The 57,671-nt window shown below is 69.0% G+C and carries 50 protein-coding genes and 1 tRNA gene (2 of these 51 only partly in view); 37 read left to right on the forward strand and 14 right to left on the reverse strand.

The window, feature by feature from the left end; translation table 11 throughout:
* Positions 1-175 carry the end of an aldo/keto reductase gene (locus HDC34_RS07260; protein ID WP_218855112.1) on the forward strand. 659 nt of this gene lie to the left of the window's left edge, so only the last 175 of its 834 coding nucleotides appear in the window; its start codon lies off the left edge, out of view; its stop codon occupies positions 173-175.
* A gap of 202 nt (positions 176-377) precedes the next feature.
* On the forward strand, positions 378-2,072 hold the full coding sequence (locus HDC34_RS07265; RefSeq protein WP_179556389.1) for a RecQ family ATP-dependent DNA helicase: 1,695 nt from the start codon (positions 378-380) through the stop codon (positions 2,070-2,072).
* A 115-nt stretch (positions 2,073-2,187) separates the two neighbouring features.
* Here HDC34_RS07265 and HDC34_RS07270 read toward each other — a convergent pair whose 3' ends face one another.
* Positions 2,188-2,841 carry a CatB-related O-acetyltransferase gene (locus HDC34_RS07270; protein ID WP_179556390.1) on the reverse strand — a complete coding sequence of 218 codons (654 nt, stop codon included), beginning with the start codon at positions 2,839-2,841 and terminating at the stop codon, positions 2,188-2,190.
* Between the two features lie 77 nt (positions 2,842-2,918).
* On the opposite strand from HDC34_RS07270, the gene HDC34_RS07275 reads away from it, so the two are divergent.
* Positions 2,919-4,016 carry an SDR family oxidoreductase gene (locus HDC34_RS07275; RefSeq protein ID WP_179556391.1) on the forward strand — a complete coding sequence of 366 codons (1,098 nt, stop codon included), beginning with the start codon at positions 2,919-2,921 and terminating at the stop codon, positions 4,014-4,016.
* A 7-nt stretch (positions 4,017-4,023) separates the two neighbouring features.
* Here HDC34_RS07275 and HDC34_RS07280 read toward each other — a convergent pair whose 3' ends face one another.
* On the reverse strand, positions 4,024-5,799 hold the full coding sequence (locus HDC34_RS07280) for a phospholipid carrier-dependent glycosyltransferase (RefSeq protein ID WP_179556392.1): 1,776 nt from the start codon (positions 5,797-5,799) through the stop codon (positions 4,024-4,026).
* Between the two features lie 50 nt (positions 5,800-5,849).
* Between HDC34_RS07280 and rsmI the strand changes: the two genes are divergently transcribed.
* The 6 genes from rsmI (at position 5,850) to HDC34_RS07310 (ending at position 12,221) form a co-directional block, all read left to right on the forward strand.
* On the forward strand, positions 5,850-6,662 hold the full coding sequence (gene rsmI / locus HDC34_RS07285; protein WP_179556393.1) for a 16S rRNA (cytidine(1402)-2'-O)-methyltransferase: 813 nt from the start codon (positions 5,850-5,852) through the stop codon (positions 6,660-6,662).
* Positions 6,663-6,692: 30 nt separating this feature from the next.
* Positions 6,693-8,261: a methionine--tRNA ligase gene (gene metG, locus HDC34_RS07290; protein WP_179556394.1), complete on the forward strand. Its 1,569-nt coding sequence runs from the start codon at positions 6,693-6,695 to the stop codon at positions 8,259-8,261.
* 62 nt (positions 8,262-8,323) lie between these two features.
* Positions 8,324-9,253, forward strand: a complete 930-nt coding sequence (locus tag HDC34_RS07295) for a TatD family hydrolase (protein ID WP_179557122.1) — start codon at positions 8,324-8,326, stop codon at positions 9,251-9,253.
* Entirely contained in the window at positions 9,250-10,101 is an 852-nt protein-coding gene (gene rsmA, locus HDC34_RS07300; RefSeq protein ID WP_179556395.1) for a 16S rRNA (adenine(1518)-N(6)/adenine(1519)-N(6))-dimethyltransferase RsmA, read from the forward strand. The genes HDC34_RS07295 and rsmA overlap by 4 nt, the downstream gene beginning before the upstream one ends.
* Before the next feature lie 168 nt (positions 10,102-10,269).
* Entirely contained in the window at positions 10,270-11,589 is a 1,320-nt protein-coding gene (locus tag HDC34_RS07305) for a hypothetical protein (protein WP_179556396.1), read from the forward strand.
* A 35-nt stretch (positions 11,590-11,624) separates the two neighbouring features.
* The gene (locus HDC34_RS07310; protein WP_179556397.1) at positions 11,625-12,221 is read left to right on the forward strand and encodes a DUF1349 domain-containing protein; all 597 of its coding nucleotides are present in this window, start codon (positions 11,625-11,627) and stop codon (positions 12,219-12,221) included.
* A gap of 119 nt (positions 12,222-12,340) precedes the next feature.
* Here the strand turns inward: HDC34_RS07310 and HDC34_RS07315 are convergent, their stop codons facing one another.
* Both HDC34_RS07315 and HDC34_RS07320 read right to left on the reverse strand, forming a co-directional pair.
* Positions 12,341-12,748, reverse strand: a complete 408-nt coding sequence (locus tag HDC34_RS07315; protein WP_179556398.1) for an N-acetyltransferase — start codon at positions 12,746-12,748, stop codon at positions 12,341-12,343.
* Positions 12,749-12,903: 155 nt separating this feature from the next.
* Positions 12,904-14,367, reverse strand: coding sequence for a PLP-dependent cysteine synthase family protein (locus HDC34_RS07320; RefSeq protein WP_179556399.1), 1,464 nt, complete (start codon positions 14,365-14,367; stop codon positions 12,904-12,906).
* A gap of 130 nt (positions 14,368-14,497) precedes the next feature.
* Here HDC34_RS07320 and HDC34_RS07325 point away from each other — a divergent pair, with 130 nt between their 5' ends.
* The 11 genes from HDC34_RS07325 (at position 14,498) to HDC34_RS07375 (ending at position 27,433) form a co-directional block, all read left to right on the forward strand.
* Entirely contained in the window at positions 14,498-15,538 is a 1,041-nt protein-coding gene (locus HDC34_RS07325; protein WP_179556400.1) for an LLM class flavin-dependent oxidoreductase, read from the forward strand.
* Between the two features lie 19 nt (positions 15,539-15,557).
* A complete protein-coding gene (locus HDC34_RS07330) occupies positions 15,558-16,898 on the forward strand; it encodes an LLM class flavin-dependent oxidoreductase (RefSeq protein ID WP_179556401.1) in 1,341 nt (446 codons plus the stop codon).
* 2 nt (positions 16,899-16,900) lie between these two features.
* A complete protein-coding gene (locus HDC34_RS07335) occupies positions 16,901-18,100 on the forward strand; it encodes a MalY/PatB family protein (protein ID WP_179556402.1) in 1,200 nt (399 codons plus the stop codon).
* A gap of 203 nt (positions 18,101-18,303) precedes the next feature.
* On the forward strand, positions 18,304-19,305 hold the full coding sequence (locus HDC34_RS07340) for a PLP-dependent cysteine synthase family protein (protein WP_179556403.1): 1,002 nt from the start codon (positions 18,304-18,306) through the stop codon (positions 19,303-19,305).
* A gap of 399 nt (positions 19,306-19,704) precedes the next feature.
* Entirely contained in the window at positions 19,705-20,589 is an 885-nt protein-coding gene (locus tag HDC34_RS07345; RefSeq protein WP_218854917.1) for an ABC transporter substrate-binding protein, read from the forward strand.
* A 7-nt stretch (positions 20,590-20,596) separates the two neighbouring features.
* Entirely contained in the window at positions 20,597-21,739 is a 1,143-nt protein-coding gene (locus HDC34_RS07350; protein ID WP_179556404.1) for an ABC transporter permease, read from the forward strand.
* Positions 21,733-22,521 carry an ABC transporter ATP-binding protein gene (locus tag HDC34_RS07355; protein WP_218854918.1) on the forward strand — a complete coding sequence of 263 codons (789 nt, stop codon included), beginning with the start codon at positions 21,733-21,735 and terminating at the stop codon, positions 22,519-22,521. Before HDC34_RS07350 ends, HDC34_RS07355 begins: the two co-directional genes overlap by 7 nt.
* Positions 22,522-22,553: 32 nt before the next feature.
* On the forward strand, positions 22,554-23,363 hold the full coding sequence (locus HDC34_RS07360) for a YcnI family protein (RefSeq protein ID WP_179556406.1): 810 nt from the start codon (positions 22,554-22,556) through the stop codon (positions 23,361-23,363).
* A complete protein-coding gene (locus tag HDC34_RS07365) occupies positions 23,360-25,132 on the forward strand; it encodes a copper resistance protein CopC (protein ID WP_179556407.1) in 1,773 nt (590 codons plus the stop codon). The genes HDC34_RS07360 and HDC34_RS07365 overlap by 4 nt, the downstream gene beginning before the upstream one ends.
* 93 nt (positions 25,133-25,225) lie before the next feature.
* Positions 25,226-26,581 (forward strand): M20/M25/M40 family metallo-hydrolase, encoded by a 1,356-nt coding sequence (locus tag HDC34_RS07370; RefSeq protein WP_179556408.1) that lies wholly within the window; start codon positions 25,226-25,228, stop codon positions 26,579-26,581.
* 99 nt (positions 26,582-26,680) lie between these two features.
* Positions 26,681-27,433 (forward strand): MerR family transcriptional regulator, encoded by a 753-nt coding sequence (locus HDC34_RS07375; protein ID WP_179556409.1) that lies wholly within the window; start codon positions 26,681-26,683, stop codon positions 27,431-27,433.
* Between the two features lie 102 nt (positions 27,434-27,535).
* On the opposite strand, the gene HDC34_RS07380 is transcribed toward HDC34_RS07375, so the two are convergent.
* The 3 genes from HDC34_RS07380 to HDC34_RS07390 form a co-directional block, all read right to left on the reverse strand.
* Entirely contained in the window at positions 27,536-29,362 is a 1,827-nt protein-coding gene (locus HDC34_RS07380) for an ABC-F family ATP-binding cassette domain-containing protein (RefSeq protein WP_179556410.1), read from the reverse strand.
* 56 nt (positions 29,363-29,418) lie between these two features.
* Positions 29,419-30,009: a MarR family winged helix-turn-helix transcriptional regulator gene (locus HDC34_RS07385; protein ID WP_179556411.1), complete on the reverse strand. Its 591-nt coding sequence runs from the start codon at positions 30,007-30,009 to the stop codon at positions 29,419-29,421.
* An 86-nt stretch (positions 30,010-30,095) separates the two neighbouring features.
* A complete protein-coding gene (locus HDC34_RS07390; protein WP_179556412.1) occupies positions 30,096-30,548 on the reverse strand; it encodes a nuclear transport factor 2 family protein in 453 nt (150 codons plus the stop codon).
* A 123-nt stretch (positions 30,549-30,671) separates the two neighbouring features.
* Between HDC34_RS07390 and HDC34_RS07395 the strand changes: the two genes are divergently transcribed.
* From HDC34_RS07395 to HDC34_RS07405, 3 genes are all read left to right on the forward strand, one after another.
* A tRNA-Gln gene (locus tag HDC34_RS07395) sits at positions 30,672-30,743 on the forward strand.
* A gap of 74 nt (positions 30,744-30,817) precedes the next feature.
* Positions 30,818-32,263 (forward strand): bifunctional UDP-N-acetylglucosamine diphosphorylase/glucosamine-1-phosphate N-acetyltransferase GlmU, encoded by a 1,446-nt coding sequence (glmU, locus tag HDC34_RS07400; protein WP_179556413.1) that lies wholly within the window; start codon positions 30,818-30,820, stop codon positions 32,261-32,263.
* Between the two features lie 34 nt (positions 32,264-32,297).
* Positions 32,298-33,275: a ribose-phosphate diphosphokinase gene (locus tag HDC34_RS07405; protein WP_104312382.1), complete on the forward strand. Its 978-nt coding sequence runs from the start codon at positions 32,298-32,300 to the stop codon at positions 33,273-33,275.
* A 94-nt stretch (positions 33,276-33,369) separates the two neighbouring features.
* Here HDC34_RS07405 and HDC34_RS07410 read toward each other — a convergent pair whose 3' ends face one another.
* The 3 genes from HDC34_RS07410 to HDC34_RS07420 all read right to left on the reverse strand — a co-directional run bounded on the left by HDC34_RS07410 (position 33,370) and on the right by HDC34_RS07420 (position 36,530).
* Complete coding sequence (locus tag HDC34_RS07410) at positions 33,370-33,975, reverse strand: HD domain-containing protein (protein WP_179556414.1); 606 nt, start codon at positions 33,973-33,975, stop codon at positions 33,370-33,372.
* Between the two features lie 121 nt (positions 33,976-34,096).
* Entirely contained in the window at positions 34,097-35,170 is a 1,074-nt protein-coding gene (locus HDC34_RS07415) for an alkene reductase (protein ID WP_179556415.1), read from the reverse strand.
* 169 nt (positions 35,171-35,339) lie between these two features.
* Positions 35,340-36,530 (reverse strand): ROK family protein, encoded by a 1,191-nt coding sequence (locus tag HDC34_RS07420; protein ID WP_179556416.1) that lies wholly within the window; start codon positions 36,528-36,530, stop codon positions 35,340-35,342.
* A gap of 135 nt (positions 36,531-36,665) precedes the next feature.
* On the opposite strand from HDC34_RS07420, the gene HDC34_RS07425 reads away from it, so the two are divergent.
* The 4 genes from HDC34_RS07425 (at position 36,666) to HDC34_RS07440 (ending at position 41,593) form a co-directional block, all read left to right on the forward strand.
* Positions 36,666-37,946 carry an extracellular solute-binding protein gene (locus HDC34_RS07425; RefSeq protein WP_308471454.1) on the forward strand — a complete coding sequence of 427 codons (1,281 nt, stop codon included), beginning with the start codon at positions 36,666-36,668 and terminating at the stop codon, positions 37,944-37,946.
* Positions 37,947-38,002: 56 nt separating this feature from the next.
* Positions 38,003-38,932, forward strand: coding sequence for a carbohydrate ABC transporter permease (locus HDC34_RS07430; RefSeq protein ID WP_374757223.1), 930 nt, complete (start codon positions 38,003-38,005; stop codon positions 38,930-38,932).
* A complete protein-coding gene (locus HDC34_RS07435; protein WP_179556418.1) occupies positions 38,932-39,813 on the forward strand; it encodes a carbohydrate ABC transporter permease in 882 nt (293 codons plus the stop codon). Before HDC34_RS07430 ends, HDC34_RS07435 begins: the two co-directional genes overlap by 1 nt.
* An 82-nt stretch (positions 39,814-39,895) precedes the next feature.
* Positions 39,896-41,593 (forward strand): alpha-amylase family glycosyl hydrolase, encoded by a 1,698-nt coding sequence (locus HDC34_RS07440; RefSeq protein ID WP_179556419.1) that lies wholly within the window; start codon positions 39,896-39,898, stop codon positions 41,591-41,593.
* A 77-nt stretch (positions 41,594-41,670) separates the two neighbouring features.
* On the opposite strand, the gene HDC34_RS07445 is transcribed toward HDC34_RS07440, so the two are convergent.
* From HDC34_RS07445 to HDC34_RS07460, 4 genes are all read right to left on the reverse strand, one after another.
* Positions 41,671-43,263 carry an HNH endonuclease signature motif containing protein gene (locus HDC34_RS07445; RefSeq protein WP_179556420.1) on the reverse strand — a complete coding sequence of 531 codons (1,593 nt, stop codon included), beginning with the start codon at positions 43,261-43,263 and terminating at the stop codon, positions 41,671-41,673.
* A gap of 222 nt (positions 43,264-43,485) precedes the next feature.
* Complete coding sequence (locus HDC34_RS07450) at positions 43,486-43,851, reverse strand: DUF5956 family protein (RefSeq protein WP_179556421.1); 366 nt, start codon at positions 43,849-43,851, stop codon at positions 43,486-43,488.
* 45 nt (positions 43,852-43,896) lie between these two features.
* On the reverse strand, positions 43,897-44,862 hold the full coding sequence (locus HDC34_RS07455; protein WP_179556422.1) for an SDR family NAD(P)-dependent oxidoreductase: 966 nt from the start codon (positions 44,860-44,862) through the stop codon (positions 43,897-43,899).
* A 45-nt stretch (positions 44,863-44,907) separates the two neighbouring features.
* Positions 44,908-46,890, reverse strand: a complete 1,983-nt coding sequence (locus HDC34_RS07460) for a beta-galactosidase (RefSeq protein ID WP_179557125.1) — start codon at positions 46,888-46,890, stop codon at positions 44,908-44,910.
* A 90-nt stretch (positions 46,891-46,980) separates the two neighbouring features.
* Between HDC34_RS07460 and HDC34_RS07465 the strand changes: the two genes are divergently transcribed.
* The 10 genes from HDC34_RS07465 to HDC34_RS07510 form a co-directional block, all read left to right on the forward strand.
* The gene (locus HDC34_RS07465; RefSeq protein ID WP_179556423.1) at positions 46,981-48,012 is read left to right on the forward strand and encodes an aldo/keto reductase; all 1,032 of its coding nucleotides are present in this window, start codon (positions 46,981-46,983) and stop codon (positions 48,010-48,012) included.
* Positions 48,013-48,210: 198 nt separating this feature from the next.
* On the forward strand, positions 48,211-48,711 hold the full coding sequence (locus HDC34_RS07470; protein WP_179556424.1) for an Asp23/Gls24 family envelope stress response protein: 501 nt from the start codon (positions 48,211-48,213) through the stop codon (positions 48,709-48,711).
* Positions 48,712-48,811: 100 nt separating this feature from the next.
* Positions 48,812-49,000, forward strand: coding sequence for a hypothetical protein (locus tag HDC34_RS07475; protein ID WP_179556425.1), 189 nt, complete (start codon positions 48,812-48,814; stop codon positions 48,998-49,000).
* A gap of 202 nt (positions 49,001-49,202) precedes the next feature.
* Positions 49,203-50,261, forward strand: a complete 1,059-nt coding sequence (locus HDC34_RS07480; protein ID WP_179556426.1) for a magnesium and cobalt transport protein CorA — start codon at positions 49,203-49,205, stop codon at positions 50,259-50,261.
* A gap of 304 nt (positions 50,262-50,565) precedes the next feature.
* Positions 50,566-53,151 (forward strand): nitrite reductase large subunit NirB, encoded by a 2,586-nt coding sequence (nirB, locus tag HDC34_RS07485; protein WP_179556427.1) that lies wholly within the window; start codon positions 50,566-50,568, stop codon positions 53,149-53,151.
* Positions 53,148-53,570, forward strand: a complete 423-nt coding sequence (gene nirD / locus HDC34_RS07490; protein WP_179556428.1) for a nitrite reductase small subunit NirD — start codon at positions 53,148-53,150, stop codon at positions 53,568-53,570. Before nirB ends, nirD begins: the two co-directional genes overlap by 4 nt.
* Positions 53,567-54,802 carry a uroporphyrinogen-III C-methyltransferase gene (gene cobA, locus HDC34_RS07495; protein ID WP_179556429.1) on the forward strand — a complete coding sequence of 412 codons (1,236 nt, stop codon included), beginning with the start codon at positions 53,567-53,569 and terminating at the stop codon, positions 54,800-54,802. Before nirD ends, cobA begins: the two co-directional genes overlap by 4 nt.
* Entirely contained in the window at positions 54,799-55,995 is a 1,197-nt protein-coding gene (locus tag HDC34_RS07500; RefSeq protein ID WP_179556430.1) for a uroporphyrinogen-III synthase, read from the forward strand. Before cobA ends, HDC34_RS07500 begins: the two co-directional genes overlap by 4 nt.
* Positions 55,996-56,105: 110 nt before the next feature.
* The gene (locus tag HDC34_RS07505; RefSeq protein WP_179556431.1) at positions 56,106-56,843 is read left to right on the forward strand and encodes a sirohydrochlorin chelatase; all 738 of its coding nucleotides are present in this window, start codon (positions 56,106-56,108) and stop codon (positions 56,841-56,843) included.
* Positions 56,844-56,992: 149 nt separating this feature from the next.
* On the forward strand, positions 56,993-57,671 hold the 5' portion of the coding sequence (locus HDC34_RS07510; protein ID WP_104312619.1) for a formate/nitrite transporter family protein. It continues 176 nt past the right edge of the window; 679 of the gene's 855 nt are visible here — the first part of the coding sequence; the start codon lies at positions 56,993-56,995; its stop codon lies beyond the right edge, outside the window.

Consider the following 57,671-nt stretch of genomic DNA (forward strand, 5'->3'; position numbering starts at 1 on the left):
CTGGCACATCCAGAAGGGCAACATCGTCTTCCCGAAGACCACGTCGCGTGAGCGCATGGTCGAGAACGCCCAGGTCTTCGACTTCGAGCTGTCTGGTGCCGAGTTCGACGCCATCACCGCGCTCGAGCGCGGTGAAGAGGGACGCGTCTCGGCGCACCCCAACGAAGTGAACTAGCCTCCAGCAGGCAACAAGACGGCCGGCGCTCCCTCAGGGGACGCCGGCCGTCTCGCGTGCGCCGCATCCACACGGGGAGTGCTGGCTCCTGGCGGCAGGAACCGGCATCTCTGGGGTGGCTCCAGCGAGTCGGGGCGGCACGAAGCAGGGGGGCCTGTCAAGCGACGTCGCCACCGAGTTCGTCGTCGATACCGTCGAGAGCATGAGTTCCCCCGCACCTGCTCACGACACCATCGAGCGCATCGCGCGGGAGCGGTTCGGGTGGGAGTCATTCCTCCCCGGCCAGAGCGACGCGATCCGCTCGGCGGCCGCGGGACGCGACACGCTGCTCGTGCTCGCGACCGGTGGTGGGAAGTCCGCGGTCTACCAGGTCGCGGGCGCTGCGCGCGGCGGCATCGTCCTCGTGGTCTCGCCGCTCATCGCCCTGCAGGCGGACCAGCGCGCGTCGATCGAGGCCGCCCCGGATGCCCCGGACGTCGTCGCCATCAACTCCTCGCGGGGTGCTGCCGCCGTGGCTCGCGCTTGGGAGCGCATCGACGAGGGCGGATCGCTCTACGTGCTCCTCGCGCCCGAGCAGCTCGCGGACGAGGACAACGTCGCCCGGCTCGCGGCGCAGGACGTGTCGCTGCTCGTCGTGGACGAGGCGCACTGCGTCTCCTCCTGGGGGCACGATTTCCGGCCCGACTACCTGCGGCTCGGCGACGTGCGCTCAGCACTCGGCGACCCGCCGGTGCTCGCGATGACCGCGACGGCCTCGAAGCCCGTGAGGGCGGAGATCGTCGAGCGGCTGCGGATGCAGGACCCGGACGTGCAGGTGCACGGCGTCGACCGCCCGGAGATCCGTCTCGTGGTGCAACGCCACGAGAGCGACGACGACAAGCGGGCCGCCGTCATCCTGGAGGCGCGCAGCTGGACCGCCCCCGGCCTCATCTACGTGGCCTCGCGCCGGGAGACCGAGGAATACGCGGCGGAGCTCACCGCGGAAGGCCGCCATGTCGCCGCCTACCACGCAGGGCTCAAGGTCGCCGAGCGCCGAGCGGTCCAGGATCGGTGGCGCGACGGTGAGCTCGACGTGGTCGTCGCGACCTCCGCGTTCGGCATGGGCATCGACCGGGGTGACGTTCGCTTCGTGCTGCACGCCGCGACGACGGAGTCGCTCGACGCCTACTACCAGGAGGTGGGGCGCGCCGGCCGCGACGGCGAGCCGGCGACGGCCGTGCTGCACTACCGCGTCGAGGACCTCGCGCTGCGGCGCTTCTTCGCGAAGCGCTCGGTCGACAAGGCCGGGCTGCAGGACCTCTGGCGCGCCATCAAGCGCAAGCCGGGCGCCAGCGTTCGAGAGCTCGCCGAGGCCGTCGATCGGCCCGCCAGAACCGTGTCGAGGCTCCTCAATCAGCTGGTGGACGCGGAGCTCGTCGATACGGCCGACGGAGTGCATCCGCTGCGCAAGACCCGAGTGGATGTTGTCGTGCGGGCCGTCAAGGACGCGGTCGCCGCCAGGGGGCGCATCGCCGAATCGCGTCTCTCGATGATGCGCGCCTACGCGGAGGAGTCGCAGTGCCGACGTCGGGTGCTGCTCGACTACTTCGGGGTGGACGGGCCGGAGTGGTGCGGCAACTGCGACGGCTGCGAGCGGCGCGAGGCCGCGGGAGATGCCGGAGTCGCTTCGGACGCTGCGGGCGCCAGCGGCCCCCGCGACGCGGGCTCGGGCGTCGAGAGCGCTCCTGACGCGCCGCTGTCCGTCGACGAACGCGTCGAGCACCGCGAATGGGGACCGGGCACGGTCGTCAGCGTGGAGGAGGACCGCGCGACGATCTTCTTCGAGTCGGAGGGGTACAAGGTCGTCGCGCTCGCGGCCCTGGACGCCGACGTGCTGCGCCAGGTGGAGACCGCCTGACGGGGGTGACGACGACGCGTCGCCGAGGAGTGCTTCACCTCGTTCCGCGAGGCACCGGAAGCAGCATCCGGAGCCGGTGCTCGGGCCGGGAGGCGCCCTGCGACGACTCGGCCGTCTAGTCGAGACCGCGAGCGATCGCCGCGAGGTCGCTCACTGAACCGTCGGCGATGACCCGGACGTGCTCGGTGATGGTCTCGATCGGCCAGTCCCACCAGGCGACGTCGATCAGCGCCTCGATGTCGGCGTCGTCGAAACGGCGGCGGATGAGCGTGGCCGGGTTGCCGCCGACGATCCCGTAGTCGGGCACGTCCTTCGTGACGACCGATGCGGTGGAGATGATCGCCCCGTGCCCGATGCGCACCCCTGGCATGATCGTGACGTCGCCGCCGATCCAGACGTCGTTGCCGACGACGGTGTCGCCCCGGTTCGGCAGGTCGGTGACGAGGTCGAGGTGCTGCCCCCAGGCGCCGCCCATGATCGGGAACGGGTAGGTCGACGGGCCCGACATGCGGTGGTTGGCGCCGTTCATGATGAACCGGGCGCCCGCCGCGATGGCGCAGAACTTCCCGATGATCAGACGCTCGGGCCCGTAGTGGTGCAGCACGTTTCGTGTCTCGAACGCCGTCGGGGCGTCGGGGTCGTCGTAGTAGGTGAAGTCTCCGACGCTGATGAGCGGGCTCGTGATGAGCGGCTTCAGGAGGATGACCCGTTCCTGTCCCTCGATCGGATGCAGTGTGTCGGGGTCAGGAGGAAGCGCGGGATCGGTCACGGGCTCAGCCTAGGTCCCTGTCTGACTTGGCCGCGTGGTCCTGGAATATCGTCCTTCGCCGCCTCGTTGCACCCCTGATGACCTCGAACTCGAACGACATTATCGAAACGCAGAAGACCGCGCTCGTCGTGGGAGCCTCCGGGATCACCGGCTCGGCCCTCGTGGATCGCCTGACCGAGGACGGCTGGGAGGTGCTCGCGCTCTCGCGCAGCGCCGTGAGCACCGACAGGGTGCGGGGCATCGCCGCCGACCTGCGCGACGCCGTGAGCCTCAAGGCGGCGCTGGCTTCCGAGACCCCGACGCATGTCTTCTTCACCGCGTGGCAGCGCCAGGCGACGGAGGCGGAGAACATCGCCGTGAACGGCGCCATGGTCCGCGATCTCCTGGCCGCGTTGGCGCACGCGCCCGTGCAGCACGCGGCCTTGGTCACCGGACTCAAGCATTACCTGGGCCCATTCGAGGCGTACGCGGCTGGCGAGATGCCGGACACCCCGTTCCGCGAGGAGTCCGAGCGGCTCGACACCCCGAACTTCTACTACGCGCAGGAGGACGATCTGTTCGCCGCGGCCGCCCGCCAGCACTTCACCTGGTCGGTGCATCGCTCGCACACCGTCATCGGGCACGCCGTCGGCAACGCGATGAACATGGGCCTGACGATCGCCGTGCAGGCCGCGCTCACGAAGCACCTCGGCGTGCCGTTCGTGTTCCCCGGCAGCGAGGCGCAGTGGAACGGCCTCACCGACATGACGGATGCGGGAGTCCTTGCCGAGCAGATGGTGTGGGCGTCCACCGAGCCTGCCGGCCAGAACGAGGCGTTCAACATCGTGAACGGCGACATCTTCCGCTGGCGGTGGTTGTGGCCGCGCCTCGCCGAGATGCTCGGAGTACCCGCCGAGCAGGTCGTCGGGTTCGAGGGCGAGGCTCGCCCGCTGGAGGTGCAGATGGCGCAGCTCGAGCAGCACTGGCCGGCCGTCGTCGCCGAGCACGACCTCGTCGAGTCCGACATCTCGCGGCTCGCATCCTGGTGGCACACCGATGCCGATCTCGGCCGCGAGATGGAGGTCGTCACCGACATGGGCAAGAGCCGTGACGCGGGCTTCCTCAGCTTCCGCCGAACCGACCAGGCCTTCGCCGAGCTCTTCGAGCGCTACCGCGCCGACCGCCTCATCCCCTGAGCCGCGGCTACCGCCAGCTGGGGAGCCAGTGCGTGAGCGACCAGTAGGAGGTCGAGATCATCTGCCCGGTCCACACGGGCCAGAACAGCACTGAGACGAGCGCCATGATCACGAGCAGCACCCCGACCGCGGAGACGCCGATCGTCCGAGACGTGCGTGGCGTCTCCCGGTCGCCGGCGATCGTCTGGACCACCACGAGCGACGCGAGGATCATGAACGGCAGGAACGCGATCGCGTAGAAGTGGAAGACGGCCTGGCGCTCGAGGTAGGCGAGCCACGGGAAGTAGCCGGCGCCGTACCCGACGAGGATCGCGAAGTACTGCCACTTGGGTCGCAGGAAGCACATGATGATCAGGAACAGGATCGACACGGTGCCGAACCAGAAGATGATCGGGTTCGAGATCGACGTGATCGCCTCGACGCACTGGTCGACGTCGCAGCCTGAGCCGTCGCCCTTGCCGCTGTAGATGTAGCTGAACGCGGTCGGGCGGATGAGGAACGGCCACTCCTGCGGCCCCGACTGGTACGGGTGCTCGGCGCTCAGCCCGCGGTGGAAGTTGTAGGCCTCCACCTGGTAGTGCCAGAGGCTCTGCAGAGGCAGCGGCACCCAGGACAGGAGCCCCGTCCAGGCGTTGCCCGCCTGCTCGGCCCAGTCGCGGTAGAAGCCACCGGTCGTCGTGAGCCAGCGGGTCCACGTGGCGAGGTAGGTGAGCACGGCAAGGGGCACGGTCAGGATGAACGAAACCGGGCCCTGCAGGAGGATCGCGGCCGACCCCCAGAACGTCACGCCGAGTCGCTTGCGCTCGATCATGTCGATGACGAGCGTGTAGACGCAGAACGCGGCGAGGAAGTAGAGGCCCGACCACTTCACGGCGGAGGCGGCGCCGAGGGTGACGGCGGCGGCCATGAGCCAGGGGCGCCACCACAGGCGCGGCCCCCAGTCGGGGCCGACCGGCTTCACATCCGGGGCGCGCGAGGTGGTCGTGGCCTTCGTCGGAACGGGCTCGCCCTCGAGCCCCTCCTCGGCGCGCCACGCCATGATCTTGGAGCGCAGCTTGCGCCGCTGGTCGTCGCGGTCGAGCAGCACGAACAGGAAGGCCAGCAGCACGAAGAACATGAGGATGCCGTCGAGGATCCCCACCCGCGACATGACGATCGCGTGCCCGTCGATGGCCAGCATGCCGGCGCCGATGGTGGCGAGCACGGGCGAGCGGAACAGCTTCTTCGCGATGACCCATAGGAGCGGCACGGCGAGGGTGCCGACGAGGGCCACGCCGAACCGCCAGCCGAAGGGGTTGTCGGCGCCGAAGACGAGCATCCCGAGCCCGATGATGTACTTGCCGAGCGGCGGATGCACGACGTACGACGGGTCGGTCGTGTAGCCGTTCGGGTCGCCCGCGTTGAACGCGTCGTTCGGGTTGTCGGGCCACTCTGCCTCGTAGCCGAGGTTGAGGAGCGTCCACGCGTCCTTCACGTAGAACGTCTCGTCGAAGATCAGGTAATGCGCGCCGCCCAGGTTCCAGAACCGCAGGACGGCGGCGAGCAGCGTGACGACGCCGAGGAGGATCCACTCGGTGCGCACGCGGAGTCGCGGCGTGCTGGTGACGCGGGCCCAGAGGTCGTCGAAGACCGAGCCTCGCTCGACCTGGGCCCTCGGGGCAGGATCCGTCGCAGGCGACGCGGAGTCGGCCGCCGGAGCCTCGACCTGAGCCGTCGCGGGGGCAGCCGCCGCGGGGGACGTGGCCGCCTCGTCTGGGGATCCGGTCTCTGCTTGCTCGCTCACGCAAGCAATCGTAGGGGGCCATGCGCCCAGCGCGTGGGAGGATCGCAGCCATGATCATCCTCGCGGGCACCCCCATCGGGAACCTCGGTGACGCTTCGGCGCGTCTCATCGACACGTTCAAGAACGCCTCCCTCGTGGCGTGCGAGGACACCAGGTCGACGGCGAAGCTGCTCGGGATGCTCGGGGTCGAGAACCGTCCGAGGCTCGTCGCCCTGCACGAGCACAACGAGGACGAGCTGGCCAAGACGATCGTCGAGCAGGCGCGCGACTCCGACGTCGTGCTCGTGAGCGACGCCGGGATGCCGGGCATCTCCGACCCCGGGTACCCGATCGTCGCGCTCGCGGCGAAGGAGGGGGTGACCGTCACCAGTGTGCCCGGCCCGAGCGCCGTCATCACGGCGCTCGCGATCTCGGGGCTGCCCACCGACCGCTTCACGTTCGACGGCTTCCTGCCGCGCAAGGCGGGGGAGCGGGAGACGTTCCTCCGATCCCTCGCGAACGAGCCGCGCACGGTCGTGCTGTTCGAGTCGCCGCACCGCTTGGCGAGGACGCTCGCCGACATGGCCGCGATCTGGCCGGCCGACCGCCGCATCGCGGTGTGCCGCGAGCTGACGAAGCTCTATGAGGAGGTCAAGCGCGGCACGGCGGCCGAGCTCGCGCCCTGGGCCGAGGAGGGCGTGCGCGGCGAGATCGTGATCGTCGTCGAGGGGGCGGCACCCACGGTCGTCGACGCCGCCGGCGCGCAGGCGATGGTCGCCGACCTCGTGGCAGGCGGGATGCGCCTCAAGGAGGCGGCCGCGCAGGTCGCCACGGAGACGGGCATGAGCAAGCGCGACCTCTACCAGGGGCACCTCGCGTCGTAACAGGGCCCAGCCGACAATAGGATGATCTCCATGGCTTCCGGCGAATCGTTCTACATCACGACACCGATCTTCTACGTCAACGACGTTCCCCACATCGGTCACGCGTACACGGAGGTCGCCGTCGACGCGCTCGCCAGGTGGCACCGCCAGCGCGGTGACACGACCTGGCTGCTCACGGGAACCGACGAGCACGGCCAGAAGATCATGCGCTCGGCGCTCGCGAACAACGTCACCCCGCAGGCGTGGGCCGACAAGCTCGTCAGCGAGGCGTGGAAGCCCATGCTCGAGACCCTGAACATCTCGAACGACGACTTCATCCGCACGACCGACGAGCGTCACGAGACGCGCGTGCAGCGCTTCCTGCAGAAGCTCAACGACGCCGGCTTCATCTACGACGCCGAGTTCGAGGCGCTCTACTGCGTCGGCTGCGAGGAGTTCAAGCCCGAGTCGGAGATCGTCGCCGGCACCGGCCAGTACGAGGGCGAGAAGGTCTGCGCCATCCACTCGAAGCCGCTCGAGCTGCTGCAGGAGCAGAACTACTTCTTCAAGCTCAGCGACTTCCAGGAGCGCCTGCTCGCGCTCTACGAGGAGAATCCCGAGTTCATCCAGCCCTCGTCGGCGCGCAACGAGGTCATCTCGTTCGTGCGCTCGGGCCTCCGCGACCTCTCGATCTCCCGCACCACGTTCGACTGGGGCGTGAAGGTGCCGTGGGACGAGTCGCACGTCGTCTACGTGTGGTTCGACGCGCTGCTCAACTACATCACGGCCATCGGCTACGGCGACGACGAGTCGGAGCTCGAGAAGCTCTGGCCCGCGCACCACGTCGTGGGCAAGGACATCCTCCGCTTCCACGCCGTCATCTGGCCCGCCATGCTCATGGCCGCCGGACTCCAGGTTCCTGCCGGCATCTTCGCGCACGGCTGGCTGCTCGTCGGCGGCGAGAAGATGTCGAAGTCGAAGCTCACGGGCATCGCGCCGACCGAGATCACCGACGTCTTCGGCTCCGACGCGTTCCGCTACTACTTCCTGCGCGCCATCCACTTCGGCCAGGACGGCTCGTTCTCGTGGGAGGACCTGTCGGCCCGCTACCAGTCCGAGCTCGCGAACGGCTTCGGCAACCTGGCCTCCCGCGTCATCGCCATGGTCAACAAGTACTTCGACGGGGTCGTGCCGGAGCAGTCGACGCTGCTCGACTCCGAGCAGGTCATCATCGACCTCGCGACCGACGTCGCGGTGAAGGCCGACGAGGCGATGCTCGCTTTCGACATCGATGGTGCGCTCGCGCACATCTGGCGGCTCGTGGATGCGCTCAACGGCTACATCACGGAGCAGGAGCCGTGGGCGCTCTCGAAGCAGGGCGACGAGGGGCGCGCTCGCCTCGCCGCGGTGCTCGAGGTGACGACCCGCTGCCTCGGCCACCTCGCCGTGCTCCTCAACCCGTTCATCCCGATCGCCGCCGAGAAGCTGTGGTCCGCGATCGGCGGCGAGGGCGAGCTCGCCTCGACCCGCATCGCCAACGCCTACGCGCTGGTCGGCTCGCGACCGCTGAGCGAGCTGCCGCCGCTCTTCCCGCGCATCGAGCAGGAAGTCCAGCGCTAGCGGTGCCAGGGTCTCAGCAGGGCGAGGGCCAGCAGGGCGAGGCGGAGCGGTCGGCCGAGAAGCTGCGCCGTCGCTCGGCGACGAGCGAGTCGGGGCACACGCGCATCCTCGCCTACCCGCCGTACCCCGAGGCGCTGGATGTGCCCTGCTACGACAACCACACCCACCTCGAGATCGAGGACGGCGAGGAGGACGAGCGCCTGTCGCTCGACGAGCACCTCGACGCCGCCGTCGCTGCGGGAGTGAAGGGCGTCGTCCAGGTCGGGAACGACGTGCCCTCGAGCCGGTGGTCGGCCCGCATCGCCGCGACGAACGAGCGAGTGCTCGCCGCGGTGGCCCTGCACCCGAACGTGGTGCCCGAGCTCGCCGCCGCTGGCACCCTCGACGAGGCGATCGCCGAAATCGACCGCCTCGCGGCCGAGCCGCGCGTGCGCGCCATCGGCGAGACGGGGCTCGACTACTTCCGCACGCCGGAGAAAGCTGACCAGCTGCTGCAGGTCGGCGCGTTCGAGCGGCACATCGAGCTCGCGAAGCGGCACGGCATCGCCATGCAGATCCACGACCGGGACGCGCACGACGACGTCATCTCGACGCTCAAGCGCGTCGGTGCCCCGGAGCGCACTGTCTTCCACTGCTTCTCCGGTGACGCCGACATGGCCCGCATCGCGGCCGACGAGGGCTGGTACCTCTCGTTCGCCGGGACGGTGACGTTCAAGAACGCGGCCACGCTGCGGGAGGCGCTCACGGTGACGCCCCTCGACCGCATCCTCGTGGAGACCGACGCGCCATTCCTCACCCCCGTCCCGTTCCGCGGACGCCCGAACGCGCCCTACCTCATCCCCGTGACGCTGCGCGCGATGGCTGAGCACCTCGACGTGTCGGTCGACGAGCTCAGCGCGCAGATCAGCGCGAATACCGAGGCTGTCTACGACAGCTGGGACCTGTCGGGCGACGCACCCGCCGCCGCATCCACTCAGAGAGATTCCGCATGAGCGTGAGCCTGCTTGGCGCCAACGAGATCCGCGAGCTCGCGGCCGAGCTCGACGTGACCCCCACGAAGAAGCTCGGGCAGAACTTCGTGCACGACCCCGGCACGGTGCGGCGCATCGTGCAGACCGCGAAGGTCCGCGCCGGCGAGCACATCCTCGAGGTCGGGCCCGGTCTCGGATCGCTGACGCTCGGCCTGCTCGAGACGGGCGCGAGCGTCACCGCCATCGAGATCGACGAGCGCCTCGCCGCCCGCCTGCCGCAGACGGTCGCCGAGCACGCGCCCGGCGCGCAGCTCGACGTGATCGTCTCCGACGCCCTCCAGGTGCAGGATGTGCCGGGCGAACCGGTCGCGCTTGTCGCGAACCTGCCGTACAACGTGTCCGTGCCCGTGCTGCTGCACCTCCTCGAGCGGCTGCCGTCGCTCGAACGCGGCGTTGTCATGGTGCAGGCCGAGGTGGGGGAGCGCATCGTCGCGGGCCCCGGCTCGAAGGTCTACGGATCGCCGAGCGTGAAGGCCGCCTGGTATGGCTCCTGGACGAGCGCCGGCCTCGTGGGTCGCAAGGTGTTCTGGCCTGTGCCGAACGTCGACTCCATCCTCATCTCCTACACGGAGCGTGACACACCGCGCGGCTCCGAGGAGCTGCGCCGCAAGGTGTTCCGCATCGTCGACGCCGCCTTCGGGCAGCGGCGCAAGATGCTGCGACAGGCGCTCTCCCCGCTGCTCGGCGAGAACGCAGCGGCGACCTCCCTCGTCCTGGAGGCATCGGGGATCGACCCGACGGCCCGCGGTGAGACGGTCGGCATCGACGACTACGTGCGCCTCGCGGAGGCCTGGCAGCCCGAGGCCTGAGGCCTGCGTCAGCGAGGAGCCAGACGACGAGGGCTCTTCGAGCCTCGGGCCTGACGCGCACCGGCTGAGATCTCCGCCATTTCGCCGCATCTTCGCGGGGACTCGTGCAGACTACGAGGACAGCACCACAACGAGGTCGGTGCCCCGGAGCTAGGCGAGGGATTGGGCATGGGCGAGTCCGCCGCGGCTGACGCAGACGTTCCGCTGCCGTCCCGCCGCGCGCGCATGCTGACGATCGGTGCGATCGTCGTGGTGCTGGCGCTCGCCGCGGGCTGGGTGGTCCTCGCCTTCACCGGTGACGGTGACACCTCTTCGACGGACGTGGTGAGCGAGTCGACGCTCCCCGGCTACCCGACCCGTGGTGCCGAGGCGAAGCTCGACGAGCAACGGCCACTGGTTGCTGCGGCCGATGCCTGGCGCGACTATGCCGACGGCGACACCCTTCAACTCCCGGAGGGGCAGGCCATCGAGCTCCTCTGGGCGGGAGACGTCGACTCGACGAAGGTCGGCACCTCATCCGTGCGCGCCTCGTTCTCCGCGCGGCTCGTGATCCTCCGATCGGACAACGCGGTCGCCGCGCTCGTCCGCCCGCTCGACGGCGCGGGCAGCGGCGACGACACGGCCTACTCGGTGCTCGGCACCTCCTCGATCGCGACGGCCCGCTACGAGCGCGGTTTCACCGTCGCGACGGGCGTGCTGCTCTTCAACGAGCGGATGCAGCGGGGCACGTCACTCGAGACCGTCACCTTCGCCGCTGGGGCGGCTCCCTCGCTCGGTGAGACATCCACCTCGGACGGACTCCTTCTGCTCGCAACCCGTTCGCTGCTGCGGATCCCGGATGCGGGCGGTTCGGGGATCGACGTGGTCGAGGGCTTCGCCTACGTGCATCCCAGCTCTGGGCTCACCCTGCTGCAGACGGACGACGCGGACGGGGACTGGGCCGCCGTCATCGACGCTGAGCGGGGGAACGCGAGGTTCGCGGCGCTCTCGCGGGGCATCATCACTGCTCGGGAGGAGGAGAAGGGCCGGCGTCTGCGCGCCTCGATCCTCGACGACCAGACCATGCCGTCCGGCGCCCCGCTTTCGCTCGTAGAGGTGGCGCACCTCGAGAGCCAGGGGAGCGGGTCCGGTGTCCTCTGGGCGGTGATCGTCGCGACACGCGACGACGACGATCCGACGCTGCTCGGTGCAGGTCCCGTCGCGAGTCCCGTGAACGGGGCGCCGCAACTTCCCGTCATCGCCGCGAAGTGGCTGCGTGACGACGGCGTGGACGTGCTTGTCGTCGCCGGCTCCAAAGAAATCACCTCGTTCGAGGTCGAGGCGTCCGGCGGCACGACGAGCCGGAACGGCTCCAGCGGCGTCCTCGAACGCGCAGCCCTGGCGCTCACCTGGGAAGACGATCCCGAGAGCAACGTGACGCGTCCGGCCCTGGTGGTCGTCGGCAGGTCCGGGGCCGGCCCAGTGCAGCCGCTCGAGCCGGTCAGCTGAGCGCAGACCTCGCGGGGACTGATTGGATGACAGTCATGAACACGCAGAGCGTCACGAACCTGCCATGGAACGACGGGCAGTGGACCAACGAGCCGGTGTCCGCAGAAGTCGTCGACGGCGACCTCCTCGTCACGGCCGTCGAGGGCAGCGACGCCTGGCGCACAACCTCCTACGGGTTCATCCACGACACCGAGCATGCGCTCCTGCGTGACCTCGAGCAGGATTCCGCCGTCGAGGTGGAGTTCCTCGTCGACTTCAGCGAGCAGTTCGACCAGGCGGGCATCTTCCTGCGGGGCGACGAGACGACGTGGATCAAGGCCGGCATCGAGCTCAGCGACGGGCAGGAGCAGCTGGGTGCGGTCGTGACCAGGGGCGAGTCCGACTGGTCACTCGCACCTGTTCCCGACTGGGGCGGTCGCCGCGTCACGGTGCGGGCGAGCCGCGCCGGCAACGCGGTCATCGTCCGCGCTCGGGTCGATGAGGAGCCGTGGCGGCTCGTCCGCGTTGCGCCGTTGGCGACGGATGCGCGAGTGCAGGCTGGCCCGTTCTGCTGCGCGCCGTCTCGCAGCGGCCTGACCGTGCGCTTCCTGGCCTGGCGCACGACGCCCGCTGACGCCTCGCTGCATCCGTGAGGCTTCGCCGCGGTGGCGATCGCGGCAGCGGGGGCCGGCTCCGGCCAGACCGCCGCTAGCCGCTCAGCGCTTGACCCTGAGATCGGAAACCTGAGATCGGAATCCGGAGCTCTGAGCCTCTACCCCGCGAGTTCGAGGGACAGCGCGAAGATCTGGGTCCAGGACTCCTCGCCGTGCTCGAGCTCAGGGCGGCGCTCGAAGCCGAGCTGCTCGAGGAGGCGCTGCATGGCGACGTTCTCCTCGGCGACGTACGTGTCGATGCCCGTCGCGAGGTGCAGGTCGGCCCACGTGATGGCAGCCCGCGTCACCCGGGTGCCGATGCCGTTGCCGCGCAGCTCTGGCGCGACCCAGAGCTCATCGAAGACCAGCTCGGCGCCGACTCCGTCGAGGTCGCCTGAGAGGGTGGCGGTGGCGACGACTCGTGTGCCGTCGAAGGGAATGGCGTGGAACTCCACGCGGTCGGCGCTGGCTCGGGTGGTGGTCACACGGACGGCGTTGCCGATCGACGTGTGCAGCCCGAGGCTCATTGCGGCGCCAGCCTGCCCGTCTCGACGCGCTGCTGGCACATGAAGTTCAGGCCTGTAGTCGTGTGTGTCATCTTCATGCTCCTTCCACGGTCGGGGTAGATCAGTCAGCTGCCCGCCGCGAGACGGGCTGCTGCTTGTGGTGGGTACCGTACGCCTCACTTCACGAGGTGCGCATCCAGTGTTTCGCCAGAAGTCCTCCGGTGTCCAAGCAGGGTCGCCCGGTCGATAAGAGCAACGATTCGTCCCTCGGAGAGGACGCTCGCGAGGGCCCAGTCCGCCTGCGCTCGTGCGAGGTGTGCGGCTGCGGAATCGACGATCGCCCCGATGCCGATTCTCGGCGGGGCGGGGTGAGTGAGCTCCTCGAGCCTCGTCGACGCGGCGAACTCGCCGTTGTCGAGCCCATGGGCAATGCGCCGCAGCGTGAGCACGCCGAGCACGTCGCCGGGGGAGAGCGGATGCTCACCCGCCGATCTCTCTTCGACGACCAACACCGGAACGCCTTCGGGGATTCCGCGTGCCTCCAGCACGCCGCGAGCAGTGTCAGCCTGCAGGTGCTTCGTGAGCCTCGGAACGCCGGAGGGGTCGAGCGGACCGATCGCCTCGCGGACGCTCTCACCACCCCGGTTTCCTGCCGGAGCTTCATCCTGGAAGCCCTGCGTCGTGAGCCAGGCATCGTCGAAGTACGTCGTCAGGTAGTTGCGACCCGAGTCAGGGATGAAGACCACGATCAGGTCGTCGGGCCCGAGCCGCGAGGCGACCCGGAGTGCCGCCGCGATCGCCAGGCCAGCCGAACCACCGATGAGGAGGCCCTCCTCTCGGGCGACCCGCCGTGCCGCGGCGATCGATTCGGCGTCGCTGACGCGGACGAACTCGTCCACGACGCCTGCGTCGAACGTCGTCGGCCACGGGTCGGCGACCCCCTCGGCGTGCACCGCACGGCCGGTGCCCTCGATCACCCGTGAGCTGCCGTCGCCGCCAGAGTAGAGCGAGCTCTGCGGGTCGGCGCCGATGATCTTCACGGCGCCGGCGCTGAGGTCCTTGAGCGTGCGTCCGGTTCCGGAGATCGTTCCGCCCGTGCCGATCGGGGCGACGAAGTGCGTCACGGCGCCCTCGGTGTCGCGCCAGATCTCGGGAGCCGTGCTCTCGACGTGGGCGCGTGGATTGGAGGGGTTGTCGAACTGGGTGGCAAGCCACGCTCCCGGTGTCTCCTCGACAAACGCCGACGCCAGCGAATGCGCACTGCGCGGATGCGACTTCGGCAGGTACTCGCTCACGAGCCGCAGCTTGGCGCCATACGCCACCAGGATGCGCCGCTTCTCCTCGGCGATGAACGCCGACGTGAAGATCACGGCCTTGTAGCCGAGGTGCGCCGCGACGAGTGCGATGCCGATGCCCGTGTTCCCGCTTGTCGTCTCCACAACCGTGCCGCCGGGGGTGAGCAGCCCCTCTTCCTCGGCCCGCCGGATCATCCAGAGCGCCGCCCGGTCCTTGCTGCTCCCACCCGGATTCTGGAAGTCGAGTTTCGCGTAGATGCGGGGCGCGACTGTCCGGTCGAGGTGTGGCAGCCGAACGAGCGGGGTGCCGCCGATGGTGTCGAGGAGACTCTCGTACTTCGTCATGGTGCAAGGTAGGCGCAGGCACAGCACATTCCGGCCGCGTGTTGCCGAACAAGTCCCCGTCGAACACACGGTGAAGAAACATTGCCGCGCGCGGGGCGGGACACCCGCCGTGCTTCCTATCCTGCAAGGCATGACTCACGAGAACCCGCCGTTTGCCATCGCCGTCGAGGCGGGCAGCGAAGGCGTCAGCCCGACGCGCATCCGCGCAGCAATCTCCGCGATCGAGCGCTTCGGAGTGACGATCGCGACCTTCGAGGACGTCGGCTTCGCCGACCTTCGTCCGGAGGCACCGCGACTGGATGCGATCACACAGGCAGCGTTCGCGGCTCCGCTCTCGGGAGCAACAGGCCTGGTGCCCCTCGTTCGCGTCTCGGCCGTCGAGCCCTTCCACCTCGCGACGCAGCTGGCGACCCTCGACTACGCGTCGCACGGGCGCGCTGGCTGGATCGGCGAGGTCGACGGCGGCGCACTCGAAGCGGCGGCCTTCGATCGCGCCCCGCTCGACGGGCCGGGAGTTCGCCGCACCGAGCTCGACGACACCATCGAGGTGCTCGGCCGCCTCTGGGACTCGTGGGAGGACGACGCCGTCATCCGCGACGTCGAGACGGGTCGCTACCTCGACCGCGACAAGCTGCACTACGCCGACTTCGAAGGGGCGCGCTTCAGCGTGAAGGGCCCCTCGATCATCCCGCGTCCGCACCAGGGGCTGCTCCCGACGTTCGCCGTCTACGGCTCCGCCGCACCGGAGCTCGTCGACGTCGCGCTCATCCGCGAGCGCACGCTCCTCGAAGCGAGCGCCGCGGTCGGGCAAGCCGATGCGCAGGGCATCGCGCGAACGATCGTGGAGGTCGAGGTGGCGCTCGACTCGCGCGGGCACGCCGCGAGCGAGCGCTTCGGCAACCGGCCAGCCGACGTCGAACCGGCGGGGCGCATTCACTACTCGGGTGACGCCGCTGGCCTCGTCGAGCTCATCACCGAGATCGCATCGTTCGCGAACGGCGTGAGGCTGCTCCCGGTCGACTTCGACGAGGACGTGCAGGAGCTCGGCCGCGCCGTGCTTCCCGCCCTGCGCCGCACCGGCGTCTTCACCTCGCCTCGAGTCGGCGAGCACCTGCGGGACGCCCTCGGGTTCGCGCACCCCGCCAACCGCTACGCCGCCCAGGCCATCTGACCCGCGAAGGACAACCACGATGACACAGCACAGCACGGGTGAGAACCCGCCTTCGAACGCTCCGGACGCGGGCCAGATCCAGTTCGGCGTCTTCTTCCAGGGCGTGAACTCGACGACCATCTGGTCGAGCGAGCAGAGCGGGTCGCAGACGGAGTTCGAGTCGTTCCGGCGTATCGCGCAGACCGCGGAGCGCGGCCTGTTCTCCGCGTTCTTCCTCGGTGAGGGCCTGCGCCTGCGCGAGCACCTCGGCAAGATCCACGACAACGACGTGGCCGGGCGTCCGGACGGCATCACTCAGCTCGCGGCACTGGCACCGCTCACGGAGAAGATCGGCCTCGTCGCGACGCAGAACACGACCTACAACGAGCCAGCCGACCTCGCATACCGCCTCGCGAGCCTCGACCTCCTCAGCGAGGGCCGCGCAGCCTGGAACATCGTCACCACCGACAACGCGTGGACCGGCGCCAACTTCCGACGCGGCGGACACCTCGCGCACGAGCACCGCTACGACCGTGCTGCCGAGTTCGTGCGTGCCGCGAAGGCACTGTGGGCGAACCAGGGCGGAGTCGACTTCGACGGCGAGTTCATCCGCTTCGTCTCCGATCGTGTCCTCCCGAAGAGCCCGCAGTCGAGGCCAGTGCTGTTCCAGGCCGGCGACTCGAGCCAGGGGCGTGACTTCGGGGCCGAGCACGCCGATGTCATCTTCTCAGCGCATCCCGAGCTGGAAGGGGCCACGGCGTTCGCGGCCGACCTCCGCGAGCGTCTCACCAAGTTCGGTCGAGCCCGGAACGAACTCGCGTTCTTCCCCGGTGCCTCCATCATCGTCGCTGCGACGCCGAAGGAGGCCGAGGAGAAGGCCCGCTGGGTGCGCCAGCACCAGATCTCGCCGTCGACCTCGCTGCGCTACCTCGAGCAGTTCTGGGGCAAGGATCTCTCGCACCTCGACCCTGACGGCCCGCTGCCGGTGGAGGACCCGGTGGTCGCGGTCACCGACGGAACCCGCGGCAGCGCGTTCCAGAATGCGAAGGCGCTGGAGCTCGCTCAGCAGTGGCGGGAGAAGTCGGAGGCGCTTGGCTTGTCGATCCGCGAGTTCGTCATCCACCTCTCGTCGCAGCGGGGCTTCGTGGGTGGTGTCGACGAGGTCGCCGACACCCTCACCGAGCTGGCCCGCAGCGGCGCGGTCACCGGCATCAACCTGACCCCGTACCTCGTGCCCTCGGGTCTCGACGACATCGTCGACGAGCTCATCCCGGCCCTCCAGGAACGTGGCTCGTACCGCACCGAGTACCCCGGCACGACGCTGCGCGAGAACCTCGGGCTTCCCGCCGTCACGTCGAACCTGGTGCCGGCGAGCGTCTGAGCGTGACGAGCTTCGAGGAGGTCGACGCCCGCTCCCTGGCCGAGCTCAGGGAAGCGGGTGTCGGCTCCTCGAAGTGGGACACTTTCCCTGACGCCATCGGCAGCTTCATCGCCGAGTCCGACTACGGCACGGCCCCAGCGGTGCGACGCGTCGTCGCGGAACAGCTCGAGCGGCAGAGCTTCGGATACGTCACGAAGGCCGCGAGGGCTGAGCTCGGGGATGCGCTGAGCGAGTGGATGCTGGACCGCTACGCCTGGCGGGTCGCTCCAGAATCGATCGGTGTGCTGCCTGAGGTGCTCACGAGCCTCGAGCTCACGATCGACCACTACACGCGTCCAGGTTCTGCGGTCATCCTGCCGACACCCACCTACATGCCGTTCTTCACGCTGCCCGTCGACCACGGCAGGGAGGTCGTAGAGACGCCGCTCCTGCAGGGAGGGGAAGGCAAGTGGGGCTTCGATTACGAGGCCATCGACCGCGCCTTCGCGGACGGGGCAGGCCTGCTGGTCCTCTCGAACCCGTCGAACCCGACCGGGACGGTCTTCACCCGCGAGCAGCTGCTACCGCTCGTCGACATCGTCGACCGGCACGGCGGCCGCGTCTGGTCGGACGAGATCCACGCGCCGCTCATCTTCGACGGCCTGCGCCACGTGCCGTACGCCGCTCTCTCCGACGCCGCCTCGAACCACACGGTCACGGCCACCTCGGCCTCGAAGGGCTGGAACATCGCCGGCCTCAAAGCGTCGCAGATCATCTTCTCGAATGAGCGCGACCTCGAGACGTGGCAGCGCATCCAGCGCTGGCCGAGCCATACGGCGGGCACCCTCGGGGTCCTCGCCTCGACGGCCGCGTATCGGGAGGGACGTGACTGGCTGGATGCGCTTGTCGTGCACCTCGGCGGCACCCGCCGCCAGCTGTCGGCTCTCGTCGCTGAGCACCTGCCAGGCGTCGGCTACGTGGAACCCGACGCGAGCTATCTGGCGTGGCTCGACTTCCGCGGAGCGCTCACCTCCTCGGCCGCGGGAAGTCGCGAGGGCGCGGGGCCCGCGCGGCTCGGCCGGCGCGCGCGCACCGAGGCTGGGGTCGCGGCGACCGACGGCCTGCTGTGCGGTGCGCACTTCGACGGGTGGCTGCGCATCAACTTCGCGACCGCGAGGCCGATCCTCGCCGAAACCCTGCGCCGTCTCGAGAACCTGCTCTGACCGGCAGGTAGGCCCTGGCGTGCGAGCGTGCTCTGACCAGTGAGCGTGCCCCGAGCTTTACCCCGTGTGTCCGCGCGAGGCGATCGTTTCCTCGCGCAACGGGTTCTGAATCCCGGTGTCAGAGGCGGCTGTGAGGGCCTCGTCGTCCGTGGTCTGGTGGTGCAACACATCCGCACCACCAGCACGGAACAGGGGATCCGCTCATGGCACACATCACGCAGAACTTCGTCGATCTCATCGGTCACACGCCGCTCTTCGAGCTGCACCGCTACCGCGATGCCCGCCAGCTGCCCGGACGCATTGTCGCCAAGCTCGAACAGTTCAACCCCGCCGGCAGCGTCAAGGATCGCATCGCGTGGGGCATCATCCGCGACGCCGAGGAGCGAGGAGCGCTGAAGCCGGGTGATCTCATCGTCGACATCACGAGCGGGAACACCGGCGTGGCCCTCGCCGCCATCGCGGCATCCCGCGGCTACCGCACGAAGTTCTACCTGAGCGACAACATCGCCAAGGAGAAGCTGCGTCTCATCCACGCGCTCGGCTCCGAGATCGTGCTCATCCCGAACCTGTTCTTCGTCGACCCCGAGGCACTCGAGAAGGTGACGACGCGCATTCAGGAGGAGAACCCGGACGCGTACTTCACGAACCAGCTCGGCAACCCCGCCAACCCGCGCACCCACCTCACGACCACCGGTCCGGAGATCTGGGCCGATACCGACGGCGAGATCGACGTGCTCGTCGGCGGAGTCGGCACCGGCGGAACGCTCAACGGCTCAGGCACGTTCCTCAAGTCGCTCAAGCCCGAGCTGCGCATCGTCGTCGCCGAGCCGGGCCTCGCCTCGATCCCGTCCGAGGAGGTGCCGTACCCGGCGGAGATCGACGGCGTGCACAAAGTCACCGACGTCGAAGCCGAGCAGCTGCCAGACAACTACAACGGGGCCATCGTCGACGAGGTCGTGGCTCTCGAGACCCAGGACGCGTTCCAGACGTCACGAGAACTGGCCCGGGAGGAGGGGCTTGTCATCGGAACGTCGGCTGGCGCGATCCTCTACGCGGCCACCCGCATCGCCGAGCGGGAGGAGAACCGCGACAAGCTCATCGTCGCCGTCTTCCCTGATGCGGGGGAACGGTACTTCTCCGGCGAGAACTTCGCGCAGCCGGTCACTACCGCCTACAAGGTCGAGTTCGCTCCCGTCCTCGCCTGACCCGCCGCGCGCGCCACCCACCACGCTTTCCACGACGAAGACGACAGAAGGAAACTCACGATGACCAACGAGTCCATCCCGCCGCAAGAACCCGGCGAAACCGATGCCGACCAGCAGCCGCCAGCCGGGTAGCAGGCTGGCGAGCACCCCACCCTCGGTGAGACGCAGACTCCACCGCCGACGGTCCTCCCGAGCGGCGCAACCGTCGAGGCGGCGGCGGAAGACCCGGACGCCCCCAAGAGAGTCTCGCGGCGCACGCTCATCACGGCGTCTGCCTTCGGCGCGGTTGCCGTCGCGGGCGCAACCTGGGCCGGCTTCCAGTTCTTCGCCCCCAAGACACTGTCCGCTGATGGCGCGGTCGGCACCGTCACGAACTCGTGGGCCGACCGGCAGCTCGACGTGATCCTCGGCAGCGGAGTGTGCGAAGCGCCGCAGCACATCGCCTTCGAGAAAGGGCTCTGGGAGCAGGCGGGCCTCAACGTGCAACTCAAGAAGGCGGGCGCAGAGGAGGATACGCAGGCGGCCGTCGGCTCCGGCAAGTACGCGGCGACCAACGGCATCTTCTTCTCCTGGCTCGGCCCCATCTACAACGGCGTCGACGTCAAGCTCTCAACCGGACTCCACCAGGGCTGCCTGCGACTCGTCGTGCCGACGGACGGCCCCATCACCGAGGTCGAGCAGCTCAAGGGGAAGAAGATCGGCGTCTCCAGCCTGCAGGGATCGGCGACCAACTTCTTCGCGCTCGACCTGCTCGATGCCGGCATCTCCTCCGATCCAGCCCACAAGCAGGTCGAGTGGGTCGTCATCGAGAACGACCTCCTTCCTGAGGCGCTCGCCAAGGGACAGGTCGATGCGATCGCTGCAAGCGACCCCATCGCGCTCAAGGCGACGTACGACGGATCCGCCTACGAGCTGACCAACAACCGGCAGGGCGCCAACGCGCAGGAGTTCTGCTGTGCCATCGCCATCAACGGGCAGTTCGTGCGCGAGGACCCGGTGACGGCCCGGAAGTTTGTGACCGCATGGGCTGAGGGAAGCCGCTGGGTCGGGGCGAACCTCGAGGAGACGGCGCGCATCCAGTCGGAAAAGAACTACGTGGCGGCGTCGGCTGCGGATATCCTCCCGCAGCTGCAGAGCTACGGTTTCGAACCGAGCTCCAACAAGCTGCGCGACGCTCTTGTGCCCGGCATCGAGAAGTTCAAGAAGACGGGCTTCCTCAAGGAATCGGCCGACGCGTCCACCCTCGCCGACCGCGTGTTCGTCGACCTCGACCTGAACTGGTGAGCGCAGCATGACCGCCACGATCCATCGCTCGGACGGGGGACATCCGCCCGGTCGGCCAGCGCAAGACCAGGGGTCGGGGGCCGAGGTGTTGGCGGGTCGGGCCACCGGCACCAAGTCCGCCGCCGACACCGCGAGCGCCACGCGAGCCGAGATCGAGCTGCGGCTCGCGCAGACGCACAAACCGGAGACGGTGAAGCACGGGCTCGTGATCGCGGGCATCGTGAGCTGGGCGGCGTTTGCCGCAGCAACGCTGGCATTGCCTGACCGCACTGATGTCGTGGTGGAGGCGACGGGCCTCACCGGTACGCTCGGCGCCCTGGTCGCGCTTGCCTGGGCGCTCTCCTACGGCCTCTCGTTCACGAGCTCGCGCGCAGCGAAGAGCCTGCGGCAGCGGCTGTCGACGGGAGTGCCGTGGCTGCTTGCGACGGGTCTGTGGTTCCTGACCTGGGAGCTCACGACGGCGAAGTCGACGGCGCTGCCGCGCCCGTACTTCACTCCACCGCAGCAGGTCCTCGGCATCCTCATCGAGGACCGGGTGATCCTCGCTGAGAGCGTTGGCAATTCCCTGCTGCTGCTCACGATCGGGCTGGTCATCGGTCTCCTCGCCGGCCTCGTCACTGGCGTGACCTCCGGCTGGTCGAAGACGTTCAACTACTGGCAGAACCCGTTCCTGCAGATCTTCGGGCCGCTGCCGTCCGTGGCGTGGACGGCGATCGTGTTCGTTGTCTTCCCCACGGCCTATGCCGCGGCCGTATTTCTCATCGCCGTGAGCGTCTGGTTCCCCGTCGCAGTGCTCACGAGGGCAGGCATCATCGGCATCCCTCGCAGCTACTACGACGTTGCGCAGACGCTCGGAGCGAGCCGCGCGTCGCTCATCACGCGGGTTGCGCTTCCTGGCGCGCTGCCCGATATCCTCACCGGCCTCTTCATGGCGCTTGGCGTCTCGTTCGTCTCGCTCACGGTGGCCGAGAACTTCGGCGTGCAGTCCGGTATCGGCTGGTACATCAACTGGCAGAAGGGGTGGGGCGACTACACGTCGGTGTACGCGGGCATCCTCGTGCTCGTTGCGCTCTGCTCCGGCCTCCTCGCGTTCCTCGGCGTGGTCCGGGCGCGCCTCCTCAGATGGCAGAAGGGACTCACCAGATGGTGACCACTACCAAAGTGACGGGCTCGGCAGTCGACATCGTCGAGGTCACGCACGCATTTGCAACCGACGACGGGCCGCTGCAGGTGCTCGACAACATCTCGATCTCCGCGAAGCCCGGTTCATTCACGGCGCTCGTCGGCCCTTCGGGGTGCGGCAAATCGACCCTCCTGCGTCTCCTAGCCGGGCTCGATAGAAGCCTCATCGGCGCGACCTACGTTGACGGCAGGCCGGTCACCGGTCCTGACCCCGAACGGGCAGTCGTCTTCCAAGACCCGACGCTCCTGCCGTGGCGAACCGTGCGCAAGAACATCGGCTTCGGGCCCGACGTGCGCGGCACCGCGAAAGAACAAGCGGCACGCGTGCAGGAGTCGCTCGAACTGGTCGGCCTCGGCGAGTTCGCCGATGCCTGGCCGTCGCAGCTCTCGGGAGGCATGGCGCAGCGCGTAGCCCTCGCGAGGGCACTGGTGAGCGAGCCGTCGCTCCTGCTCCTGGACGAGCCGCTCGGCAAGCTCGACGCGCTCACGAGACGAACCCTGCAGGGCGAGCTGCTCACTCTGTGGGAGCGGCAGCGGTACACGGCCTTCCTGGTCACCCACGACGTCAATGAGGCGCTCCTCCTCGCCGACCGCGTCATCGTCTTCACACCCCGCCCGGCCCGCATCGCGGGGGTCTTCGAGGTGAGCGATGAGGTGGGGGAGGCGAGGCCACGTGATCAGTCCTCGCCGGAGTTCCTCCGTATCCGCGGCGAGATCCTCGATCTCATCGACGCAGGAGACACGCTGTGAGCGGGAGGCAGTCCGTGAGCGGGAGAAGCGCCGTGAACGCAAGACGTGGTGTGCAGCGGATGCTCGCGCTCGGGGCCACGGGCCTCACGGCTGCTGTCCTCCTGGTCTCGGTCGGGACCGCGGGCCCGGCCTCGGCGCACGTCACCGCGAGCATCGACGACCCCACGCCGGGCGCGTACACGCTCCTCACCTTCAACGCTCCAACCGAGTCGGCGACCGCGAGAACAAACCGCCTCGAGATCGACTTCCCCACCGATACTCCGATCACCTCCGTGCGCAGCGTCCCAGTTCCCGGTTGGAACGCCGAGGTCATCCGCGAGCCGCTGCCCGAGCCCGTCGACAACGGGCACGGCGGAGAGATCTCCGAGGCTGTGGCGCGCGTCGTTTGGACAAGCGTGGGCGACACGTCAGCGGTAGGTCCAGGCCAGACGGGGCTCTTCATTCTCTCGATCGGGCCGCTCCCAGACGCGGAGTCCGTCTCCTTTCCCACCGTGCAGGGGTACACGGACGGGTCGGAGGTCGCGTGGACGCAGCTCTCCCAGGCGGGCGTCGATACGGAGCGCCCCGCTCCGACGATCCAGATCGGCACGGACACGGACACGGACACGGGCGCGGGGTCCGGCTCAGGCGCCGGTGCCGGTGCGGATGAAGCTGCGGGCGATGACGAGGAACCCGCCGGTCTCACGGGAACGCTCGCATCCGGTGCCGGTGCCGCGGCCGACGCCGAGGGACTGCTCGCCTCTCCGTGGATCGCAGTGGGCGGGGCTGCGCTCGGCGCGGTTGGCTTCGTGCTCGGGCTCCTCGCGTTCCTCACTGCTCGGCGCAGCGCTCGAGCACGGTGACCGCGACCCTGAGAAAGGCCGGGCTCTGGGCAGCCGGCCTCGTCATCACGCTTGCCCTGTTGCTCCTGCCCGTCGAGACGGCGTCGGCTCACTCGTACCTGGTCGAGTCGTCGCCGAGCAACGGCTCGAGCGTCGACGTGCAGCCCGAGGAGGTGGTCGTCACGCTCTCCGAGGCCTTCACGCTCGCCTCCCCGTCCGGGGCGGTGAGCGTGCTCGACGAGCACGGCGAGCGAGTCGATGAGGGGCGCGAACGGATCGTCGGCGATGGCACTGAGCTGCGCATTCCGCTCCCCAGCGGCTTGCCGGACGGCGTCTACCTCGTGAACTGGTCGATCGTCGCGGCCGACAGCCACGTCATGGGCGGCTCCATCCAGTTCGGGCTCGGCGTCCCTGCCACGCTCGTGGATGCCGCCGCTGAGCCGACCGGATCGGCGGTGCTCTCGGCTGGACTTGGACTCCTCAAGGCGCTGCTCTACGCCGGACTCGTGCTGGCGGTCGGGGTTCCGCTCGCGGCGCGGGTGCTCGCCGTTGCGGGAACGAGACTGCGGCGCCTCGACGGCATCGCCTCTATCGCGGCGGGGGCACTCATCGTCGTCAGCCTCGCGCAGCTGCTCGTGCAGTTCGCGTGGATCCGCTCGGCGCTGGACGGCGTGCCGCCGCCGGCGCCCGTCGACGTGCTGGCCTTCCTCGGCAGCACCTATGCGTTCGCGATCTGGCTCCGCCTCATCGTGCTCGCAGCGCTCTGGCTGCTGCTGTCGAACGCCTCTCGAGTATCCAGCCGCGCGGGCGGTCAGGCCACCCTCGGTGCGTCGGCGGGCATCGACACCCCCGATGAGTCTTCCTCCACGTCCGCCTCGGTGCATGACGCGCGCTTGATATGGAGCGGCATCCTGCTCAGTGGCATAGTGGCGGCCGCGAGCACCGCCATGACCGGTCACGGCGGTGTTGACCTGCTTCGTCTCATCCCGGCGACGGTGCACGGCTTCGCGGCGATCTTCTGGTTGGGCGGGCTCGTCGTGCTCGTGTTCGCCGTCGCGACGCGCAGGCTCGACGAATCTACGGTGTCCGCCCTCGGGCGCTGGTCGCTGCTCGCTGGCGTCAGCGTCGCGCTGCTTGTGCTGACGGGGGCCGTGCAGTCGGTCTGGCAGGTCGGCTACCTCGGTGCGACCTGGTCGACGCCGTACGGGCGAGTGCTGCTGTTCAAGCTCGCACTTGTTGTCGTCGCGGTGCTCGCAGCCCTTGGGGCCTGGTTCTGGACCCGTCGGCGTGCCGCTCAGGAAGCGGGGCGCCCTCAGCCAGGGCAGACGCGCCGTTTTCGCCGTCGAGTCTCCCTTGAGGCGACCTCAGGTCTCGCCATCCTCGTCGTGTCGGGCCTGCTGAGCAGCATGACACCCGCCGCCTCCGACTATCGGCCCGTGGTGCAGGGCACGAGCGACCTCGGCGCCTACGACATCGAGGTCGCGATCGAGAACAGCCGGGTCGGCTCGCAGACAGTGCGACTCCTCGTGGAGGGAACAAGCGGGGACGTGCCCATGCCGGACAGCGTGACGGCGCGGCTCTCGTCTGCCGAGGCCGGGGTCGCGAGCATCGAGGTCGAGTTCCCGTTCCGCAGCACCTTGCCGGTCGGACCCGACGAGGCGATTCCAGTGCAGTACCAGTCGCTGCCCGTCAACGTGCCCCTCGACGGCACGTGGGAACTCGAGATCCAGGTCGTCGAGAGCGAACGACGCGAGCACGTTGCCCGCGTCGCCTACGAGGTCGTCCCCTGAGGGAGACACAAGGGCTGGCCGCTTTCGCTGCCTGCGTGACCTCATGCAACGTCCGATAGCGCACATCCACGCCGCTTCGCCCAGGATGGTGGGATGACTTCGCTTCGCGACGAGACAGTGGCCCTCCTGCAGCAGCTCATCCGCGCCGAGACCGTCAACGACGGCGCGCTCGACTCCGGCAACGAGTGGCGCGCGGCTGCGGTGCTCGAGGAGTTCTTCGAAGGCAGTGGCGTCGAGCTGACGCGCGTCGAGCCGTTTCCCGGCCGCGTCTCGGTCGTCGCGAGGCTCTCTGGCACCGACCCTGACGCTGAGTCGCTTGCACTCGTCGGTCACACCGATGTCGTCCCCGTCAAGGCGACCGACTGGGTGCATCCGCCGCATTCGGGCGAGCTCATCGACGGCGAAGTGTGGGGCCGAGGCGCCGTCGACATGCTCTTCCTCACCGCCTCGTACGCGGTCATCTTCAAGCGGCTCGCCGTCAGCGGCTTCGCGCCAACCGGCGACCTCGTCTTCGCCGCGGTCGCCGACGAAGAGCAGGGCAGCAGAGCCGGCGTCGGCTGGTTCTCCGAGAACGACTGGGCGACGATCGCTGCAGACAACGTGCTCACCGAGTGGGGAGGCGCCAGGCTCGGTGGAGTCGGCAGCACCGCCATCACGGTGGGCGTCGGGGAGAAAGGAGCGGCGCCTCGGCGTATCGTCGTGCGCGGTGACGCGGCGCACGCGTCCGCACCGTGGGGCCGATCGAACGCGGCTGTCACGGTGGCCGAGGTCATCGACCGCCTGCAGGCCGGCGCCCCGAAGCCCCGCATCAGTGAGCAGTGGATCGAGACGCTCGCCGCTCTCGACCTGCCCGCCGAGCTCAGCGCTCGCCTCGCCGACCCGGAGACGATCGACGACGCCATCGACGAGCTGAGCGCGCATCCCGATCTCGGCGAACTCGCCCCGTTTGTGCACGCCTGGACCCACACGACCGTCGCCGTCACGATCGTCGAGGCTGGGTCGAAGGTCAACGTCATCCCCGACAGCGGTTCGATCTCACTCGACATCCGGGTGCTGCCCGGCGTCACCGAGGATGACGTCGAAGCGCACCTGGCGGCGGTCGCGGCCGAGTTCCCCGGCCTTGTGAGCGTCGAAGGAGACTGGTTCTCGCCGGCGAACGAGTCAGCCACGACAACTCGTCTGTACGCGAAGATCGAGGAGACGCTCGCCGAGTTCGTGCCAGGCGCGAAGCCCGCGCCCATCCTCGGGGTCGGCGGTTCCGACGCGCGCTTCTACCGGCTGCACGGCGGAAACGCGTTCGGCTTCGGCATCCTCAGCCCGGAGCTGACCTTCTCCGTTGCGCGCAACCGCTTCCACTCCGCCAACGAGCGTCTCGACCTCGAGTCCATCGACCTCACCGTGCGCGGTCTCGACCACCTCGTCAGGAACTTCCTCTCCACACCCGCTTGACCTTGACGCTGCGTCAACTTCTACAGTCGTTCCCGAGCGGTTCGCATCTTCCGGTGAACGGGGGAGCCGCTCACACGATCTGAGCGAGAGGATGCGGTCATGGAGTGGTCGATCGGCGAGGTCGCGAAGCGATCAGGTGTGACCTCACGCACGCTGCGGCACTACGAGAGCATCGGCCTCCTGCTGCCGAGCAGCACCGGCACGAACGGGTACCGCTACTACGACGAGGCCGCCCTGGTGCGGTTGCAGCGCATCCTGCTCCTGCGGGAACTCGGGGTCGGCCTGTCGGCGGTCGCGGATGCGCTGGCCGGGCGAGGCGACGACGTCGCGGCGCTCGAGACGCACCTCGGCTGGCTGCACGGCGAACGTAGCCGCATCACGACGCAGATCGGCTCGGTGAGCGCAACGCTCGCCGCGCTCAAGGGAAAGGAGAAGCTCATGCCTGAGCAGATGTTCGAAGGATTCGACCACACGCAGCACAAGGCGGAGGTGGAGGAGCGCTGGGGTGCCAAGGCGTACGCCGATGGCGACAAGTGGTGGCGTGGTCTCGGTGAGGACGGCAAGAAGGGGTTCCTGGAGGAGCAGGCGCGGATCCAGGATGCGTTCAGCGCGGCCCAGACTGCAGGCCTCGGCCCAGAGAGCGACGAGGCGCAGGCGGCGGCGGCCCGCCAGTTCGACTGGGTCAAGGCCGGTTGGAACGGGAAGGCCCCGAGCGCGGAGGCGTTCACGGGTCTCGGCGAGATGTATGTCGCAGATGAGCGGTTCGGCAAGAACTACACGCGCGTGCACGCCACGGGCGCCGAGTTCGTGCGCGACGCGATGCGCGTCTACGCCGAGCGCAACCTCGCGTAGGGCGAGTGCCGGCCCCGCGAGCTGCCGCAAAGGGTCGCCATTCGTCGCGAATGGCGGCCCTTTGCGGCAACTCGCGAGGTGTCTCGGAGGGGCGAGCTCAGGCTACGCCTCGAGCACCTCGGACAGCTCGAGCCAACGTTCCTCGAGGGCATCCACCTCGGCCGCAAGTGCCTGGCGCTTCGCGGTGATGACGCCGAGCCCTTCGTAGTCGCCCTGGTCGTGGGCGGCGAGATCCGCGTCGACCTTCTTCATCGACTGCTCGATCTTCTGGATCTTCCTCGAGATGCCCTGCACCTCCTTCTCGGCGGTGCGGCGGTCCGCGCCACCGATCGACAGGCCGGAGGCGCTGGGGGCGGCGGCCGACGACGGACCGCTGCCAGCCGCATCCGTCGTGCTGGAGAGCGTGGCGGGGGCTGAGCCCTTGAGGCTGTTCGAGCGCAGCTCGAGGTACTGGTCGACGCCGCCGGGGAGGTGGCGGAGGCCGCCATCCCACACCGCGTACTGCTGGTCGGTGACGCGCTCGAGCAGGTACCGGTCGTGCGAGACGACGAGGAGGGTGCCAGGCCACGTGTCGAGGAGGTCCTCCATGGCGGCGAGCATGTCGGTGTCGAGGTCGTTGGTGGGCTCGTCGAGGATGAGCACGTTCGGCTCGTCGAGCAGGATGAGGAGCAGCTGCAGGCGGCGGCGCTGGCCACCCGAGAGGTCCTTGACGGGGGTCTGCAGCTGGGTGGTCGTGAAGCCGAGGCGCTCGAGCAGCTGCGACGGCGTCATCTCCTTGCCGCCGGACACGTAGCTAGACTTCTGGCGGGCGACGACCTCGCGGACGCGGTCGTTCTGGTGCTCGTCGAGCTCGGCGAGGCGCTGCGAGAGGGTTGCGATCTTGACGGTCTTGCCGCGCTTGACCTTGCCGCTCGTGGGCTCGAGCGTGCCGGCGACGAGATTGAGCAGGGTCGACTTGCCGGCGCCGTTGACGCCGAGGATGCCGGTGCGCTCGCCGGGCGCGATGCGCCACTCGATGTCGCGCAGCACTTCCTTGTCGCCGAAGGTCACGCCCACGTCGAGGAGGTCGACGACGTCCTTGCCGAGGCGGGCGGTCGCGAGCTGGGACAGCTCGACGGGGTTGCGGACGGGCGGCTCGTCCTCGATGAGCTGCGTGGCCGCCTCGATGCGGAACTTCGGCTTCGCCGTGCGGGCGGGGGCGCCGCGGCGCAGCCAGGCGAGCTCCTTGCGCATGAGGTTCTGGCGCTTCGACTCGATGGCGGCGGACTGGCGGTCGCGTTCGACGCGTTGCAGGATGTACGCCGCGTAGCCGCCCTCGAACGGGTCGAGCACGCGGTCGTGCACCTCCCACGTGGTCTGGCACACCGCATCCAGGAACCACCGGTCGTGGGTGACGACCACGAGCCCGCCCTGGTTCTTCGACCAGCGGGAGTTGAGGTGCCCCGCGAGCCATGCGATGCCCTCGACGTCGAGGTGGTTGGTGGGCTCGTCGAGCATGATGATGTCGTCGTCGCCGATGAGCAGGGCGGCGAGGGCGACGCGCCGCTGCTGTCCGCCGGAGAGGTCGCCGATCTTGTCGGTCCACTCGAGGTCGCCGGCGAGGCCGTTGACGACGTCGCGGATCTTCGCGTCGGAGGCCCAGTCGTGGTCGTCCATGTCGCCGACGATGGCCTGCTTGACGGTGAGCTCGGGGTCGAGGGTGTCGGCCTGGTCGAGCATCCCGACGCGCACGCCGCGGCGCCGCGTGACCTTGCCGCCGTCTGGCTGGATGCGGTCGGCGAGCAGCTTGAGGAGGGTCGACTTGCCGTCGCCGTTGCGCCCGACGATGCCGATGCGGTCGCCCTCTTGGATGCCGACGGAGACGCTGTCGAAGACGACTCGGGTCGGGAACTCGAGGTGGAGCGCTTCCGCGCCGAGGAGATGGGCCATCAGACCAGCTTAAGGCCGGGGTGGCCCGGCGCCCGCCGAGAAAGGGGGGGCGGAGCTCAGTGCGCCGGGTCGTCCATGCGCAGCGAGAGTGTGCGCAGGGCAGTGGCCAGGTCGTCGCGGGTCTCCAGATCGAGCTCGGCGAGCAGCTCGCGCTCAGCGGCGACGAGGCGGGTGAGGGCCTCGTCGACGAGGTCGCGCCCGTCGACGGTCATGGTGACGAGGATGCCGCGCCCATCATTGGGGTCGACCTCGCGGGTGACGAGGCCGCGGCCCACGAGCCGGTCGATGCGGTTCGTCATGGTGCCGCTCGAGACGAGGTTCGAGGCGAGCAGGTGCTTGGGGCTGAGGCGGTGCGGGGATCCGGCGCGGCGCAGGGCCGAGAGGACATCGAACTCCCAGAGCTCGAGGCCCGTCTCGGCGAAGGCCGCCTTGCGGAGGGCGTCGAGCTGCTTCGCGATGCGCTTCACGCGGGAGAAGATGCGCAGCGGGTCGACGTCGAGATCCGGGCGCTCCCGCGACCAGTCGCGCACGATCGTGTCGACGGTGTCGACCGGATGCGCGGCATGCACGGGGCGGCCGCCCGCGTTCAGCTCACCCGCGTCGCGCGAGAAGTCGCGCTGCTGAGCTGCACGTCCGGGGGCATCCATACCCCCATTATGGCGAGTCCCGCGGTCCGGGGGCGACGCGCCGACGGGGAGCACGGCCACCGCCGAGCACTCGCGGGGTCTCCCGCCTACGAGTTGGGGTGGTGGGCATCCACTTCACGCTTCGTCACGACGAGCCCCGTCTCGGCATTGACGGGCGCCGACGTGTGCTCGTGCGCAATGGCCCACTCGCCCTTGTGCCGCACGAGCGCCCACGTGAGTCGGTTGTCCATCCATTCGAGCTCACCCTCGGGGCTGTGCCACGAGTAGCGCACGTAGCTCTCCACGACGATGACGTCGTGGTCGCCGTATGCGCGCAGGTCGGTGAACGTCGCGGAGTGCGTGCCCGACCCGATGGAGTCGAACCATTCGCCGATCGAGTCCCCCCAGGTGCCGGCCCCCTCGTGGGACCAGGTGCTCCACAGGTCGAAGACCCGGACGTCTGGTGCGTAGAGCGACATGATCGCGGTCTTGTCGCGCCCCGTGACGGCGGCCGAGTACGTGTCGGTGAATCGATTCGCGACGGCGAGGGCTTCGGACATGACGCCTCCTTGGGTCTTGTGATCCGCCAGTCTGGCGCACTCACCTCCACACCACCACCGTGGCAAGCGCGCGGCCCTCCCGGTTCTGGCACAATTGGCGAGTGCGCGCGTGAGCGGGCACGTTCCTCCTTGGTGTAACGGCAGCACGACAGCCTTTGGAGCTGTTAGGTCCAGGTTCGAATCCTGGGGGAGGAGCGGCGCGGGGGTGCTGCATGCCACCGTGGACCGTGATGGCGTTCGCATCGCGGCGCCCACAACGAGGAGGATCTGTGACCGATCGAGAACTCGCAATCGTCATCCTGGCGGCTGGCCAGGGAACACGGATGCGCTCGAGCACCCCGAAGGTGCTGCACCGACTCGGAGGCATTCCCCTCGTCGGGCACGTGCTGCACACCGCCGCCGAGCTCGGCCCTGCGCACACCGTCACCGTGGTGCGCCACGATCGTGACCGCGTCGTCTCAGCCATCCAGGACCTGGCTCCAGACACGCAGTTCGCGGACCAGGACGACGTTCCCGGCACTGGGCGGGCACTCGAGGTGGGTCTTGAGTCGCTGCCCGCGGACTTCGACGGTGTCGTCGTCGTCCTCTCCGGCGACGTGCCTCTTCTCGACTCGGGCACGATCGCCCGCATGGTCGAGCAGCACCGTCACGCGAAGAACCAGCTCACCCTCCTGAGCGCCTTCGTGCAGGAGCCGGCAGGCTTCGGGCGCATCGTCCGCTCGTCCGGCGGCGACTTCGACGAGATCGTCGAGCACAAGGACGCGAGTGAGGAGCTGCTGCGCATCTCCGAGATCAACGCGGGCGTGTACGCGTTCGACGCTCGCACGGTCCGTCAGGTGCTGAGCCGCATCGACGACTCGAACTCGCAGCGCGAGAAGTACCTCACCGACGCGGCGAAGCTCATCAAGGCGGATGCGGGGCGCATTGAGGCGATCGCCGTCACCGACCCGGAGATCGTGCAGGGCATCAACGACCGGGTGCAGCTCGCGGAGGCTCAGCGCTACTACAACGCTCGGCAGATCCGGCACTGGCAGCTCGAGGGCGTCACCGTGCACGACCCGGCGACGACCGTCATCGAGGGCAACGTGTCGCTCGGGCGCGACGTGGAGCTGCTGCCTGGCACGCAGCTGCGCGGGGCGACCTCGGTCGCCGACGGCGCCATCATCGGGCCTGACACCACGCTCATCGACTGCGAGGTCGGCGAGGGGGCCGTCGTGAAGCGCACCGACGCGACGCTGAGCGTCATCGGGGCCGGCGCATCCGTCGGGCCGTGGGCCTACCTGCGCCCGAACACGATCCTGGGTGCCGGCGGCAAGATCGGCACGTTCGTGGAGACGAAGAACGCGCAGATCGGCGACGGCTCGAAGGTGCCGCACCTCTCCTACATCGGCGACACCGAGGTCGGCGTCAACTCGAACGTCGGAGCCGGCACGATCACCGCGAACTACGACGGCGTGAACAAGCACCGGACGACCGTTGGCGACAACGTGCGCTCCGGCTCGCACAACGTCTTCGTCGCCCCGGTTAGGATTGGCGACGGCGCTTACACCGGGGCTGGGACGGTGGTCCGCAAGGACGTCCCAGCGGGTGCACTCGCCATCAACGTCGCACCTCAGCGCAACGCCGAGGGGTGGGTGCTCAAGAACCGAGCAGGCACCGCTGCGGCCGAGGCCGCTGAGGCTGCCTCGTCGCGCGAATCAGAACCGAACGCGTAACAACAGAGCAAGCACAGGAAACGGGCGGTACAGCGTGTCTGGCATCATCACCTCCACTGAGAAACGACTTGTTCTCGTCTCCGGCAGGGCTCATCCCGAGCTGGCCGAAGCAGTCGCGGCAGAACTCGGCATCGAGCTCGGGGAGACCGAGTCGCGCACCTTCGCGAACGGCGAGATCTACGCTCGCTACGGGGAGAGCATGCGAGGGGCCGACGTGTTCGTGCTCCAGTCGCATTGCCCGCCGATCAACGAGTGGCTGATGGAGCAGCTCATCATGCTCGACGCGCTCAAGCGTGCGTCGGCGAAGCGCATCACGGTCGTGGCTCCCTTCTACCCGTATGCGCGTCAGGACAAGAAGGGTCGCGGCCGTGAGCCGATCTCGGCCCGCCTCGTCGCCGACCTCTTCAAGGCCGCTGGTGCCGACCGCATCATGTCGGTCGACCTGCACGCGCCGCAGGTGCAGGGCTTCTTCGACGGCCCGGTCGACCACCTGTTCGCCATGCCGGTGCTGCTCGAGCACTTCCGTCAGAAGCTCGACCCGGCGACGCTCACCGTCGTGTCGCCCGACATGGGTCGCGTGCGCGTCGCCGACGTCTGGAGCGACCAGCTGGATGCGCCGCTCGCGATCATCCACAAGCGCCGTGACCCGAAGGTCGCGAACCAGGTGAGCGTGCACGAGATCGTCGGTGACGTCGAGGGCCGCGTGTGCCTGCTCGTCGACGACCTCATCGACACCGGTGGAACCATCGTCAAGGCCGCGGAGGCTCTCAAGGCCGCCGGCGCGATCGGTGTCGTGGTCGCCGCGACGCACGCCGTCTTCTCGCACCCGGCCGTCGAGCGTCTCAGCTCGGATGCCATCGACGAGGTCGTCGTCACCGACACGCTGCCGCTCCCGCCCGAGAAGCGCTTCGACAAGCTCACGATCCTGCCGATCGCGCCGACTCTCGCTCGCGCGATCACCGAGGTCTTCACGGACGGCTCGGTCACGTCGATGTTCGACGGCGCCGCGTAAGCGGACGAGCCTCCAGAACGCAGAGGCGCCCCGGCAGAACCACTCGGTTCGGCCGGGGCGTCCGGCGGTTGTGTGAGCCGACGCTGCAGTCTGGCTACCGGAGGCGTTCGAGGGGGTTCTCCTCGAGCTTGCGGAGCAGCCCGCCGTCGACGAGCCTGCGGGCCGAGGTCGTCGGCTTTCGCGACGCCTGGTCGGTGACGCAGGCTCCGAACTCCGCCGCGAGGGTGCCGCGCGGATGCGCCGCGAGCACTCCCCGCAGGAACGCCTCGGGCAGTGCGTCGGGTTGGCTGCCCGTGATGTCGAGGCCGGTGGCGCGCTCGAGCAGGTACCCCTCGAGGTCGAGGTCGGGGTCGACACTCGGCCAGTTGTGCCGCACGATGACGTCGAGAACGCGGCGGCGACGCTCGGCTGGCCACCCGGCGCCGGTTGTCAGGGCGACGGCGACGTGCCCGCCCGCGTGCTCGTAGGAGACGGTGTGGTTGTCGTACTCGGTCACCGTTCCGATGTCGTGCAGGACGGCGGCCACGTAGAGGAGCTCGTGGTCGATGCCCGTGCGGCTCTCGGCCGCCGCGATGCCCTCGGCCCACAGCCACGACCGCAGGGCATGCGCGGTGATGGCGGCCGACTGGTATTCGGTGGCCAGCTCGAGGGCACCACGAGCGGCGACGGTGTTTGGCACGGGGAAGTCGACGATCAGCATGGCCAACTGTCGCACAGTGGGAGGCCCGCGCCGTGAAGGGCTGTCACTCTTGCCGAGAGGGGCCCGTCCGATGACTTGGCGTCATCGGACGGGCCCCGCCGTGGTGCTCAGCCGGTGGTGGCTACGCGGAGAGTCGCGGGTAGTCGGTGTATCCGACCGCGCTGTCGCCGTAGAAGGTCGCCGGGTTCGGCTCGTTCTCGGGGTGCTCGCCGAGCCAGCGCTCGACGAGGTCGGGGTTGGCGATCGCGAGGCGACCGACGGCGACGGCGTCGGCGTTGCCCTCCTTGACGAGGTTGACGGCTTCCTCGCGGGTGGTGACGCGGCTGAAGCCGCTGTTCGCGATGAAGGCGCCGCCGAAGCGTGCACGCAGGTCCTGCACGAGCTCGCCCTCGGGGTCGCTATGGAGCACGCTCAGGTAGGCGAGGCCGAGGGGTGCGAGGCCGTCGGCGACGGCGTCGTAGGTCGCGCGCACGTCGGCGTCGTCGGTCTCTACGACGTCCTGGATGTTGTGGGCGGGCGAGAGGCGCAGGCCCACGCGGCCGGCCCCGATCGCTTCCGCGACGGCCGCGGTGACCTCGACCACGAAGCGAGCGCGCGCCTCGGGGGAGCCGCCGTACTCGTCGGTGCGCTGGTTGGATACGGGGGACAGGAACTCGTGGAGCAGATACCCGTTGGCGCCGTGGATCTCGACGCCGTCGAGGCCCGCCTCGATGGCGCGGCGGGCCGCATCCACGAACTCCTCGCGAACGTCGGCGAGCTCGGCCGTCGTGAGCGCGTGGGGGACCGGGTACGGCTGCTTGCCGTTGGGGGTGCGCACCTCGCCGTCGATCGCGATGGCGCTGGGGGCGACGATGCGGGACGTGCCCGTGATGTCGGGGTGCGAGACGCGTCCGCCGTTCATGATCTGCATGACGATGCGGCCACCCTTGGCGTGCACGGCTTCGGCGACTCGGCGCCACCCTTCGGTCTGCTCGGGGGTGACGATGCCCGGCTGGCCGGGGTAGGAGCGAGACTCGGCGCTCGGGTACGTGCCCTCGGTGATGATGAGGCCCAGGCTGGCGCGCTGCGCGTAGTGCTCCGCCACAAGCTCACCCGGTACACCCTCCGCGCTCGCACGTGTGCGAGTCAGCGGCGCCATGACGACGCGGTTGGCGAGCTGGATGTCGCCGAGGGTCAAAGGAGAGAAGAGGTCCACTGATAGTGCCTTTCGGATCGGGGGCTGAGCGCTGGTGCGTTGCCCCCCAGATCGAACAGCACGGTTGCTCGCCGCATTCCACGTCGGTGTGTTGCCGGGCGGTGAGCATTCGGTCTCTTCACCTGCGGATGGTCAGGATTCAGGACCCCAGGGGTTCAGATCCACAGCGCTACAGGTCGAGGATGCCGTCGCGCAGTGAGCGAAGCGCGTGCTGGACGGCGCCCACGGAGACCACGCCGGCTCCGAGCTCGGAGCGGACGAGCTCTGGCACCGGCAGGTGCAGGAGCGCCGGCAGCTCCTCGCGGGCCGCCGCGATGAGGCCGTCGGCTCCGGGTGCGACGCCGCCGGCGATGATGACCCGTTCGGGATCGAACAGGCTGGCCACGAGTCCGACGATGCGCGCGAGGACGCCGCCGACTTCGGCGACGATGCGGAGGGCATCGATGTCGCCCTCGTTCGCCGCCTCGAGGACGAGCTTGCCGTTGATCTCGTGGGGTGGGACGCCGAGCAGGGCGCTGTTCGGCGCCACTGCGTTCTGCTCGACGGCTGTCCGCGCGAGGCGTGCGGCGCGAAGCCCCAATCCGTCGACACCCTCCGCTCCAGCGACGAGGTCGAGGCCGAGCATCTCACCGACCCCGCCGTGCGCGCCGCGCAGCAGGCGTCCGTCGACGACGATGCCAGCGCCGAACCGCTCGCCGCTGAGGAACGTGACGAAGTCGCTGCAGTCGACGCCTCCTCCCACGCTGCCCTCGGCGACGGCCGCGAGCAGGGCGTCGTTCTCGACGCGGATGATCGGGACCTGGTCCTCGAAGACGGTGGCGAATTCGGGGTTGGTGCGCTGCCAGAACCCCTCGACGTGCGCGGGGGAGGTGCCGCGGGCGTCCACGGGCGCCGGGACACCGACACACAGGGCGGCCACCTGATCGATGGTGTGCCTGGTCGTCGACAGCTGGTCGGTGACGACCTTCCGGAGGAGCGCTCGCCGGGTCTCAGGGGAGTCAGCGCCCGGGTCGACCTCGACCTGGCCGGAGCTGATGGTGATGCCGCGGAGGTTCGACACAGTCGTGGTCAGGTGCTCGCGTCCCGCGTCGACGCCGACCACGATGCCAGCGTCGGCCGTGAACTCAAACCGCCTAGCCGGGCGCCCCTTCTGGTAGCTGCCGTCCTCGCGGGCATTCGGCAGCTCGGTGACGAGGCCGCAGCCGGCGAGCTCGTCGAGCAGGTCGATGATCGTCGACCGAGTGAGGCCGATGCTCAAGGCCTCGGTTGCCGTGAACGCTTTTGAATCCCATGCGTACTCGAGCAGCAGCTGCAGGTTCGCGCGCTTGAGGGGCGCTGGGGTGGCGGGGAGTCTGAACACGGTGTTGACCTTTCGCTGGCCGTCGGCTTACATTACCTCCAGTAGTAAATTTAGACACAAAATTTAGTGTTCGTTTCAATGTCTGGCCTCCCCGAATCTCCCTAGGGCTGCCAGCTCAGCCCAAGGGACAATGACGTGCCATCACCATCGAAACGCTTCCGGCCCCGCACCCTGCTCCGCGCCCTCGTGGCCGCGCTTGTGCTCGTGCTCGCTGGCTCCGGCCTCGTGGCCTGCAGCAGCACCGGCCCGACCGAAGTGCGCTTCTTCCTCAGCAAGCCAGAGGCCATCCCGTACTTCCGTGAGCTCATCCAGGACTACAACTCCTCGCAGAGCGAAGTTCGCGTCGTGCTCGACACCTCCTCGAACCTGCAGGCCGGCTTCCTGCGGGGCAACCCGCCGGACCTCGGACTCCTCAACTACAACATGGAGATGGCTCGGTTCATGGAGCGCGGCGCGCTCTCCGACCTCTCCGACCTGCCTGAAGCAGACCGCATCCTGCCGGAGATCCAGAACCTCGTCGATCAGTACGCGAGCTACCCGGGTCGCACGAGCGTGCTGCCCTACTCGGTGATGGCCGCGTCCGTCATCTACAACAAGGACATCTTCGAGGAGCAGGGCCTCGAGGTCCCGACGACCTACAGCGAGCTCATCGAGGTCTGCGACCAGCTCAAGGCGGCGGGCATCGACCCCTTCTACGCGACTTTCAAGGACCCGTGGACTGTGAGCCAGGGCTGGTTTGACTACACCGTGGGTGGCTCCATCGACGTCGCCGGCTTCTACAACGAGCTCAACGAGCTCGGCACGGACGTCGGCCCGGACTCACCAGTCTCGTTCAAGTCGACCATGACCGACTCCGTCACCCGCATGACTGAGCTCTCCAGCGAGTACACGAACGCGGACGCCGGCAGCCGGGGCTATGGCGACGGCAACGTGGCCTTCGCGGAAGGCAAGGCCGGCATGTACCTGCAGGGCCCGTGGGCGCTCGGCGAGATCGCTAAAACGAACCCGGATGCGAACCTCGGCATGTTCCCGCTGCCCATGACCGAGAATGCCGACGACCGCGAGGTGCGCGTCAACATCGACCTCGCCGCCTGGATCCCCGAAGCCTCGAAGCACAAGGAGGAGGCGCGCGAGTTCCTGCAGTACCTCTTCCAGCCGGACATCATCAACGCCTACAACGCCGCACAGCTCGGCTTCGGGACGACGGTCGACGCCGACCCGGTCACCGACCCGCGGCTCGTCGAGCTCCAGCCGTACTACGAGAGTGCCGCCTTCTACCAGGGCCCGTCAAAGGCGATTCCACTGACGATCCCCACCGAGAACTACATGCAGGGACTCGTCACCGGGGGAGCGAGCGTCGAGTCGACGCTCAGCACCCTCGACGCCGACTGGGCCCGCCTCGCGCTGCGCCAATAGATCCGCTCATGGCAACGGCCAGCACCACTCGATCACGAACCGGAATGGAGACAACAGTGTCGACCACCACCGAGGCGATCCGCACCGACGAAGCCCAGCGGGCAGGCAAGAAGCTCAGGCCGCGCAGCACACGTCGAGTCGACCGGGTCTTCTACCTCTTCCTCGTCCCGACGCTCGTGCTGTTCACGATCGCAATCACGATCCCCGCCGTCATCGGCATCTTCTTCAGCTTCACGAACTCCATCGGCTTCGGCGAGTGGAACTTCGTCGGCGTCACCAACTACATCGCCATGTTCGGCGACCCCGCCATCTGGCAGAGCTACGGCTTCACGATGGGCTTCGCGGCCGTCACCGTGATCCTCGTCAACGTGCTCGCGTTCCTCCTGGCGGTGGGGCTCGTGGCGCGCATCCGTCTCAAGGCCCCGCTGCGCACCGTATTCGTGATCCCCATGGTCATCTCGGGAATCGTCATCGCGTTCGTGTTCAACTTCCTGTTCTCCAACGCGGTTCCGGCCCTCGGGCAGAGCCTCAACATCCCGTGGCTCTCGGAGAGCATCCTCGCGAACCCCAACCTCGCCTGGATCGGGATCGTCATCGTCACGGCCTGGCAGGCGATTCCCGGCACGCTGCTCATCTACATCGCGGGCCTCCTCGCGGTGCCCGGGGACGTGTACGAGGCCGCCGAGCTCGACGGTGCGACGAAGCTGCAGCAGATGCTGCAGATCACGCTGCCGCTCGTCGCGGGCTACGTCGTCATCAACGTCATCCTCGGGTTCAAGAACTTCCTCAACGCCTACGACATCATCGTCGGCCTCACTGACGGCGGCCCGGGCACGTCGACTCGAAGCATCGCCATGACGATCTTCACCGGCTTCAGCGGTGGCGACTACGCCTACCAGATGGCCAACGCGACGTTCTTCTTCGTGATCGTCGTCGTCATCTCCCTTCTCCAGCTCCGCCTCACCCAGGGAAAGAACCAACTCTGATGGCCCTTCAGCAACCCATCGTCGGCCGCGCCAGCTTGGCCCCGGCGAACAAGAACTTCGGCGGGCGGAACCGATGGTCGACGACGATCATCCTGCTTCTGTGCGCCGTGACCGTGCTCATCCCGCTCTACGTGACCGTGGTGACCGCCTTCAAGACGACGTCGCAGGCCGTGAGCGGCAACGTCTTCGCGCTGCCGGCGCCGTTCAGCGTCGACGGCTTCGTCGAGGCCTGGAACCTCACGAACTTCCCGCAGGCGTTCGGCGTCTCCGTGTTCATCACGGCGGGCACGGTAGCCGGTGTGATCCTGCTCGCGGCGCTCGCCTCGTACGCCATCACGCGCAACTGGAACCACCGCTTCTTCCGCGGGTCGTTCTACTACCTGCTCGCGGCGATGTTCCTGCCGTTCCCTGCTGTCGCGCTGCCGCAGATCCAGATGAGCGGGCTCTTCGGCCTCGACAACCCGGTTGGCGTCATCATCCTGCACATCATGTTCCAGCTGAGCTTCTCGATTCTGCTCTTCACTGCGTTCCTGCGGTCGATCCCGGGTGAGCTCGAGGAAAGCGCGCGCATCGACGGGGCCAGCACCTGGCAGACGTTCTGGCGGGTCATCTTCCCGCTGCTCGCCCCGATGAGCGCCACGGTCGGCATCTTCGCCTTCCTCGCGTCCTGGAACGACTTCATGATGCCGTCGCTCATCATCTCCGACCCGGCGATGCAGACGCTGCCCGTCGTGCAGAAGATCTTCCAGACCCAGTTCAGCAACAACTACAACGTCTCCTTCGCCTCCTACCTCATGGCCATGGCGCCCGCCCTGATCGCCTACCTGTTCACGCAGCGGTGGGTCATGGAGGGCGTCACGCAGGGCGCGGTCAAGGGCTGAACGCATCCCCAGCCGGCGCCTCCTCCCAAGCAACGCCTCTCTCATCCCCAGACCACCAACAACCCCAAGGAATGCTTCCACTATGAGTTCGACCCTCACGGCAGAGACCGACCGCCTCACCCGCTCCCACCGGCCCGACGCCGACTGGTGGCGTCAGGCCGCCGTCTACCAGATCTACCCGCGCAGCTTCGCGGACGCGAACGGCGATGGACTGGGCGACCTGCCCGGCATCACCGGGAAGGTGCCGTACCTGCAGAGGCTCGGCATCGATGCCGTCTGGCTCAGCCCCTTCTACCCTTCGGAGCTCGCCGACGGCGGGTACGACGTCGCCGACTACCGGAACGTGGACGCGCGTCTGGGCACGCTGGACGACTTCGACGTCATGGTGTCGGCCCTGCACGGCGCCGGGATCCGCGTGATCGTGGACATCGTGCCCAACCACTCGTCGGATCAGCACGCGTGGTTCCAGGCTGCCCTCGCGGCGGGGCCAGGGTCGCCGGAGCGCGACCGCTACATCTTCCGTGACGGGAAGGGGCCGGATGGAGCCGAGGCGCCGACCGACTGGGAGTCGGTGTTCGGCGGACCGGCCTGGCACCGGGTCGAGGACGGCCAGTGGTACTTCCACAACTTCGCGGTCGAGCAGCCCGATTTCAACTGGGCGAACCCGGAGGTGCGCGAGGACTTCCTGCACACGCTGCGCTTCTGGTCGGATCGCGGCGTCGACGGCTTCCGCATCGACGTCGCCCATATGCTGACGAAGGACCTCAGCGGGGAGCTGCCCTCGAAGGCTCAGCTCGACGCGCTGCCCTTCGATGGGAACCACCCGATCATTGATCGCGACGACGTGCACGAGGTGTACGCCGAGTGGCGCAAGGTGTTCGATTCGTATGACCCGCCGCGTACGGCGGTCGCGGAGGCGTGGGTTGAGCGTGACCGTCGGCCGCGCTACGCGAGCCCGGAGGGGCTCGGGCAGGCGTTCAACTTCGACCTTCTCGAGGCCGACTTCGAGGCGGCGCAGTTCTCGAGCATCGTCGCGGACAATCTCGAGCTGGCGGAGCGTTCCGGTTCGTCGACCACCTGGGTGCTGTCGAACCATGACGTGGTGCGACACGCGACCCGGTACGGCCTCCCGCATGCGGAGCGGAACGAGAAGGGGCACCCGCTCGTGAAGCACGGCTCGGAGTGGCTGCTCTCTGGTGGTGCGCGTCCGACGCTTGACGCCGAGGGTGGTTTGCGGCGTGCTCGCGCGGCGACGCTGTTCACGCTCGGGCTGCCGGGTTCGGCATACCTGTATCAGGGTGAGGAGCTCGGTCTTCACGAGGTCGCCGAGATCCCGGACACTGACCGCCAGGATCCGACGTTCTTCCGCAACCCGGGAGTCGACATCGGTCGCGATGGCTGCCGTGTTCCCCTGCCCTGGGTGGCCGAGGGCCGGTCGTTCGGCTTCGGGGAAGCGGATGCGCACCTTCCTCAGCCCGAATGGTTCGGTGCGTCGGCCGTCGAGGTGCAGGATGGTGATGCGAGCTCTGCGCTCGCGCTCTACCGCCGTGCGCTTGCGCTCCGTCACGAGTTGCAGAGCGGGGAGCACCTCGAGTGGCTGCCGAGCGATCGGGGTGACGTTCTCCGGTTCGCACGCCCGAACGGGTGGGAGGTCGTCACGAACTTCGGCGCAGAACCCTTCGAGCTGGGCGCCGACGCCGAGGTTCTGCTGCGCAGCGACCTCGGGGATGGCACGACGCTGGCGGGGGAGACCACCGCCTGGGTGCGCCGCCGCGGGTAGCCAGCCCAGACTGCCACTGTGGCGCGCCCCCTCTCGACCAGGGAGTGGGGCGCATCTCAGTGCAGGGCATCGTCGGGTCAGAACGGTGGTGTCATCGGCAGGTGCCCGAGCCTCGACGATGGGTCGTCGGATTGTCGCGGTCCTGGTTCGCGGTCCGGGTTCGCGCGAGGTCGCGCGAGCTCATCCGTCGGTCTGAAGAGCTCGTCGGTTGGTGTGAAGATCACGCCGTGTGGTTCGGGTCTGCTGATGTAGATCTTGCCGCTTGGTGTGGTCCATTCGAGGACGCCGCCGCCGAGTTGTCTGACTTTCCAGGCGGTGTGGTGTTTGACGATGTGGTGGTTCTTGCAGAAGTCGCTGAGGTTCCAGACCGCGGTCTTGCCGCCGTGCTGGTAGTCCTCGGTGTGGTCGAGCTCGCACCTCACGGCGGGTTGTCGGCAGCCGATGAAGCGGCAGTGGATGTCGCGGGCCTGCAGGAAGGCGCGCATCGCCGCGGTGGGCTTGTAGGAGTCGACGGCCTGCACGGCCCCGGTGATGGGGTGCGTGAGGACGCGGAGGAAGGCTGGTGCGGTCGCGGCGAGGCGTTTCGCGTCCTCGATCGGCATGGGTGTCATCCCGTCGAGCATCGCGGGCGCCCGGCCCGGCTGGTCGCTGGCGGAGTCGCTGTCGGCGAGTACCGTCGTGATCGGGATCGAGAGCTGCACGTTGGCCTGGATGCCGGCGGCCGCGGAGTTGCCCATCGGGTCGCTGGTGAGGAGCACGTCGGCGACGACGTCGGACATGACCTCGTTCAGACTCCGCTCGTCCAGGGCCGGGGCACTCTCCGCCCCGCTGTCGACACCACTGTTCAGCTCAGACGCAAGGGCAGGGTCATCGCCTGCGCGAGCATGGTCGACGGCGGCCCCGAACGCACTCGCGGATTCGGACGCGGAACTTGCCGACCCCGAGCCGTCTTGGTCTCCGGGCTTCTGGCGCGCCTTGATGATCGCGAGCGCCTGCTTCCGCACCCGGTCGCGGATCGCGTGCGCGACGAACGTGTCCGTCGTGACCCGGATGATGCTCATCCCGTCGCCAAGATCTTCGACCGTCGCGCGGCGTTGCCGCCTCGCCCGCGCGTGCCGCTGATCGATGGACTCGCCGGTCAGCTCCTCCGCGACCCGCTCCGCCGCCTTCTGCACCGCCCGAGGTGGCAACGGCTCGCGCCGGATCCGTTCGAGCATCACCTCCACGAACAGCGCCCGCCGCTCCGCTTGCTCGACCGGATCATCGTGGTTCACTTTGAACCCCACCTCGACGAGCTTGTGCACCTGCGCGGGCGTCACGACGTTCTCGTCCAACGCGACCGCCAAAGCAGGGAAGTCCTGCTGCGTCATCGACGCGAGCGCCAGCTGTCCCTGCGTCACCCCGCACGATACCTGCATGACCAGCGCCACCTCGTTCGCGATGGACCGCACGTGCATCGCCGACTCCGCGCACCCCTCCGCCGCATCCAAGGCGTGGCCGAAGTCGTACGCCGCAGCGTGGGCCCGCAACTGCAAGGCAGCCCCTGCCGCGATCATCGCCGCCGCCGCCTCCACCATCGCGAGGATCTCCGCCCGCCGCGCAGCAACCGAGGCCGGGTCCGCGGGGTCGAACCCCGGATCCGAAACGTCGGAGGAGCGGTGCTGTTGCATGTCCCCAACGCTACGGACAACCACCGACATTCTGCAGATTCGCGGATAACTTTTCTTCGGACTGAGGTTCCCGTGAAGGGAGGCCCGTGGTCGTTGCACAGGAATAACGACGAGGCGACGAGTCGATCGTCGTCTCGGTAGGCCCACCTCGTGCGCTGATCAGAACGCAACCGCATCCACCGGGGGTCTTCTTCCCCTTCGATACCCGAGCGCGTCTCGCATCTACCCGCGTCCCGGCTCCGCCAGCACCTCCCGCAGCGCGGTCAGCATTCGCTGGGCCGCGAGGCGCCCGTTGTTCGGGTCGATCGCGTGGTGGGCGGCCATGCACGCTTCGTGCAGCCTGCCCTCGTCGACTCCTGCGGGCAGGCTGATCTCCCAGTCGACGCCGAATGGCTGCTCGGGAACGCCCGCGTGAGCGAGGTATTCGGCGGTCGCCTCATGGATGAGCGCGCGGATTTCGTCCGTGGCGGGCTCGAGCGGGTGCCCGTCTCGGCTGTGGGTCGGGTACGTCGCCGGTCGCTGGGACACGTACTCGGGGCCAGCCAGGTAGGCGATGAGCGCCGTCCACCCGTTCAGGTCGAGGTGCACACGCGTTCCTGCGCGTGTGCTCTCAGTCGGGAAGTCGCTCCACTTTCAGGTTGGCAGCTCGGGCTCGGCAGGCCGGGACGCCTCATCGGCGAGGAGCGACTCGGAGAGCTCCCACAGGCGCCGCGCGGCAGTCTCGTCGAGCGCGTGGGCGACGACGCCGTGCACCCCGTCGACGATCTCATCGACCACTTCCGCCGGGCGGCAGTCCTCGTAGTAGGCGGGCGTGCCTGGTCCAAGCGTCGCTCGTGTCGCGACGAACACCGAAGTCGCGGCGCCCTGCTCCGGGGTCTTGGTCGGGAATCGCCGCTTCATGTCGGCCAGCACCTCCGGGTCCCAGTGCCGCTGAAGGTTCGTCCAGATCCCACCCGGCATGAGCGCCGCCGCCGCGATGCCGCGGTCCGCCCAGCGTCTGGTCGCCTCGAGCGCGAACAGCACGTTCGCGGTCTTCGACTGGCCGTAGGCGAGCCCGCGGTCGTAGGCATCCCGCACGAAGAACGGGTCGTCGAAGCGGATGCCGCTCGAGGCGTGGCCGCTCGAGCTCACGGCCACGATGCGCGCGTTTCCCGCCTCGGTGAGCGCGGGAAGGAGGGCGTTGGCGAGCGCGAAGTGCCCGAGGTGGTTGACCGCGAACTGCAGCTCCCAGCCGTCCGGGGTGCGGAGCTCCGGGGTGTGCATGATCCCCGCGTTGTTGATGAGCAGGTGCAGGGGTCCCGCCCAAGTTGAGGCCAGCTCACGCACCGTGGCGAGGTTGGCGAGGTCGAGGTGCACTACCCGGATGTCGTCGTTGCCGGTGGAGGCTCGCAGCTCGGCTGCAGCACGCTCGCCCGCCTCGGTGTCCCGCACGGCGAGCGTGACGTGCGCGCCCGCCGCCGCGAGCGCCCGGGCCGTCTCGACGCCGATCCCGGAACTCGCCCCGGTGACGAGCGCCGTCTTGCCGCTGAGGTCCACGCCTTCGACCACTTCGAGGGCGGTTGATGCTGCGTCGAACGTGGGGGAGTCCGCTTCCGTCATGGTCTGTTCCTACCAGTTCAGCGTTGCGGATCCCTGGTCGGGCCGTCAGGACTGCGCATGAGGGACGGCCACGACGCGGACGCTGCCCGCTGGCACTGGATCGTCCGACCAGGCCGACTCTCCCGTCAGCAGGTCATGCCCCGAGATCCCGGCCCCCGCATCCTGCACCCCATGGTTGATCTGGAACACGTAGTCGACGCCATCACCGCGGCGCACGACGCTCTCGACGTCGCCGAGGGGGGAGTAGTCGACCGCCGCGCCGTCGAGCACCCGGGTCACGAAGCCGTCGAGGTCGGTGCCGTCGAGCGCGGTGGCGAGGTACCAGGCCGTGCCGTCGCCGAAGCTGTTCTTGGTGACCGCGGGGCGGCCGATGCCCGGCCCGTCGGCGAACTCGGCGACGCTCGTGGCGCCCCGCAGCTCGATGTCGTCGCTCCAGACGCGCCCGCGCGCACCGTCGCTGAGCGTGACCTGCTCGCCGGCCCGCAGGGGCAGGAACTCCTCGATGACGAGGCCGAGCACTTCACGGAGCTGGCCGGGGTAGGGGCCGGTGGGGACATCGTCGTTGCTCGACACGATGCCGGAGAAGTAGGAGAACGCCAGCGTGCCGCCCTGCGCCGCGTACTCGCGCAGGTTCGCTGCCGCGTCGTCCTCGATGAGATAGAGCGCGGGGGCGAAGACGACGTCGTACCCCGTGAGGTCGGCGGCGGGATGCACGAAGTCGACCGTGACCCCGCGGCGCCAGAGCGCCGCGTAGAAGGCCTCGATGCGCTCCTGGTGGTCGAGGTCGACCGAGGGGCGCCAGTCGAGATCCTGCGCCCAGAACGACTCCCAGTCCCAGGCGATCGCGACCCGCGCATCCACTCGCGAGCCGAGGACCGGCGCCAGGGCGGCGACGTCGGCGCCGAGCGCCACCGACTCCCGCCACTTGCGCGACGTCGCGCCGGCCTGCGGGATGAGGGCCGAGTGGAACTTCTCGGCGCCCCTCTGCCCGGCCCGCACCTGGAAGAAGAGCACCGCGTCGGCGCCGCGGGCCGCGTGGGCGAGGCTGTTGCGACGCATCTCGCCCGGTCGCTTCGCGATGTTGCGCGGCTGCCAGTTCACCGCCGACGTCGAGTGCTCCATGAGGATCCACGGCTTGCCCCGCGCGAGTGAGCGGGTGAGGTCGGCGGCCCGGGACAGCTGGATGTGGTTGTCCTGCTGCTCGGCGGAGAGGTAATGGTCGTTGGCGACGATGTCGACCTCGTCGGCCCACCGCCAGAGGTCGACGCTGGGGCACATGCCGGCCATGAAGTTCGTCGTGATCGGCTGCGAGGCGTGCTCGCGGATCGCGTCGCGCTCGGCCTTGAAGCACTCGAGCAGGGCCGCCGAGCTGAACCGCGCGAAGTCGAGGCGGTGGGCGGGGTTGCTTGCCGTGCCCGAGGTTCGCGGCGCATCGATCTCCTCCCAGGCGCCGTAGCGCTGACCCCAGAAGTTCGTGCCCCACGCCACGTTGAGGGTCTCGAGCGTCGCGTAGTGCTCCTGCAGCCACGCCTGGAACGCCGTGACGGAGGCGTCGTCGTAGCTCTCCGTGACCGGGGTGCCGTATTCGTTGTGGACATGCCAGAGCACAACTGCCGGATGCTCGGAGTAGCGCTCGGCGAGCTTCGCCGCGATCGCCGTCGCGGCGCGTCGGTACTCGGGGGAGCTCGGGCTGACGATGCCGCGCGACCCGAAGGCGAGGGGCATGCCGTCGCGCGTCACGGCTCTCGAGTGCGGGTACTTCCGGTAGAACCAGGCTGGCGGCGAGGCCGTCGGGGTCGCGAGGTCGACGTCGATGCCTGCGGTGTGCAGGAGGTCGATGATCTCGTCGAGCACCGCGAAGTCGTAGACGCCTTCCTCCGGCTCGAGGAGCGCCCACGAGAAGATGCCGATGCTGACGAGGTTCACGCCGGCGTCTCGCATGAGGCGGATGTCCTCATCCCACACCTCGCGGGGCCACTGCTCTGGGTTGTAGTCGCCGCCGAAGCGGACTGTCTGGCGGCCGGGCATCCACGTCGATGTCTTCACCCGAACGAGCTTACGTCATCGTAAACGAGGCACGCCATTGACTTACGAATGCGAAAGTGGCTGAATCGGACCATGACCGCAGTCGCGCACTCCGAGTACACCGCCGCCGCCGATCGATACGAGCGGATGCGCTACGCACGAGCGGGGCGAAGCGGGTTGAAGCTCCCCGAGCTCTCGCTCGGCCTGTGGCACAACTTCGGCCGCGAGCGGCCGGTCGAGACGCAGCGCGCGATCATCCGCCGCGCGTTCGACCTCGGCATCACGCACTTCGATCTCGCGAACAACTACGGGCCGCCGCCAGGGTCGGCGGAGGCGAACTTCGGTCGGATCCTCGAGGCCGACCTCTCCGCCCACCGGGACGAGATCATCGTGTCGTCGAAGGCCGGCTACGCGATGTGGCCAGGACCGTATGGCGAGTGGGGCTCGCGGAAGAGCGTGCTCGCGTCGCTCGACCAGTCGCTCGCTCGCCTCGGCCTCGACTACGTCGACATCTTCTACTCGCATCGCTTCGATCCCGAGACGCCGCTCGAGGAGACCATGGGAGCGCTCGCGACTGCCGTCACCTCCGGGCGCGCACTCTATGTCGGGGTCTCGAACTACGACCCCGCCCAGACGCGCGAGGCCGCGCGCATCCTGGCGAGCCACGGCATCCCGCTCACGATCCACCAGCCGCGCTACTCCATGTTCGACCGCCACATCGAGCGGGGCCTGCTCCCGGCGCTCGATGAGGTGGGAGCTGGCGGGATCGTCTTCTCACCGCTCGCGCAGGGCCTGCTCACCGATCGCTACCTCGACGGCGAGGTGCCCGAGAACTCGCGCGCTGCCACGTCGAGATTCCTCCCAGCCGCTGGCATCGACGACGAGTACCTCGCGCGGGCTCGCGCGCTGAACGAGATCGCCGCCGGCCGCGGCCAGACGCTCGCGCAGCTCGCCCTGAGCTGGGTGCTGCGCCACCCGCAGGTCACGAGCGCGCTCATCGGTGCCTCGAGCGTCGCGCAGCTCGAGCAGAACGTCGCCGCGTTGGATGCACCCGGGCTCACGGAAGCCGAGCTCGCGGAGATCGACCCACTGGCGGTGGACGGCACGGGCCAGTTCGCCAGGTAGGTACCGGCTGAGACGGTGCTCGGTCTCGTCGATCGCGTGCGTCTGACCGGCCCGTGCTGATCTCCCCCTGCCCCGTTCCCTGAGTGTCCGCCGAGAGCCACAGGAACTTTGTGACGCTCCGGCGTCGGCGCACGTCTCCTCTGTAACGCCCCCGATCGGTGCACACGCACCAGGGCTCGATCTCAAGGAGAACCGCACATGTCGAACGTCACCCCCAACACGACTGCCACCCCGAGCGTCGTCGCTCCGTCCAAGGCGGGCACGGGGTCCACTGACAAGAGTGTCGTTCCCACCAGCCGCACCGGCTCGGAGGTCGCAACCGGCCACGGCACGACGACGGTCGTCGACAGCGTCGTCGCCCGCGTCGCCGGCATCGCCGCCCGCGAGGCGCACGGCGTCTACGACCTCGGCGGTGGCGCAGCCCGCGCCATCGGCGCCATCCGCAACGCCATCAACGCCACCGACCAGGGCCAGGGTGTGAGCGTCGAGGTCGGTGAGACGCAGGTCGCCGTCGACGTGACCATCGTGGCCGAGTACCCGGTCGCGCTGCAGGATGTCGCCAACGGCGTGCGCGCCGACGTCATCCGTGCGATCGAGACGATCGTCGGCCTCGAGGTCACCGAGGTCAACGTCACGATCAACGACGTGCACCTGCCGAGCGACGAGCAGGACGAGCCGGCCGAAGCTCGCGTCCAGTAGCTCACACCGCCTCACCTCTTCAGCCGGCCTGGCCGCCGTTCGGTGGCCAGGCCGCGGCACTTAACCCCGCACGATCTCACCTCACCGAAAGCAGGCAACCATGTTCCTCCGCATCGTCACATTCGTGCTCGGAATCGTCGTCAAGAAGCAGAGCGCCAAGAAGAAGCGCGAGCAGCAGGCCGCGTCGCGCGCCAAGCAGTCGAAGCGCCCGAAGCACGGCAAGTCCGGGAGCGCTCAGCGGGGCGGACGCTCGAAGCGCGCGTCGTCGAAGCGCAGCCGTCGGCGCTGACCGAACCTGAGCCGATCCCGCCGAGCTGCCGCGCACCTCCAAAGGTCGGCGAGGTACTCCTCAACGCGGTCTCGCGCAGGTTCGCGCCCGTCAGTGGGGAAGTGGGCGTAGGGTCGGTCCGCGGTGGGTTCGGGGGCGCGTGTCGCGGTCGCGGACTGCGGACGACGCCTCACCGACATCCGACGTGCTAGGAGGGCAGCCCATGGCCTTGATCGACAACGGGATCTACGTGAAGGGGCGTCGGTGCTTCACGCCGGCAACACTCGACGAGACGTTCGAGAAGCTCCGCGAGCATGCGGGGATGGCCTGGATCGGCCTCTTCCAGCCAAGCAACCAGGAACTCGACGCCGTCGCGAAGGAGTTCGACCTGCATCCGCTCGCCGTCGAGGACGCACGGGTCGGGCATCAGCGACCGAAGATCGAACGCTACGGCAGCACCCTCTTCGTGGTCCTCCGACCAGCCTGGTACGTCGACGCCACCGAGACGGTCCACTTCGGGGAGATCCACCTGTTCGTCGGCCCCGAGTTCGTGGTCACGGTCAGGCAGGCCGCACGCCCGGAGCTGGGCGACGTCCGGCACCGGATGGAGCAGAGCCCGGCGCTCCTCAGCCTCGGTCCCGAGGCGGTCCTCTATTCGGTGCTCGACCAGGTCGTCGACGGGTACGCCCCGGTGACCGCCGGTCTCGAGAATGACATCGACGAGATCGAGGACCAGCTGTTCGCGGGCGACGAGCGGGTCACGCGCCGCATCTACGAACTCCTCGGCGAGGTCATCAACTTCCAACGCGCGACGAGTCCGCTGCGAACCATCCTCGAAGCGCTCCTGCGGGGCGCCGAGAAGTACAACACCAGCGAGGAGATTCGCGCTCGCTACCGGGACGTCCTGGACCATGCGCTGCGCATCGCGGAGCGCGCCGACTCGTTCCGGGTGCTCCTCGAGAACGCCCTCACCGTGCACAGCACGCTGGTCACGCAGCAGCAGAACGAGGCGATGCGGGAACTCTCGGAGGCGAGCCTCGCGCAGAGCGAGGAGACGAAGAAGCTGTCGGAGCAGAGCATCGCGCAGAACGAGGAGATCAAGAAGATCACCAGCTGGGCGGCGATCCTCTTCGCGCCGAGCCTGGTGGGCACCGTGTACGGCATGAACTTCACGAACATGCCGGAGCTCGACGCCGAGTGGGGCTACCCGCTCTCGTTGCTGGCGATGCTCGGCCTGGCCGTCACCCTGTGGTCGGTCTTCAAATGGAGGAAGTGGCTGTAGTCGACGGCCGCGCTCGCGGACTCCGTCACGTCGGACGCGGCGGCCGGCACACCGATTCTCGGTTTCCCACTTCTCACACCCTCCCCGGATCCGTGTGCCAAGGAAGTTGCCTCGGGGAAACAGCAGCACGCACCCCGTGAAACATGCGGTTTCTACGCTCTGAGCATGTCAGCGACCGACCGTCGCCGTTCATCCACGGAGGAGCCAGCATGCGCACACCAAGTCGAAGCGACCGGGACGAGCTGTGATGAGCACGAAACATTTGCCGCACGGTGACGAAACATCCCAGACCTACGCTCGCGACATGCTCCCCCCGGCACCGCGCTCCCGTCACGTCGTGGTGATCGGCGCGGGCATGGTCGCGCACCGCTTCGTCGAGTCGCTGCGCTCGCAGGACACGGACCACGTCTGGGCGATCACCGTCATCGGCGACGAACCGTGGCGGCCGTACGACCGAGTCCAGCTCACGAGCACGTTCTCGGGCGTCGACCCGGCTGCCCTGGAGCTGGGCAGGCCGCTCATGTGGTCGCACCCGAACGTCACGCTCCGCACCTCCGAGACGGTCACGAGCATCCACCCAGGCACCCGCACGCTCGTGACGTCGCTCGGCGCGACCGAGCACTACGACGAGCTGGTCATCGCGACGGGCTCGTCCGCCGCGAAGCCGCCCATCGCCGGGGTGGATGCGCCCGGCGTCCACGTCTACCGCACCGTCCACGACGTGGTCGCGCTCAAGGCCGAGGTTGCCGAGTTGTCACAGCGGCTCGGTCGCACGGTCCGCGGTGCGGTCGTCGGCGGCGGCCTGCTCGGGCTCGAAGCCGCGGGCGCCATGGTCGCCCTCGGCGCGGAATGCACCGTCGTCCAGTCCTCCGGCCACCTCATGTCCGCCCAGCTCGACGCGGGCGGCGGCGAGTCGCTGCGGCTCCTCATCGAGCACCTCGGGGTGGATGTGCGCACCGGGTCCCGCGCCAGTGCGGTCGTGCTCGACGCCGACGGCCGCGCGGCGGGCCTCGACTTCCCGGACGGCGAGCCCGAGCTCGCCGACCTCGTCGTCTTCGCCGTCGGCATCACGCCCCGCGACGAGCTGGCTCGCGACGCCGGGCTGACGCTCGGCGCTCGCGGTGGCATCGAGGTCGACGAGGCGTGCCGCGCATCCGCCGCCAGCATCTGGGCGATCGGCGAGGTCGCCTCGATCGGCGGTGAGTGCTTCGGCCTCGTCGCCCCCGGCTACTCGATGGCCGAGGTCGTCGCCAACCGGCTCACCGGCGGAGCGGCGACGTTCCCCGGCGTCGACCTCTCGACGAAGCTCAAGCTCACGGGGGTCGACGTCGCGAGCTTCGGGGACGCCTTCGCTGAGTCGCCGGGCGCGCTCGAGGTCACGTACGCCGACCCGGTCGGCGGCGTCTACAAGAAGCTCGTCATGTCGGACGACGGCAAGGTGCTGCTCGGCGGCATGCTCGTCGGGGACGCCTCGGCCTACACCTCGCTGCGCCCCATGGTCGGGCGCGAGCTCGGCACGGACCCCGCCGCCTACCTGCTGCCCGCCGACGGCATGCCGGAGGTCGGTGGCGACCTGCCGGACGACGCCACGGTCTGCTCCTGCAACAACGTGTCCGTCGGCGCGGTGCGCGGCGCCGTCACCGACCACGCCTGCACCGACCTCGCCGGCGTCAAGGCCTGCACGAACGCCGGCACCGCCTGCGGCTCCTGCGTGCCGCTCGTGAAGAAGATCTTCTCGACCGAGCTCGCCAAGACGGGGGTCGAGGTCAGCAACGCCCTCTGCGAGCACTTCGCGCTCTCCAGGGCGGGGCTCTTCGACGCCGTGCGCGTCACGGGCCTCTCGACCTTCACGAGCATCATCGAACGCCACGGCAACGGCGGACGCGGCTGCGACATCTGCCGCCCCGTCGTCGCCTCGATCCTCGCCTCGCTCGGCAACGGGCACATCCTCAAGGGCGAGCAGGCGGCGCTGCAGGACACCAACGACCACGTCATGGCGAACATGCAGAAGGACGGCACCTACTCGGTCGTCCCGCGCATCCCGGGCGGCGAGGTCACCCCCGACGGGCTCATCGCGATCGGGGCCGTCGCCAAGGAGTACGGGCTCTACACGAAGATCACGGGTGGCCAGCGCATCGACCTCTTCGGGGCCCGTATCGAGCAGCTGCCGGAGATCTGGAAGAAGCTCATCGATGCCGGCTTCGAGTCGGGCCAGGCCTACGGCAAGGCCCTGCGCAACGTGAAGTCGTGCGTCGGCTCGACGTGGTGCCGGTACGGCGTGCAGGACTCCGTTGCGATGGCCATCTTCCTCGAGCTCCGCTTCCGTGGCCTCCGCTCGCCGCACAAGCTGAAGTTCGGCGTCTCCGGATGCGCGCGCGAGTGCGCCGAGGCACGCGCGAAGGACGTCGGCGTGATCGCCACCGAGAAGGGCTGGAACCTCTACGTCGGCGGCAACGGCGGCTTCACGCCCCGCCACGCGGAGCTCCTCGTGGAGGACCTCGACGACGAGCAGCTCATCACCGCCATCGACCGATTCATCGGCTACTACATCCGCACCGCCGACCGGATGCAGCGCACCGCGCGCTGGATCGAGGACCTCGACGGCGGCATCGACACGCTTCGGGCTGTCGTGCTCGAGGACAGCCTCGGCATCGCGGCCGACCTGGACGCCATGGTCGCGAACCACGTCGACAACTACAAGGACGAATGGCAGGAGGCGCTGAACGACCCGGAGGTCATGCAGCGCTTCGTGTCCTTCGTCAACGCGCCCACCACGCCTGACCCGTCGCTCGGCTACGTGCCGGAGCGCGGCCAGCTCCGCCCGGCCAACGAGGCCGACCGAAGCGCCGGAACAGTAATCGCAGGAACAACCCTGGAGGTCCGACGATGACCATCGCACTCGACACTCGCAGCGCCACCCGCGAACGCCCCTCCGAGGACGCCGGCCAGCACTGGATCGCGGTCTGCCCCCTCGACGCCCTCCACCCCGAGCGTGGCGTCGCCGCAATCCTGGACGGCACCCAGATCGCGCTGTTCCGGCTCCGCGACGAGCGGGTCTTCGCCGTCCAGCAGGCAGACCCGTACTCGGGCTCGCAGGTCATGAGCCGCGGCCTCGTCGGCTCCAGGAGCGGACGCGTCACCGTCGCCTCCCCGATGTTCAAGCAGATCTTCGACCTTGCCACGGGCGAGTGCCTCGACACCGTCGGCAAGGATGCGCGCACCCTCACGACCTACCCGGTGCGCATCGACGACGACGGCACGGTCCTCGTCGACCTGAGCCTGCGCCTTGAGGGAAGGCAGACGCGATGAGCACGCTCGTGGCCCTCGACTTCACCGGCCGCGACGTCCTCATCGTGGGGGCAGGGGCCGTCTCCGCGAGACGCGCCCAGAAGTTCGTCACGGCCGGCGCATCCGTCACCGTCGTGGCCCCCGAGCTCGGCGGCACGCTCGGCGGTCTCGTCGCCGACGGGCTCGCGACCTGGCTGCAGGAGCCCGTGCAGGCACACCACCTCGACGGAGCCTGGTTCGTGCACACCGCGACGGGCGACAGGGCCACCGACCTCCTCGTCGCCGAGTGGGCGAACGAGCGCCGCGTGTGGTGCGTGAACGCGAGCGACGCCTCCGCCGGCAGCGCCAAGACCCCGGCGACCTCTGATGCCGGGGCCGTCGAGATCGGCGTCGTCTCCAAGGAGGGCGCCGACCCGCGCCGCAGCCGCCTCATCTGCGACCAGCTCGCCGAAGGGCTCCGTGCCGGCCACGTCGACCTGCGCAGGCACCGACCAGGTGCCGGCAGGGTTGTGCTCGTCGGCGGGGGACCGGGCGACGCCGACCTCATGACCCTCCGCGGGCGGCGCGCGCTCGCGGAAGCCGACGTCGTCGTGACGGATCGCCTCGGCCCGCGCTCCGTGCTCGCCGAGCTCCCCGCCGAGGTCGAGATCATCGACGTCGGCAAGCAGCCCACCCACCACCCCGTGCCGCAGGAGGAGATCAACCGCATCCTCGTCGAGAAGGCCCAGCAGGGGCTTGTCGTCGTGCGGCTCAAGGGCGGCGACCCGTTCGTGTACGGGCGCGGCGGCGAGGAGGTGCTCGCGTGCAACGCCGCAGGCATCGCCGTCGAGGTCGTCCCCGGCATCAGCAGCGCCATCTCGGTGCCCGCGGCCGCCGGCATCCCCGTCACGCACCGCGGCGTCGCCAACTCCTTCCAGGTCGTGACCGGGCACCAGCGCCTGGGCGCCGAGCTCCTCCGTTCCGTCAAGGGCGACACCTGCACGCTCGTCGTGCTCATGGGCGTCTCAGCGCTCGGCCGCATCTGCGAGGAGCTCGTGGATGCGGGAGTGCGCGACGACATGCCCGTCGCCATCGTCGAGAACGGCCACACCCCTCGCCAGCGCGTCACGAGGGGAAGCCTGCGCACGATCGACGCCACGGCGCGCAACGTCGGTGTCGCCAACCCCGCCATCATCGTCATCGGCGAGGTCGCCCAGTTCGGCCTCCTGCAGGCGACACGGTCGCTCCAGGAACAGGACGCGCTGTCAGCATGAGCCCCGAACCCGCGAGCAGGGCGCGCGGCCGCGCACCCCAGGAACAGCACCTGGCCGGCGTCGTCGTCGTCGTGACGAGCGACCGCCGTTCCGGTGAGCTCGCGACGGCGCTCGAGCGACGCGGGGCCATCATCCGCCACTCGCCGTCGCTCAGCATGACCGCGGTCGAAGACGACGCCGACCTCCTCGACGCGACGAAGCGCGTCATCGCCGACCCGCCCGACATCGTCGTCGCGACGACGGGCGTCGGCTTCCGCGGCTGGATCGACGCGGCGGATGCACACGGGCTGGCCGAGGATCTCGTCGCGGTGCTCGCCCGCGCGCGCATCGTGGCGAGAGGCCCGAAAGCGCGCGGGGCGATCCAGGCGGCGGGGCTCAACGCCGACTGGGTCGCCGAATCGGAGACCTCGGCGGAACTCGCCCAGTTCCTCCTCGCCGAGGGAGTCGAGGGCGCCCGCATCGCCCTCCAGCACCACGGCTCGGGAGCCGACGGCCTCGACGAGCAGTTCGCGGTCGCGGGCGCCGACGTCGAGAGCCTCATCGTCTACAAGTGGGGGCCGCCAGCCGACCCTGCGCTGCTCGCTCGCTGGGCGCTCAAGGCGGCAGACGGCGAGGTCGACGCCATCGTCTTCACCTCGGCTCCCGGGGTCTCCGCGTGGCTCGGATCCTTCGCGGACGAGTCGGGTCCGGCAGACGGCGACGACGCGCTTGACGTGGGGACTTCCGGAGCCCTCGAACGGCTCAAAGCACGCTGCCGTGACGGCTCGCTGGTCACCGTCGCGGTCGGCCCCATCACCGCGGCGCCCCTGCGGGCCGTCGGCATCGAGCCCGTCGTGCCGAAGCGCGGACGACTCGGCGCGCTCATCCGCGAGCTCATCGAGCACTACGCCCAGCGAGCGGCCGAGGGCATCGAGACCGAGGCTGGCCGCCTCTTCCTCCGCTCGAGCTGCGCCGTCATCGGCGACGACGTCGTCGAGCTCTCACCCGGAGCGCTGCGCGTGCTGCGGCTGCTCGCCGGCAACCCGGGTGGCGTCGTGAGCCGCGAGCAGATCCTCGCTCGGCTGCCCGGCAACCCGACGACCAACCATGCCGCCGACGTCGCCGTCGCGCGCCTCCGTGAGTCGTTCGGCGACCGGGCCATCGTGCAGACCGTCGTGAAGCGCGGCTACCGGCTGCGCGTCCGCGCGACGTGAGCGGGCAGCGCAACGTGACCGAAGCCCGCGCGATGTCACGGCCCCGCGTGACCGTGCACGCCGACGGACGAGCATCAAGAACGAGCATCAGGACAGAGAGCGAGCACCGAATGAACGAGCAGCACCCGCGGCAGACGATCCTGGTGGGCGCATCCCACGGAACCGACAACACCGAAGGTCAGGCCGTCATCCGCGAGCTGCTGCGCCGCGCGCAGGCGATGCGGCCGAGCGTGCAGGTCGTCGAGGCGTTTGTCGACGTGCAGCAGCCGAGCCTCGTCGAGGTGCTCGCCGGACTGCCCGCCGACGCTGATGTCGTCATCGTGCCAGTGCTGCTCACGGTCGGCTTCCACACGCAGGTCGACATCGCGGAAGCCGCGGCCGCCCGACCCGGCACCTCGGTCGCGGCGCCCCTCGGACCGGACCCCAGACTCTCGCAGCTGCTGTGGGACCGGTTCCTCGAAGCTGGCGGCAGTGCCGACGACGGGGTCGTCATTGCCGTCGCGGGCTCCACGGCGGCCGCCGCCGTGCCCCGCTTCCACGAGCTGCGCGAGCAGTTCAACGCCATCGGCGGCGCGGATGCGGTGCTCGGCTACGGAGCGGCCCTCGACCCGCGCGTGCCAGCGGCGGTGCAGCTCGCTCGAGGAGCGGCTGGCGTGCGCCGCGGGGGAGGCGCCCCGGCGCGGCGGGTCAGCATCGCGAGCTACCTGCTCACCCCCGGCTTCTTCCACGACCGCGTCACCGAGGCGGGCGGCGACATCGTGGCGGCACCCCTCGGCGTCGACGACCGCATCGCGCACATCATCCTCGAGCGCTTCGACGCCGTCGTCCCCGCCGCGGCCCCCGTCTGATCGCACTTCTCACAGCCCCGCGGCGGGGACGAGAGGGAAAAGAAACCAGAACGCACCGCACGAGCCACGGGGCCGAAACTGCACCCCAATAGCTTGTGGATATCGGGCCGAACATGGCCGCAGAGCATCGCCAGAGCGAAAGGGAACCCGTGTCCTACGTCAAGCCGAATGACCTCGTCACCACCATGATCGATGCCGGGGAGAGCAAGATCTTCCTGTCGACCCGCGACACCATCATCCGCTCGACCATGGGAGGCGCGTTCCTCACGATCGCGGCCGCCTTCGCCGTGACCGTCAGCGTCACGACAGGCGTCCCGCTGCTCGGCGCCCTGCTCTTTCCCGTCGGCTTCATCATGCTGTACCTGCTCGGCTACGACCTCCTGACAGGCGTGTTCGTGCTCGGCCCGCTCGCCTGGCTCGACAAGCGGCCGGGCGTCACCCTCCGCGGCGTGCTCCGCAACTGGGGCCTCGTGTTCGTCGGCAACTTCCTCGGCGCCTTCACCATCGCCGTGCTCATGGCCATTGTCGTGACGAACGGCTTCGCAACACCCCCGAACGAGGTCGGCGAGGCCATCGGGCACATCGGCGAGGGCCGGACCGTCGGCTACGCCGAGCACGGAGCATCCGGAATGCTCACCCTCTTCGTCCGCGCGGTGCTCTGCAACGCGATGGTCGCGACGGGAGTGGCCCTCGCCATGATCTCCAAGAGCGTCTCCGGCAAGGTCATCGCCATGTGGATGCCCATCATGCTGTTCTTCTTCATGGGCTTCGAGCACTCCATCGTGAACATGTTCCTGTTCCCCTCCGGTCTGCTCCTCGGCGCCGACT

The organism is Pseudoclavibacter sp. JAI123 (genome assembly GCF_013409665.1).
Lineage (GTDB): Bacteria > Actinomycetota > Actinomycetes > Actinomycetales > Microbacteriaceae > Pseudoclavibacter.

Coding starts and splice junctions, on each gene's coding strand:
- HDC34_RS07265 (WP_179556389.1), top strand. CDS start 378: ATGAGTTCCCCCGCACCTGCTCACGACACCATCGAGCGCATCGCGCGG.
- HDC34_RS07275 (WP_179556391.1), top strand. CDS start 2,919: ATGACCTCGAACTCGAACGACATTATCGAAACGCAGAAGACCGCGCTC.
- rsmI (WP_179556393.1), top strand. CDS start 5,850: ATGATCATCCTCGCGGGCACCCCCATCGGGAACCTCGGTGACGCTTCG.
- metG (WP_179556394.1), top strand. CDS start 6,693: ATGGCTTCCGGCGAATCGTTCTACATCACGACACCGATCTTCTACGTC.
- rsmA (WP_179556395.1), top strand. CDS start 9,250: ATGAGCGTGAGCCTGCTTGGCGCCAACGAGATCCGCGAGCTCGCGGCC.
- HDC34_RS07305 (WP_179556396.1), top strand. CDS start 10,270: ATGGGCGAGTCCGCCGCGGCTGACGCAGACGTTCCGCTGCCGTCCCGC.
- HDC34_RS07310 (WP_179556397.1), top strand. CDS start 11,625: ATGAACACGCAGAGCGTCACGAACCTGCCATGGAACGACGGGCAGTGG.
- HDC34_RS07315 (WP_179556398.1), bottom strand. CDS start 12,748: ATGAGCCTCGGGCTGCACACGTCGATCGGCAACGCCGTCCGTGTGACC.
- HDC34_RS07320 (WP_179556399.1), bottom strand. CDS start 14,367: ATGACGAAGTACGAGAGTCTCCTCGACACCATCGGCGGCACCCCGCTC.
- HDC34_RS07325 (WP_179556400.1), top strand. CDS start 14,498: ATGACTCACGAGAACCCGCCGTTTGCCATCGCCGTCGAGGCGGGCAGC.
- HDC34_RS07330 (WP_179556401.1), top strand. CDS start 15,558: ATGACACAGCACAGCACGGGTGAGAACCCGCCTTCGAACGCTCCGGAC.
- HDC34_RS07340 (WP_179556403.1), top strand. CDS start 18,304: ATGGCACACATCACGCAGAACTTCGTCGATCTCATCGGTCACACGCCG.
- HDC34_RS07350 (WP_179556404.1), top strand. CDS start 20,597: ATGACCGCCACGATCCATCGCTCGGACGGGGGACATCCGCCCGGTCGG.
- HDC34_RS07355 (WP_218854918.1), top strand. CDS start 21,733: ATGGTGACCACTACCAAAGTGACGGGCTCGGCAGTCGACATCGTCGAG.
- HDC34_RS07370 (WP_179556408.1), top strand. CDS start 25,226: ATGACTTCGCTTCGCGACGAGACAGTGGCCCTCCTGCAGCAGCTCATC.
- HDC34_RS07375 (WP_179556409.1), top strand. CDS start 26,681: ATGGAGTGGTCGATCGGCGAGGTCGCGAAGCGATCAGGTGTGACCTCA.
- HDC34_RS07380 (WP_179556410.1), bottom strand. CDS start 29,362: ATGGCCCATCTCCTCGGCGCGGAAGCGCTCCACCTCGAGTTCCCGACC.
- HDC34_RS07385 (WP_179556411.1), bottom strand. CDS start 30,009: ATGGATGCCCCCGGACGTGCAGCTCAGCAGCGCGACTTCTCGCGCGAC.
- HDC34_RS07390 (WP_179556412.1), bottom strand. CDS start 30,548: ATGTCCGAAGCCCTCGCCGTCGCGAATCGATTCACCGACACGTACTCG.
- HDC34_RS07410 (WP_179556414.1), bottom strand. CDS start 33,975: ATGCTGATCGTCGACTTCCCCGTGCCAAACACCGTCGCCGCTCGTGGT.
- HDC34_RS07435 (WP_179556418.1), top strand. CDS start 38,932: ATGGCCCTTCAGCAACCCATCGTCGGCCGCGCCAGCTTGGCCCCGGCG.
- HDC34_RS07440 (WP_179556419.1), top strand. CDS start 39,896: ATGAGTTCGACCCTCACGGCAGAGACCGACCGCCTCACCCGCTCCCAC.
- HDC34_RS07445 (WP_179556420.1), bottom strand. CDS start 43,263: ATGCAACAGCACCGCTCCTCCGACGTTTCGGATCCGGGGTTCGACCCC.
- HDC34_RS07455 (WP_179556422.1), bottom strand. CDS start 44,862: ATGACGGAAGCGGACTCCCCCACGTTCGACGCAGCATCAACCGCCCTC.
- HDC34_RS07460 (WP_179557125.1), bottom strand. CDS start 46,890: ATGCCCGGCCGCCAGACAGTCCGCTTCGGCGGCGACTACAACCCAGAG.
- HDC34_RS07465 (WP_179556423.1), top strand. CDS start 46,981: ATGACCGCAGTCGCGCACTCCGAGTACACCGCCGCCGCCGATCGATAC.
- HDC34_RS07470 (WP_179556424.1), top strand. CDS start 48,211: ATGTCGAACGTCACCCCCAACACGACTGCCACCCCGAGCGTCGTCGCT.
- HDC34_RS07475 (WP_179556425.1), top strand. CDS start 48,812: ATGTTCCTCCGCATCGTCACATTCGTGCTCGGAATCGTCGTCAAGAAG.
- HDC34_RS07480 (WP_179556426.1), top strand. CDS start 49,203: ATGGCCTTGATCGACAACGGGATCTACGTGAAGGGGCGTCGGTGCTTC.
- nirB (WP_179556427.1), top strand. CDS start 50,566: ATGCTCCCCCCGGCACCGCGCTCCCGTCACGTCGTGGTGATCGGCGCG.
- nirD (WP_179556428.1), top strand. CDS start 53,148: ATGACCATCGCACTCGACACTCGCAGCGCCACCCGCGAACGCCCCTCC.
- cobA (WP_179556429.1), top strand. CDS start 53,567: ATGAGCACGCTCGTGGCCCTCGACTTCACCGGCCGCGACGTCCTCATC.
- HDC34_RS07500 (WP_179556430.1), top strand. CDS start 54,799: ATGAGCCCCGAACCCGCGAGCAGGGCGCGCGGCCGCGCACCCCAGGAA.
- HDC34_RS07505 (WP_179556431.1), top strand. CDS start 56,106: ATGAACGAGCAGCACCCGCGGCAGACGATCCTGGTGGGCGCATCCCAC.